A 57,420-nucleotide genomic window follows, 5' to 3' on the forward strand; every position below is an offset into this window, starting at 1 on the left:
AAAAAAGGGCAATTTCTTGTTCTAAATCGAACGAGAAATTGCCCTTTTTTTATCTCACCATGTTTACATTTTTAAAAACGCAAGTTTTTCAGTGCCCTCGAATAATCTGGCGGGATTTTTATTTATAAATTTTTTTCTTGATGACTAACCGATTAGCCCAGCGTCTAGTTCCGCTTTTCTTAAAGAATGGCTTTGTGTTCCTTGATTACTCTCAAGTATTTGAAGTCACAGTCTTCAGGTCCTTGAACAGGTAAGCCAGCCTCCATATTCATTTGAATATAATTTAAATTATCCTGGGTGATAATTTCTCCAGGAATGAAAATTGGGATACCTGGAGGATAGACCATAATGAATTCAGCTATGATTCGTCCAGCTGATTCATGGAAAGGTACTAGTTCCGTGTCTGCATAAAATGCATCACGTGGTGATAATGCCAAGTGCGGAATGGTCGGAAGAAGAACCTTCAAGTCTAAATCATGATCCGCTTTGTACGAATGGAACTCATCAGATAAATCTTTTAATGCAGCGATTAATTTATCGGCTTCAGTTTTAGAATCCCCTGGTGTAATCAAACAAAGGATATTGTATAAGTCACTCATTTCCACTTCGATATTATGTTTTTCACGAAGCCATTTTTCAGCGTCGAATCCAGTAATCCCTAAGTCTTTAATAGAAATAATAAGTTTCGTTGGGTCGTAATCAAAAGTAGCTTTACTGCCTAGGATCTCTTTACCAACACAATACAAATCCTCGATTTCATTAACTTCTTTACGGATGTAGTTTGCCAGTTGGATGGCTTGTTCTGCTAAATCCTTCCCCTCGATAGCCAAACGTTTTCTCGCCACATCTAATGAAGCTAATAAAATATAAGAGGTCGACGTCGTTGTCAACATGCTCAGGATGGACTGGACACGTTTGTAGGATACAAGGCCGTCACGGACATTCAAGATGGAACTTTGTGTTAAAGATCCCCCTAATTTATGAACGCTAGTTGCAGCCATATCAGCACCAGCCTGCATAGCGGACATCGGTAGCTCATCGTGGAAATGAATATGAACTCCATGTGCCTCATCGACTAATACAGGAACATCGTATGAGTGGGCAATTTCAACAATCTTTTTTAAATCTGCACTGATTCCAAAATAGGTAGGATTGATGACTAATAATCCCTTAGCATCAGGATGTTGATTTAATGCCTTTTCTACTGCATCTGTCGTGATGCCGTGAGAGATTCCAAGATTCTTATCTACTTCAGGGTGAATGAAAACTGGAACTGCACCTGAAAAAACTATGGCAGACATGACGGATTTGTGAACATTTCTTGGTACGATAATTTTATCGCCAGGTCCACAAGCAGCCATGACCATTGTCATGATCGCTCCACTTGTACCTTGAACAGTAAAGAAAGTATGATCAGCACCGAATGCCTCTGCGGCTAAATCCTGTGCTTTTTTAATCATACCTTTAGGTTGATGAAGGTCATCAAGTGGTGCAATGTTAATTAAGTCGATAGATAAAGCATTTTCACCTATAAATTCACGAAATTCCGGATCCATTCCACTTCCTTTTTTATGACCAGGAATATGGAATTGTACGGGATTTCTTTTTGCGTGTTCTAGTAAGCCTGTAAACAGGGGTGTTTCATGTTGTGACAATTTTTCTAACACCTCTTTATAGTTAAGTTCGAATTTTAGTTTTTTGAAGCAATAAATCTCATTTTTTGTCATAAAACAAAAGAATTATAACACTTATATATAACTTTGCATAGAGATTCTACTAAACTTTTTCTGCCCAATTTTGCTAAGAAATTAGCAGGTATATGCTGCTAAATACTGGTTGTTTCTCTGAAAATTCTATACACTATATTTATGAACAAATATCTAAGATGGGAGTGGAAATCATGAATTGGGAAACAAAGGTAACAAAAATGTTAGGAATCCAATATCCGATTATCCAAGGAGGGCTTGCTCATCTAGCATATTCTGATTTAGCTGCTGCTGTATCAAATGCAGGTGCACTTGGCCAAATTACGGCTATGTCCTTACAATCACCTGATCAATTGAGGGAAGAAATTCGAAAGGTTAGGAAGCTTACCGACCGACCGTTCGGTGTGAATTTCGCCATTGGTCAGCATGGAAGACCATTTGAACATTTTGTTGAGATTGCATTGGAAGAAAATGTTGAAATTGTATCGGTTACAGGTGGAAATCCTGCTCCTTTCTTTAAGATGTTTGAAGGAACTCCAGTTAAGAAGTTAGTGCTTGTTGCCGCAAAACGACAAGCCCAAAAAGCGGAAGAGCTTGGTGCGGATGCAGTTATGGTCGTTGGTCAAGAAGGTGGGGGACATTTAGGCAGGGATGATATCGGAACGATGGTCCTGGTTCCTCAAGTTGTTGAAGCTGTTTCCATTCCTGTTATTGCGTCTGGTGGAATTGGGGATGGAAGAGGACTGATGGCCGCTCTTTCCCTAGGTGCAGAGGGAATTGAAATGGGTACTAGGTTTATTGCTACGAAAGAATGCGTACATGCCCACCAATCATATAAAGATGCGTTAATCAATGGGTCTGAAAGTGATACGGTTGTGATCAAGCGCTCGATTGGAGCTCCTGCACGTGTGATTTCAAACGGATGGTCGTCTAGAATATTAGAATTAGAACAAAAGAATGTTGGATATGAAGGTCTTAAGGATTACATAAGTGGGAAAGCCAATATGAAATATATCCATGAAGGAAATCAAGATGAAGGGTTTGGTTGGGCAGGGCAGGTAATGGGGTTAATACATGATGCTCCCCCTGCACAGGAATTAATCGATAGGATTATTAAACAGGCGGAAGAAATCCGCAAAAAATGGTCAAATTAATACAAGCTATAATTTTAATGTATTCAGACAGCAGGAGAGTGTACAATGGATTATCAATACCCGATAGATTTAGATTGGTCGACCGATGAAATAGTTGATGTCATTTCTTTTTTTGAAGCGGTTGAGAGTGCATATGAAAAAGGAATCGATAGAGATCAACTTATGAATGTATACAGAAGATTTAAAGAAATCGTCCCGAGTAAGGCTCAAGAGAAAAAGGTTTGTGGGGAATTTGAAGAAGTCAGTGGCTATTCCGCGTATCACGTAGTTCAAAAGGCAAAAGATTCAGAGCCTGGTCAGAAAATTAAATTGTAAGATAAAAGCCTGTCCAAATAACATTAGAGGACAGGCTTTTATCTTATTTTTGGGATAATTCCTTCTATGAGAATGGTTTAGTTCATCTTATACAGGGGTATTAACTGTACAAATACATCATGAATCACACTTAATAATTGATCACCAGTCATTTCGATTGCTTGTTCCCTAGGGATTTGTATACCACAAAGAATTTCTGATTTTTTCACCGTTTGCAAACGTTCGAACATGGAAGTGAAATCTTCTTCATTTAATTCAGAATGTAGCGTTGCATCTGGTTTCATATGATCAATTGACCATACAAAATGAGAAGGAATGTTATTTTGAATAATCTCGATATTCGATTTCATGACTTGTCCAATTTCAGGCTTCATTGGGGCTTCGTATATGACAGCGTACCACACAAAAAGATGGGTTTCCCAAAGGCCAATTTGAAAGTGAGGAACCATTTTATAGCCCCTGCGGTTATTCGAAAAGGCTACCCAGGTGTCGTTAGGGGGATTAACTGTCCTTCTTGCATGCTTAGCGATGTGGGGATAAACCTCTTGGCCTAACAAGGCGGATAATTCACCTGAAAAATGAGTGCCAAGCCATTCCAATTTTGGTCGGATTCGATTGATTAGTGCATCCATTCGAGGTTCTAAACCATTAATTTTAAATACATTGAAATCCGTAGCTGAAAACCCTGGAAAATTCATTTTGTACCTCCTGCGTTGTCTGTGTAAACATATTACCACATAGGAAAATTTCTATAAAAGAATACGCATGAAGATGATTGAAAATCATTGTAAAATACTTCCTCATAGATTTTTACACAAATTAGTTGCAGAACGTTATAGAAAACCATAATATATATTAAATAAAGTCAGAATATTAAGTTAATTAAAAACATTTATATTTTGGAAGGAGTGCCTATTTATGAAACAAGTGATTAACCAAGCGTTGAAAGCAAAGGAAGTTGAAAGACACCGCACAGCTGTATTGAGGATGGAAATGGATTATGAGTTGTCAACCTTATTTGAAGCAATGACGGAAAACGATGAGAAAAAGAAAACTCGTTGCAAGCAAAAGCTTGAAAGAATCCGTCAGGAACTTTTAAGGCTACAAGCCCTATAATAGTGAACGTTCAAGGAGATAATAATCTAAAATGAACCAAGAAAAAATACTATATTATATAGGATTTATATGACGGGGATTTCGTTTGACTTACGAAAAACCCGTCTTTTTATTGTACTTAAATTAAGGCTGTTTTCGTAAAGTCTGTTGCTTTTTGGTATAATTTAACATTTTTAGTTTTCTAATTCGAAAATCGTTATAGTTGCCGTTATAAGGTTTCTTCGATAATCTTTAAATAATAAAAGTCCTTTTAAGGGATAATAATCGAAGATATTGGATATTTATGGGGGGACAAAAGTGACCGGAACAAATTGGGAAGAGATAGATAGATATGCAAAGGAATGGATCAGCTTCGCTGGAAAAAAACTAAAGGATTCATTCGAGGACAAATTAAAGATAGAAATAAAAACCAATCCAAATGACTTAGTAACCAATATGGATAAATGGACGGAACAGTTTTTTTACAGTAAAATTCGTGAAACATTCCCTGATCACCGTATATTAGGGGAAGAGGGAAGTGGCCATGATATTGCTGACATGAATGGGGTTGTATGGATCATTGATCCAATAGACGGAACGTTGAATTTCATTCATCAGCAGCGGAATTTTGCTATTTCCATCGGGATTTTCGAGAATGGGATTGGAAAAATCGGTCTCATTTATGATGTGGTTCATAATGAGCTTTATCATGCTATTAAAGGAAGGGGAGTTTTTCTAAACGATGTTGAGCTATCCCCATTAGAACCCGTACCAATAGAGGAAAGTATAATTGCAATCAATGCATCCTGGGTCGCATCCAACAGACATTTGGAACCTCATAAATTACAGTCCCTTGTTAAGAGGGTTAGAGGGACCCGTTCGTACGGTTCAGCGGCGATTGAATTAGCAAGTGTAGCAGCTGGAAGGGTAGATGCTTACATTACCATGAGACTCGCACCGTGGGACTTCGCAGCTGGGGTCATATTAATTGAGGAATTGGGTGGGATAACTACCGATCTGTTTGGGAATAAGTTAGATTTCTTAAGTAAAAGTTCAGTATTTGTTTCAAAGCCTGGTCTTCATGAAAAAATCCTTCAAGAACATATATTAGATTCTAATAAAAATATAAATACTTGAAAAAAAGGGAAGCTTATATATTATAGCTTCCCTTCTCGACGATATTTACTTTTTGTGGCAAAGCCGAAGCCCATTACAGCAATTAATCCCAGTAAAGATAGTAATAAACCGAGGATACTTCTTTCTCCAATTGCAACGCCAGCAAGCATCATACAAGCTGCAGCCAAAAATGCAAGAAAAAGGAAAATGCCTTTTCCATTCATGAATAATCACCCCATTTAATCATTGTACATAAATTGATTGTTCGTTTCTACAATGATTATGATATAATATGTAAGTTAATCGCAAGGAAAAACATTTTAGGAGTGAAAATGCTTGAATTTTCGTACAGACATTCGCAATATTGCGATCATTGCCCACGTTGACCATGGTAAAACAACATTGGTTGACCAATTGCTTAAACAATCAGGTACTTTCCGTGCAAACGAGCAAGTAGCTGAAAGAGCCATGGACTCAAACGATTTAGAGAGAGAACGTGGTATCACTATTCTCGCTAAAAACACTGCTGTTCAATATAAAGATACACGCGTTAACATTTTGGATACACCTGGTCACGCCGATTTTGGTGGTGAAGTAGAGCGTATTATGAAAATGGTTGATGGTGTTTTACTTGTTGTTGATGCTTATGAAGGTTGTATGCCTCAAACACGTTTCGTGTTAAAAAAAGCATTAGAGCAAAAAATTACACCTATCGTTGTAGTTAATAAAATTGACCGTGATTTTGCAAGACCTGAAGAAGTAGTGGATGAAGTAATCGACTTGTTCATCGAGCTTGATGCTTCTGAAGAACAACTTGAATTCCCAGTCATTTATGCTTCTGGTATCAACGGAACAGCTTCTAATAGCCCGGATCCAGCTGATCAGGAAGAAACAATGGCGCCATTATTTGAGGCGATTGTTGAGCATATTCCAGCTCCAGTGGATAACCGTGAAGAACCACTTCAATTCCAAGTAGCATTACTAGATTACAACGATTACGTTGGTCGTATCGGAATTGGTCGTGTATTCAGAGGAACAATGCAGGTTGGTCAACAGGTTGCATTGATGAAACTTGATGGAAGTGTTAAGTCTTTCCGTGTAACAAAGATTTTCGGATTCATCGGCTTAAAGCGTGTTGAAATCGAAGAAGCAGTAGCTGGGGATCTTATTGCTGTTTCGGGTATGGAAGACATCAACGTTGGAGAAACAGTAACACCTATTGAGCATCAAGAAGCTCTACCTGTACTTCGTATTGATGAGCCGACTCTTCAAATGACGTTCCTAGTAAATAACAGTCCATTTGCTGGCCGTGAAGGAAAATGGGTTACAGCTCGTAAAATTGACGAGCGTTTACGTTTGCAATTACAAACGGACGTAAGTTTACGTGTAGAAGAAACCGATTCTCCGGATGTATGGATTGTATCAGGTCGTGGAGAACTTCATTTATCCATCCTGATTGAAAACATGCGTCGTGAAGGATTTGAACTTCAAGTTTCGAAACCTGAAGTTATCGTTCGTGAATTTGATGGTGTACGTTGTGAACCGGTTGAACGAGTTCAAATTGACGTTCCTGAAGAGCATACTGGTGCAATCATGGAATCCATTGGTGCCCGCAAAGGTGAAATGGTCGATATGATCAATAACGGAAGTGGACAAGTTCGTTTGATTTTCCTTGTTCCTGCTCGTGGATTAATCGGTTATTCAACAGAATTCCTTACACTTACAAGAGGTTATGGTATCTTAAACCATACATTTGATAGCTATCAGCCAATGGCAGCTGGTCAAGTGGGCGGTCGTAGACAAGGTGTCCTAGTTTCTATGGAAAACGGTAAAGCTTCTCAATACGGACTAATGGGTATTGAAGATCGCGGTGTCATTTTCATCGAGCCAGGAACTGAAGTTTATGAAGGTATGATTGTTGGGGAGCATAATCGTGAGAACGACTTAACGGTTAACGTAACGAAAGTCAAACAAATGACGAATATGCGTTCAGCGAATAAAGACCAAACGACTACAATGAAAAAACCTCGTTTAATGTCTTTAGAAGAAGCGCTTGAATACTTGAATGATGATGAGTATTGCGAAGTAACACCGGAATCTATCCGCCTTCGTAAGAAAATTCTTGATAAAAACGAACGTGAGCGTCTTGCTAAAAAGAAAAAATACGCTGAATTGTAAACCATTTAAAGGGTGGGGAGAACGATGGATGGTGTAATGGAAAGCATGTCCTTTTTTGCTTCCTTGTTCAAGGTTCACGAGAATCCCGAAAGAGGCATGTGGTACTTATATTTCACTGTAGTATTACTTTCTGCATTGGTTTACAATCTTGGTTTTGCTAAAAAGCTATCAATCGGAAAAAATATAGTGATTTATTTTACCTTATTTTTCGGCTGTACTTTACTGACCTTTCTTGCCGTATTCCTTCCCATTGCAGAAGGATTACTAGCCGCTGCTATCTTCCTGGGCATTTACAAACTCCGATTACGTTCCCATAAAAAGGAACAAAGTATAGGGGAAGGCAAATGAAATCCCTACAAGATGCTTTATATAATTGGTTAACGATAAAAGTTGTTGTTGATGCACGTCCAGATGACACTGCGGCAATTGAGACAGAAATCATGTTCCACAACATCCTTACAAAGGATCATGGTGTTGAAGTTAAAGGGATAAGAAAAGATGAAGTTATGTACTTTATCGACTTTTCCCAAGAAAGTGAAGATAAAACTGTCAGGTTTCCTATCGAATTGATTGATGTAATGCTTAATCAAATTCAATTGGACCCAGAAAAATATAAGAACTATAACTAAAAAAATCAGCCCTTAATTTTTTGAGGGCTGATTTTTTTTATGAATATTTAACATTTCCCGGTTTGGCTTTGTTTTCAGTAGAATACAATGTATCTTTTCTAATAAAGAGCATTAACGTCAAACAGTAACCTAAATGTGAAAATACCCATAATCCGATTGCAGACAAATCATAGGGCTCTGGAACAACACGATTAACTGCTAAAATGCATAAGGGAAAATACAATAATATACCAGGTAAAGTCAAAAAAAATGCAAAATGAAAAGCCGATTTAAAAGAAGTAATCTTTTTAGTAGTGACAATATAAAAGTACACCATGCCCATTAAGATTGACACAAGCATATGTAATAGGAATTCTCTTGCTTCTGATAATGGTTGTGTTCGAAAATAAGGGATAAAATCCACATTTAATAAAAGGGTGTAAACAGGAATACCTGTAGCCTTTTCCATACCTTTCAACATGATGCCTAAAACTAAACCGGCAACTATACCGGCGATTACACCCCTAATCACTCGGTTTACCAATCTTCTTCCTTACTGATTGGACGATTAAATCTAAAATTCCCAGTTTGAAGACGTTTATTTGTGTTTTCTTCTATCCTTTCATGGCACGGATTACACATATATGTATGGATCGGCCTATTTCGTAGCCTTTTTGCTTGTAGACCATTGGAATCTATATTTTCAATCTTGTCGCAAATAACACATTTAACTCTCATATGGCACCTCGAAACTTGATATTGACTATATTATAACAGAAATCGAACAATAGGTATTGTTGCACAAAGATTAACTGTATTAATAATGAATGAGATTCGAGGAATGTAAAGAAGTAGGTGTGCATTCTTGAATACAGCATTATTTTTCGCTTATACTTAAACAAAGCAATTATTTCCTAAGGAGGAATACGATGGCTAATATCGTTGAACCTAAATTAATACAGCCCTTATTTGATGCATTACAAAAAGAGCATTATGTTACTCTGGCCACCATTGATTATGAAACAGGTGGACCTAATGTGAATGCTATTTCATGGACACTTGCAAAAAATGAACAAACCATTTATTTTTCTATTGATAATCGTTCAAGAATTGTTGAAAATATCAAAGCAAACGCTGTGGCAGTCATTACGTTGATTGCTAATGAATCTACATACTCTATCAGCGGAAAAGCAACTATCAAACAGGAAAAACTTGATGGGGTTCCATTGAAGCTGGCATTAATTGAATTAAATGTAAAAGAAGTTCGAGATGTAATGTTCTATGGCTCTAAAATTGTCACTGAGCCTCAGTATGACAAAACATATGACAAAAATGCTGCAGCTAAATTAGATAACCAAGTAATGGAAGCAATGAGAAAAGCCTAAATGAAAAAGAGGATGAACCCCACTTTACTTAAATGGGGATTATCCTCTTTTTGTACGGGTCAACAAGTCACGGGAATTATCTCTCACGATAACAGAGAATAAACAGATTAATCCTTATAATTATTAGATTGATCTTGCTGTTCTTTATCCAAAATACGTTTTTCGTTCTTATTCAGCGCTTTTTTAGGTTCTTCGGTCGCTTTATAAGGAACTGGTTCAACTAGGTCCCCTGGGATTTCAGGCATTAATCGTCCTGCTATATCGGCTAGCTCATTCATGATACCTTGAATGGGCCTTCCATTTTCAATATCTTTTTGAACTTCATCTACTCTTGCTTTTGTGTCGGGGTCAGCAATGATGATTGCATTAGCTCCATATGGATCATGCTTAATTGCTTCGGCAACAGAGTATTTTATCGATCCGACTTGTGAACGCTCGATATCACTATCTATATCTATACCTACAATGGCATATGGCCCAATAACTACCGCAGTTGCATCTCTTACATATGGTGTTCTTGAGGCTAAGGAAACCAATCGTTTTGAGATTTCCTTACCTGTTTTTGTATCGACGTTTTCAATGACTGAATTTTTTACATTCATTACCTTCTCTTCAGCTTTATTCTTTTCTTCCTGGGCATTTTCTTTATTCATCTGACATCCACCCAAAATCATAAGGGTGAGTAGGATCAATAATCGGTGTTTCATGGACGTTGGCCTCCTAATCCTTTAAAGCTTTTTCTAGTTAGTCTGCAATAGTTCTTCTATCTTTATGCAATGGAACATATATTTTAGCAACTGTCCTGTCCTACACATATTGTATGATTAGGATTCTCTATTACGCTTTAGCGTTTGGATTCGGACAAAAGAAGAACTTTTCGGCAGGGGGCGTCATATTGGACAAAATTTATGTTTTGGATACGAATGTCTTATTGCAGGACCCATATTCCATTTTTTCCTTTGGTGATGATGAAGTGGTCATTCCGGCGGTTGTATTAGAAGAAGTCGATTCTAAGAAGAGGTACATGGATGAGGTGGGTAGGAATGCAAGACAGGTATCAAAGCTGATTGACAGTCTTCGTGAAACAGGAAGGCTACATGAAAAAATACCCCTTCATAACGGTGGAGTACTCCGAATTGAATTGAATCATCGTTCCTTTCATGAACTACAAGAAATATTTGTGGAAAAAACGAATGACAATCGAATATTAGCAGTTGCGAGAAATTTAGCTTTGGAAGAAGGAGCTAAGGCTGATGGAAGAAAAGTTGTGCTCGTAAGTAAGGATACACTGGTTCGGGTAAAAGCTGATGCAATAGGATTATTTGCAGAAGATTTCCTGAATGACCGAGTCGTGGATATCGATCATATTTACAGTGGTTTCTTGGAATTATATTTACAAAAGGATATATTGGATAAGTTTTATGAAAAGCAAGAATTGCAAGTGTCGGAGATAACCAATCATCCGTTTTATCCTAATCAATTCCTGATTATGAAGGATGCATTAGGAGGTTCCGCTTCAGCACTTGGAAAAGTGGACTCAACAGGGAAAAAAGTGAAAAAGTTAGTCTTGAATTCTGAGCATATTTGGGGAATTAAATCCAGGAATGTCCAACAAACCATGGCTATGGAATTATTGCTCCGGAATGATTTGCCGTTAGTTACACTTACAGGGAAGGCTGGAACAGGCAAAACTTTATTGGCATTGGCTGCGGGACTCATGCAGACAGAGGATTTAAGAATATATAAGAAATTGTTGGTAGCAAGACCCATAGTACCAGTTGGTAAGGATATTGGGTACTTGCCTGGGGAAAAAGAAGAAAAGCTTAGACCATGGATGCAACCAATTTTTGATAATCTAGAGTACCTATTTAATACCAAAAAACCTGGGGAGCTAGATGCAATCTTGGCTGGGATGGGTTCGATTGAAGTGGAAGCACTTACGTATATAAGAGGTAGAAGTATCCCAGATCAATTTATTATCATTGACGAAGCGCAAAACCTGACCAAACATGAGGTTAAGACCATTTTAACCCGTGTCGGTGAAAGAAGTAAAATCGTCTTAATGGGTGACCCTGAACAAATTGACCATCCTTACTTAGACGAATATAACAATGGTTTGACATATGTTGTGGAGAAGTTCAAGGACCAAGCCATAGCAGGGCATGTCAAATTAGTAAAAGGAGAAAGATCTGGTTTGGCGCAGTTGGCTGCCAATATTCTTTAAAAAACAGGGTGACTCAAGGAATAAGTCAGTTTCCACGTAATCGAAGGTGGGGATGCCTTATGAGTCACCCTTTTGGCTTGTATTATTCTACAATGAAAGCCCTTATATTTTTAATTGGCTGATCTATTTGGTTATCACGCTTGAAATAAAGATGTACTGGACCGTCTTCAGAAATTGGCTTACCATTAATGGAGAATAATAAGATAATCGATTCAGCTTCATCCATAGAGAGAGGAATCCTTGTGTCTTCGGTTTCAATGATTAATGATTTTGCCTTGATCGAAGGCTCTGAGTTTTTTAAAAATGGCAATAACTCAATTGCAAAGGTGCCAGTTAAAAGTCGCTCTTTCTCGAATTTTTTTTCTGTTTTTAAGGTTGGAGGGAAAACTGCCCCTTCCATAATCTCTCGATCCCAATGTTTAGAAATGGCTTTAGTATACACTTCATCATCAGAAAGATTGCTTGAATCCTCTTTAAAGAATTCGTTCAAGTCTTTTTTCCTGTCATCAAAAATCCACACACCAGGATCTAGGGTAATAGGGAATTTCACATTTCCCTTTATAAAAATAATATTTTCCATTATGTAATCTCCTTCAAAAACTATATCCATCCACTACCATTCAGTATAGCTATATATAGCGCAATTCTTCAAATGTTTTTATCCCAAAATCAAAGTATAACAAACAAATTTGATTCATCGTGATTGCAAAAGTCATATTCCTACATTGATAAATAGCTTTAATATCTTGCAATTTTATAGTATTAAGGTTAAAATTTAAAAGATAGAATAGGCTAATCGCTCTGAAATGGGGGATTTAATAGAAATGACGTCGGAAATAATCGTAAATCATCGTGAACGAGCTTTTGCTTTATTAAAAGCAGATGCTGATAAAATACTTAAGCTTATTAAAGTTCAAATGGACAATCTTACTATGCCTCAATGCCCTCTTTATGAAGAGGTTCTAGATACCCAAATGTTCGGATTATCCAGGGAAATTGATTTTGCTGTACGATTAGGATTAGTATTTGAAGAGGAAGGGAAATCCCTTTTAGAACAGCTTGAGAGAGAATTATCCGCTCTGCACGAAGCGTCTATGAAAAAATAAAAGCTTTGCGAGAACTCAAACAATCTTAGGATTCGTTTGAGTTTTTTTACAATCCAAACCATAATTATATAAACTGTTATTTGGTATAGTAAATTAATTGCTTTCAACCCTAAAAGTGATATACTAATTATAAATAAGTTATACTAATTGAATGTGATGTGAAATTATGCTAAAAAGAATTTTAAAATCCTATGATTATACATTGATCGTATTTATAGTCCTTTTAAGTTTATTTGGTCTAGTAATGATATACAGTGCGAGTATGGTAAATGGACCTATGAGGCATGATGTGCCTAGTGATTTTTTCTATCAAAAACAAAAAATTAATTTACTGTTAGCATTCATCGCCTTTTTAGTAGCTGCAATTTTACCTTACAAAATCTATCAATTTAAAAAAGTATTAATGTTGATTTTTGTTGGTTCAATCTTAATTTTGCTAACTTTATTTGTTTTTGGCCATGTAGCAGGAAATGCAAAAAGTTGGCTTAATCTAGGGGCAAGAAATTTCCAACCTGCCGAATTTATCAAAATAGGTGTCATTATCTATATGTCTGCAATATATGCAAAAAAGCAGGAATACATAAATCAATTTGATAGAGGTGTAGTACCTCCTATTATTTTCCTAGTAATCATCTGTTTACTTATTGCTGCACAGCCTGATTTCGGAACTGCTTTTATCATATTTTTAATTGCAGCTACAATTATTATGTGTTCAGGAATCAATCTAAAAACAATGTCAAAGCTTTTAGCAATTGGTTTATTCTTTGCAGTGTTGCTATCACCTTTTATCTTTTTCCTAAAGGATGATATTTTTTCAGAAAATCGAATGGGACGTATATATTCTTTCTTAGATCCATTCAAGTATGAACAAAAGCAGGGCTATCAACTTGTTAATTCATATATTGCTATAGGATCTGGTGGTTTGAAAGGTGTCGGTTTAGGGGAAAGTGTACAAAAATATGGGTATTTACCTGAACCACATACGGATTTCATAATGGCAGTCATATCTGAAGAACTTGGTGCAGTTGGTGTCATTTTTGTCATTGGGAGTTTGGCTTTAATTGTCATCAAAGGATATTTTGTCGCTAAGAAATGTAGGGACCCGTTTGGAAGCCTATTAGCTATTGGTATATCTAGTATGATTGGGATACAATCCTGTATTAATCTTGGAGGTATGTCGGGCTCCATTCCTCTTACAGGTGTTACTTTGCCTTTTATTAGTTATGGTGGTTCATCTATTTTACTCTTAGGAATAGCTGCTGGAATTCTTGTGAATGTATCCATGTTCACAAATTATGAAAATAAATATAAATTTAAAGATCATGAGAAACAGGTAGAAGTAAAGAAGAAATTCCCGTTCAAGGTCTTCTCTTCTTCTTAAATACAAATGCGATTCTGATTGTGGATTTACAGTCAGAATTTACCCTTTAGTGTCTGAATTTTCGTATTATTTTCGCTAGTTTCTCCATCGTAAAATTCAATGGAGTTACATAAATTACACACAATAAACTTACAAAGAGGTGTAGAAGTTGGAGAGACGAATTAGAAAAGTTCTTGCAGCAAATCGTGGGGAAATTGCAATCCGCGTATTTCGAGCTTGTACTGAACTAGAAATCCGAACTGTTGCGATTTATTCGAAAGAGGACTCAGGGTCCTATCATCGATTTAAGGCTGACGAGGCCTATTTAGTTGGTGAAGGCAAGAAGCCAATTGATGCATATTTAGATATTGAAGGGATTATTGAAATCGCGAAAACCAGTGGAGTTGATGCAATCCATCCTGGATATGGGTTCCTATCAGAAAACATTCATTTTGCAAGAAGATGTGAAGAAGAGGGGATTATTTTTATTGGACCTCAATCTAAACATCTAGATATGTTTGGAGACAAGGTCAAAGCTAGGATTCAAGCTGAACTAGCAGATATTCCTGTTATTCCAGGAAGTGATGGTCCTATCAGTGGTTTAGAAGACGTTGTGAAATTTGGGAAAAATCATGGTTTCCCAATCATCATCAAAGCCTCACTTGGTGGTGGCGGACGAGGCATGAGAATTGTAGGGAATCTAGAAGAAGTGAAGGAAGCCTACGAGCGTGCTAAATCGGAAGCTAAAGCGGCATTTGGTAACGATGAAGTTTATGTAGAAAAATTCATCCAGAAGCCTAAACATATTGAAGTGCAAATTTTAGGGGACAATCATGGTAACATTGTTCATTTGTTCGAACGTGATTGTTCAGTCCAAAGAAGGCATCAAAAAGTGGTGGAGATCGCACCATCTGTCTCTCTTTCTGAAGATTTGAGAAGTCGGATCTGTGATGCTGCAGTTAAATTAATGAAGAATGTTGATTACTTAAATGCCGGAACCGTTGAATTCCTTGTCTCAGGTGAAGAATTCTACTTTATTGAAGTAAACCCTCGAGTACAAGTAGAGCATACGATTACAGAAATGATTACTGGGATTGATATTGTACAATCACAAATTTTAATTGCAGAAGGGTTTGGATTACATAGTAATGAAGTAGGGATTCCAAAACAAGAGGAAATTAAAACTCATGGTTTTGCCATTCAATCTCGTGTAACGACTGAAGATCCACTGAATAATTTCATGCCTGATACCGGAAAAATAATGGCTTATCGTTCTGGAGGTGGATTTGGAGTTCGTCTTGATGCAGGGAATGGTTATCAAGGAGCTATCATTACACCGTATTATGATTCATTGTTAGTGAAACTCTCTACATGGGCTCTAACTTTTGATCAAGCAGCAAGAAAGATGGTCCGGAATTTAAAGGAATTCAGGATAAGAGGCATCAAGACAAATATCGCTTTCTTAGAAAATGTCATTCTTCATGAGAAGTTTAGAAATGGAGAGTACGATACTTCCTTTATTGATACTACCCCTGAATTATTTATATTTCCTATTAGAAAAGACCGTGGAACAAAAATGCTTTCCTATATTGGAAATGTTACTGTAAATGGATTCCCGGGAGTGGAAAAACGTAAGAAGCCTGTGTTTGAAAAACCAAGGATTCCAACAGTTCATGATGGGGAATTTCAGGAGGGCACTAAGCAGATTTTAGATCGTGATGGTGTGGATGGATTAGTCCGATGGATAAAGGAACAGAAAGAAGTATTGTTGACAGATACGACATTCAGGGACGCGCACCAATCACTCCTAGCCACTAGGGTAAGAACAAATGATTTATTACATATTGCTGAACCTACTGCTAAACTGTTACCAAATCTATTTTCATCAGAAATGTGGGGTGGAGCGACGTTTGATGTTGCTTACCGTTTCTTAAAGGAAGATCCTTGGGATCGTTTATTATCCTTAAGAGAAAAAATGCCTAACGTCTTGTTCCAAATGCTGTTTAGAGGATCTAATGCAGTCGGTTATAAAAATTATCCAGATAATGTGATTCGTGAGTTTGTAAAACTATCCGCACATGCGGGGATTGATGTATTCAGGATTTTTGATAGCTTGAACTGGATAAAAGGGATGGAAACTGCGATTGAAGCGGTTAGGGATAATGGGAAAGTAGCTGAAGCCGCCATTTGTTATACCGGAGATATCAATGATCCAACGAGAACTAAATATAACCTTGCCTATTATAAGAATCTTGCAAAAGAATTAGAGGCACAAGGAGCGCATATCCTTGCAATCAAGGATATGGCTGGACTATTAAAGCCTGCAGCTGCCTATAGACTGATTTCTGAGTTGAAGGATACAGTATCATTACCAATCCACTTGCACACTCACGATACGAGTGGAAACGGAATTTTGACTTATTCAAAAGCGATAGATGCTGGAGTCGATATAGTAGATACTTCTTTAAGCACGATGGCGGGATTGACTTCTCAACCAAGTGCAAACACGCTATATTACGCGTTAGAAGGTTCAGAACGAAAACCAAATATAGATATTAAATCTCTCGAACAACTGTCGTACTACTGGGAAGACGTAAGAAAATATTATTCCGACTTCGAAAGTGGTATGGTCGCACCTCATACAGAGGTTTACGAGCATGAAATGCCAGGAGGCCAGTACTCTAATCTCCAACAACAAGCAAAAGGTGTTGGGTTAGGGGAGCGTTGGGAAGAAGTCAAAGATATGTACCGAAGAGTGAATCTTATGTTCGGAGATATTGTCAAAGTAACTCCATCTTCAAAAGTTGTGGGAGATATGGCTCTATTCATGGTACAGAATAACCTTGATGAACAAAGTGTGCTGGAAAAGGGGGAATACATCGATTTCCCTGATTCAGTGGTTGAGCTTTTCGAAGGTTATTTAGGCCAACCGACAGGCGGCTTCCCGAAAGAACTACAAAAAGTGATTCTTAAGGAAAAAGAACCAATCACTGTTCGGCCAGGTGAACTACTTGAGGATGTGGATTTTGAAAGTCTTAAAGAAGAACTTTTCAGAGAAATCGGCAGAGAAATTACTGATTTTGATGCAATGGCTTATGCTCTTTATCCAAAGGTATTTTTAGATTATATAAAGACTTTAGATCAATTTGAGGACATGTCTACTCTTGATACCCCTACGTTTGTGTTTGGGATGAGATTAGGAGAGGAAATTGAAGTTGAGATTGAAACTGGTAAGACTTTAATTGTTAAGTTAGTTTCGATTGGGCAGTCTCAGCCTGATGGGACTAGGGTTCTCTATTTTGAATTAAATGGACAACAACGTGAAGTAATAATAAAAGATGAGAGCATTAAATCAAGCATTGCTTCAAAAGTAAAGGCAGATCATAAAGACGAGAGTCACATCGGAGCGACAATGCCTGGTACCGTAATTAAAGTATTGGTTGAAAAAGGGGAAAAAGTGAAAAAAGGTGACCATCTCTTAATTACTGAGGCAATGAAAATGGAAACAACCGTTCAAGCACCGTTTACAGGAATCATAAAATCGGTTCATGTATCCAACGGAGAGGGGATTAATACCGGAGATTTACTATTAGAAATAGTCAAAGGATAAAAAAAGGATAGAGTGGAATTCAACCCACTCTATCCTTTTTTATATGGTTATGTTTTTGTCATTTGACTCTTTTTCTTGTATGGCCGCATTTTTACTGCTTCGAGTAGTTAGTAACAGTAAATAACTTAAAACACCGAAGAAAAGGGAAATGAATAGTGCATGGGAAAGAGCGATATACAAGTTTAAGCGACTGACGATGATTAAACCTCCAGCGATAACTTGTAGGCTTACTAGAATAAAAGAAATGATCCAACCCCAATACACGACCTTTTGATGTTTATAATGCTTCAGCAAACCGAAAACAATATATGCTACCCAAACGAAAACCAAACCAGCAACAAAACGATGACCCATTTGAACCCATTCATACAGATTAGCTGGTAGTGCGAATTCTCCATTCACACACATTGGCCAGTCTTTACATACCAAACTAGAATTTGTATGTCTTACTAATGCACCCGTATACACAACTGCATAAGTGTAAAGTAATAGTCCGACGATATGGAAGCTCATTTTTTTATCGATGACAACTTTTTCTGCTTTGAACTTTTTATCGACCTCAAATATTAGTAGTGTAAGCAAGAAAACTGAAGCGAATGAAATTAAAGATATACCGAAGTGCAAGGCAAGTACAAAATCAGATTGGCCCCATTTTACAGCTGCCGCTCCAATTAATGCCTGCAAAAGCAAGAAAAAGAATGATAAAAACGAAAGGAATTTTGTTTCTCTAATATGGCCAATTCGTTTCCAAGACCAAATAGATAAAATTAAAACCATAAAACCGACTGTGCCTGATACCAACCTGTGGGCAAGTTCGATTACTAATTCAATCGTAATATCACTGGGTACTAGCTGACCATGACATAAAGGCCAAGAGTCTCCACACCCTGCTCCAGACTCTGTTTTTGTAACAAGTGCTCCTCCTAGGAGTATGAGAAGCATGCCTATTGTAGTTAATACGGCAAACCATTTTAAAGGTTTGGACATGCGTTTTTCACCTTCTTAATGAATAAAGTAGAACGAACATGAAAACAATCTTAAAATAATAGAAGTACTAAATTACTATAATTTTGTTCAAGAAGTATCATAATAAAAAACAGATCGGTCAATCAATCGATTGAGAGTTACACAAATAGGGTTAGTATGTGTGTCAGATACCGCGCACACCTTATCGATGTTACACAAACCGATACATTTTTACAAGGATTTTAGTGAGGAAAAATTTATTGTATTATAATAGGGAAAACTGTTGAAACTTAGCCGATAATTTGTTAGAAATAGTATGGAGTCATCATATAATTTCCCAGGAATAGCAAGAGATTAATGAATTCAACAAGCTTTGCCCATTAATCGTTCATTTACATACACTATATTTTTTATTGTGAAATCACAACTTATAAGTGAGAAATTGGATATATTAAGCTCGTTATGAGTCACAAATTGGACATAAAATTTCCAAAAATATTTCACAAAAAACCTAATAAATATGATTTAATAGACAACATGAAGAAATGTAAATGAAATTATATTAGGCTAATATCTTTAAATGAATAAGTTAATCTTACTATTAACTGATTATTGTCATTTATTAGTTTTTGCTTCCTTGAATTCAAATATAGAAAAGTATTCAATAATGTTTTATAGTTAAGAAATGGGTACTTTTTTATAAGTAGTGGAATCTGTTAGAGGGGGAAAGTATATGTCGAATCCAAAGGCTTTGGCACACTCTTCTCTGAAGAGTAATGAACCAAGCCTTCAAGCTGATATACCAAATACAACTGCGTGGAAAGATTTCATGGCCCTAATTAAAATAGGGATTGTGAACTCTAATATGATCACGACTTTTACAGGGTTGTGGTTAGCATTATTTTTCATGAATGAACCATTCTTGACGAATCTTGATACAGTGTTTTTCACTTTAGCAGGCTCAGCATTAATTATTGCTGGTTCTTGCAGTTTAAATAATTACATTGATAGAGATATTGATCATTTGATGGAAAGAACTAAAACGAGACCAACTGTCACTGGTAAGGTTGACCCGGCAAAAGTACTTGCGCTGGGATTTTTACTTGTCATTGCAGGACTCATATTTCTAGCATTCACTACATGGACTGCTGCTTTAATAGGATTGTTTGGAGTCGTATCCTATGTCGTTTTCTATACGTTGATGACAAAAAGGAAATACGTTGCAAATACGATCGTAGGTAGTTTTTCTGGAGCAGTGCCACCATTAATTGGATGGGCTGCAGTGGACGCGAACCTTAGCACTTTAGCCTGGATTCTTTTTTTGATCATGTTCCTTTGGCAACCACCGCACTTTTATTCTCTTGCCATGAAACGTTGTGAAGAATATCGTGCAGCTGGTGTTCCGATGTTACCTGTCGTGAAAGGCTTTGCACGAACAAAGAAATCCATCATGCTTTGGATCTTGTTTTTGATGCCAACTCCAATCTTCCTAACATCATTGGGAATGCCATTGGTAATCCTTGCAATTATTTTGAATGTCGGATGGCTAGTATTAGGGATATATGGGTATAGATTGAAGGATGATATAAAATGGGCAATATTAATGTTCGTTTATTCTTTGAATTATCTGACAATCCTATTTGTCGCTATGGTAATCGTAACATTAGTTTAACTTAGGAATTCTTTCTTATTTTTCTGTAAGAAATTATTAATAGAGAGAATTCTCACAACTGGTAAACAAAATTCAGTTTTGTGAGAAATTTTTACGAAAGAGGGGTTTCAATCGTTATGAAAAAACGGCTGCAAAATTGGCGTCTAGTATCATTATTTGCTATGTTGACGCTAGTACTAGCCGGCTGCGGGGAGCCATTTATTTCTACCTTAACGCCAGCTGGTGAAGTAGCACAAAATCAGTATGATTTAATGATTCTAAGCACGATTATCATGGTGTTTGTTATCATTGCTGTTGCTGTCATCTTTATTTATGTATTGTTCCGCTTCCGTCGCAAAGGAAATGACAAGACAATTCCTAAGCAAGTTGAAGGAAGCCATAAGCTTGAAATCATTTGGACAGTCATTCCTATTCTTTTGTTAATTGTCCTTGCTGTTCCAGTGGTTGCATACACATTTAAGTTAGCTGATGTATCACCAATGGAGAAGAAAGATAAAGATGGCAAAACAAAGGATGCATTAGTGATTAATGTAAGAGCTAATCTTTATTGGTGGGAATTTGAATATCCAGACTTAGGCGTAATCACTAGCCAAGAATTGGTAGTTCCTACTGATAAAAAAGTGTATTTCAACTTAACAGCATCAGATGTTAAACACTCCTTCTGGATTCCTGCAGTAGGTGGAAAAATGGATACTAATACAGATGGCGTTAATAAATTCTGGTTAGAATTCGATAGTCAAAAGTCTGAAGAAGTAGGCAACCTTTTCTACGGAAAATGTGCTGAGCTTTGTGGACCTTCACATGCTCTAATGGACTTTAAGGTAAAAGCAATGTCCCAGGATGATTTCAAACAGTGGACAAAAGATATGAAAGCGGTTAAAGAACCAGTGGTGGACGATGCACTTGCTAGAGAAGGTCAAGAAATCTTCAATAAGAGCTGTATCGGTTGCCATGCTGTAACTCCTAGTGATGCTCGACCTGAATTAGCACGTCAGGCACCAAACTTAGCAACATTTGGAGAGCGTGAGCGTATTGCCGGAGTATTAGACCATTCTGAAAAGGACTTAAAGAATTGGTTAAGAGATCCGGAGAAATATAAGCCAGGTAATACTATGTCAGGTACTTATGGCGAGTTAGACGAGAAACAACTTGATGCTTTAACTGCTTACTTAATGGGTTTAAAAGTAGAAGATAAATAGGGGAAACTCTTGAAACAAAGGGAGGTTACAGCGTGAGTACGTACGCTCAGAAAAAAGGTTTTGGCGCAACGATTTGGGACTACTTAACAACAGTAGACCATAAGAAAATCGCCATACTATACCTAATCGCTGGTGGCTTTTTCTTCATTGTTGGTGGATTAGAAGCAATGTTCATCCGAATTCAGCTTGCTGTTCCGAACAATGATTTTGTAAGTGCCGGTCTATATAATGAAATTTTAACGATGCATGGTACAACCATGATATTCCTTGCGGCGATGCCGTTAGTGTTCGCGATGATGAATGCAGTAATGCCTCTTCAAATCGGAGCTCGTGACGTTGCATTCCCATATTTGAACTCACTTGGTTTTTGGTTATTCTTCTTTGGTGGTGTGTTCCTGAATCTTTCTTGGTTCCTAGGTGGCGCACCAGATGCAGGTTGGACTTCCTATGCATCACTATCCATGGAGTCTAAAGGACACGGGATTGATTTCTATGCACTAGGACTACAGATATCCGGTGCAGGTACGTTAATTGGGGGTATCAACTTCCTGGTTACGATAGTAACGATGCGTGCTCCTGGTATGACATATATGCGTATGCCACTATTCACATGGTCTACGTTTGTTGTATCTGCTTTGATTTTATTTGCTTTCCCACCATTAACTGTTGGGTTATTCTTAATGATTTTTGACCGTATGTTTGGAGCTAACTTCTTTGACGTAGCGACAGGTGGTAATACAATTATCTGGGAGCATTTATTCTGGATTTTCGGTCACCCTGAAGTATACATTCTTATATTGCCAGCATTCGGTATTTTCTCAGAGATTTTTGCTACATTCTCAAGAAAACGTCTTTTCGGATATTCTTCAATGGTATTCGCTACAGTTCTAATCGGTTTCTTAGGATTCATGGTATGGGCTCACCATATGTTCACAACTGGATTAGGCCCAATCGCAAATGCGATATTCGCTGTTGCCACTATGGCTATTGCGGTACCAACAGGTATCAAAATCTTTAACTGGATGTTTACAATGTGGGGCGGTAGCATCCGATTCACTACACCAATGCTTTATGCAGTTGCTTTCCTCCCGTCATTCACTGCCGGTGGAGTAACTGGGATCATGCTAGCTTCTGCTGCAGCTGACTATCAATTCCATGATACTTACTTCGTAGTAGCTCACTTCCACTACGTAATCGTTGGTGGGGTAGTATTTGGTCTATTGGCTGGTACAACATTCTATTGGCCAAAAATGTTCGGTACGATGTTAAATGAAACACTTGGAAAAATTACGTTCTGGTTGTTCTTAATTGGTTTCCACTTAACATTCTTCATCCAACACTTCTTAGGATTAATGGGTATGCCACGTCGTGTATTCACTTTCCTACCAGGTCAAGGTTTTGAGACAGGAAACTTAGTAAGTACAGTTGGTGCCTTCTTCATGGCGGTTTCAACTATTATATTGTTAATTAATATCATTATCACTTCTGTACAAAACAAGAAAGTTGGCAATGATCCTTGGGGCGATGGACGTACTCTTGAGTGGGCGATTCCTTCACCACCTCCATTCTATAACTTCAAGCAACTACCTCTTGTACGTGGTTTAGATGCTTACTGGTTAGAAAAAATGGAAGGGAAAACTGAAATGACTCCTGCTGAGCCATTAGGTGATATCCATATGCCAAATAATTCTTTCATTCCTTTCACAACTTCTCTTGGTTTATTCGTTGCAGCATTTGGCGCAATGTACCATGCAGAAAAATCTTGGGGAGTAACAGTAATAATTATTGGATTGTGTATTACACTAGGATCTATGTTTGTTCGTTCTATTAAGGACGATCATGGTTTCCATATTCATAAAGAAGATCTTATCAATGAAGACAAGGGAGGGAAATAATCATGCACGTTGAAGAAAAATACACTGAAGCAACGTGGCCTTCTTCTCCTGAAAAAGCTACTTTGGAAGGGAAAAATAAGTTCTTAGGCTTTTGGTTTTTCCTTGGTGGGGAAACAGTATTGTTTGCTTCCTTATTTGCTACTTACCTTGCTTTAAAGGATCGAGTTCCAAGTACTGAACACGCACTTGCAAAAGATTTATTCGAGCTTCCATTGGTTTTTGTCGCAACAATGCTTCTTTTAACTAGTTCATTAACAAGCGTATATGCAATGTATCATATGAAGAACTATGACTTCAAAAGAATGCAAGCATGGTTACTTGTTACTGTAATATTAGGTTTAGGATTTTTAGGTCTTGAAATTTACGAATTCAATCACTATGTGCACGAATTCCATCATACTTTTACAAGTAGTGCATTTGGTTCAGCCTTTTACACACTTGTAGGATTCCATGGAGGACACGTAGCGTTCGGTTTATTATGGATCACTACTTTGATGGTTCGTAATGCAAAACGCGGCTTGAACTTATACAATGCACCGAAGTTCTACATTGCAAGTCTTTACTGGCACTTTATCGACGTAGTTTGGGTATTCATTTTCACAGTCGTATACTTAATGGGAATGGTGGGATAACCTGATGGCAAATAATCATGTAAATTCAACTAATCCAAAAATTGACCTTGAATACCGTCGTAAGAAAAATGCTGAGGACATGAGATACCAAGTTATCACATTCGCCTTAATGATTTTCTTAACGCTTGTTGCGTTCGTTGCAGTAGGATATGAAGGATTTTCTCACTGGTTTATCGTACCATTTATTGTCCTTCTAGCAGTTATTCAAGTAATTTTCCAACTATACTACTTCATGCATATGAGTCACAAAGGACATGAGGCACCAGCTTTATTCCTATACACTGGCCTTGGAGTAGGTTTAATTACAGTACTAACATTTGTTACAATCGTTTGGTGGTAATAGATATTTTAGAAAATCGGCACAATATGTGCCGATTCAGATTGTCGACAAAAGGTATCGAGAGTATGCTCTCTCGATACCTTTTGTCATTTTTTATATGTATTGTAGGAGAAAAGGTTGATTTCCGCTCCAGGCGCTTGCTTTCCGGGGGGCGTTCGCCGAGCCTCCTCGTCGCTACTGCTCCTGCGGGGTCTCGCCTGTAACGCTAATTCCCCAGGAGTCAAGCGCCTTCCGCTCCAATCAACTAATGTCATGCAACTTTTCATGTGTCCAAGTGGCTAGCTTTTTTAAATTCATGGATGCAATAGTAAGCATTGCCTGCATAGACAATTTTTTTAGTCCCCTTAGGGTTGTTCAACGCATACCATGCTTTTCTTTCGCATCCGCAAAGACCCGTTCAATCGTTTCCTTACGCTTCGCATATATTTGTTTAACTTCATTAAAGTGTCTTAATTGGTTCGCTTCTTCCTTTTCAAATTTTTCCGGAGGAAAAGGCTTTTTGCCACGTTCCTCTCGATCTATATTCAACTCTAATTGAAGCTTCTCTTCATAGGCACGTGATTCTTTTCGAACCACTTTCTTATTGTATTTTCGTTTATTCGCACTTGCTTTGACATGAGTGGAGTCAATGAAGATATGATCTGCATGCAGAATCCCAAGCTCCATGATTTCTTTTAATATACGGTAGAAAATGTGTTCAAAAACTTCGGAGTCTTGATAACGACGCTCATAATTTTTACCGAAGGTAGAGAAATGAGGGACTTCTGTATGAAAGCCGAATCCTTAAATTCACAAAAAAGATGGTAAATAGTTAAATCCATCATTAAAATGAGTCTAAATTGTGTCTATTGAATTGATCATATTATTTCCTTATGTTATTAGGTTGGAATGTCATTTAATATTCTTGTATAATGAGAAGGGTAAAAAGATATGAACACAAAGAGGTGTGATCAGAATTGTCACTTGAAATATTTGGCTTTCGAGCTTTATGGAGTCCCTTTTTCTTTATTTCTCTAGTAATAGTGTCAATCCTATTTTTTCTAGCTGCCACTAAATATCGAGAAAAACTTTCTAAGGATAGTGAGCGACTTACAAATAAGCAAGCAATCTTGTTTATTGTTTCAATAGTCACTTTATATATCATAAAGGGGTCACCATTGGATTTATTAGGGCACATTATGTTCAGTGCACACATGACACAAATGGCCATCTTGTATTTAGTCATTCCACCATTGTTAATTTTGGCAATCCCACATTGGATGTGGAGGGGTTTTTTATCCTTTAATGGTGTCAGTAAAGTGTTTGATTTTGTGACTAAGCCTTTGATTGCGTTAATTGTTTTCAATTCAGTATTTTCCATATACCACATTCCCCTAGTATTTGATTTCGTTAAAACGGATATGTGGATTCATGCGACTTATACAGTCCTATTATTTCTTACTGCCATGTTCATGTGGTGGCCACTCGTGAATAATTTAGAGGAATATCAAGAGCTTTACGGTATAAAAAGAATTGGATATGTTTTTGCAAATGGAATACTACTTACACCTGCGTGTGGGTTAATTATCTTTGCAGAAACACCGATGTATAATACTTTTTCAAACCCGGCAGCATGGGCACAAGCATTGGAACTTTGTGTTCCATCATCTACTCTGCAAGGAATTACATTAAGTGGGCCAGAAATGTTCAATTGGTTGTCTCTTCATGAGGATCAAAGAACCGGTGGAATCATTATGAAGGTCATCCAAGAAGTCGTATTTGGTTTTGTATTGGCTTACATCTTTTTTGGATGGTATAAATCTGAAGGAGAAAAAATAGATCCACTTCCTGAAGTTCAACCAGCCGAATAAAAGCATTCTAAATAGGATGCTTTTTTCTTTTTCTTGTCATCAGTCCTATAGTTCGAGAAGTAAAAGGCAAGTTTCTATGTCAAATCATTGAACATTTAGGGCTTTTATTGAATTCTTTCAATTACTTTAATAAAATGTATTAGAATACATAATGAGAGGGCGATCATGAAATAATGTCTTTACCTATATTACCTACGATAAGCACGTCTTTTATTGTGCTAAGTGCCTTAACAGTGGCAATTGGCTGGTGGCAAATCAAGCAAAAAAGGATTGAGAAACATCAGAAGACAATGATGCTTGCTGCTGTTTTCGCTATCATTTTCTTTGTTATTTATGCATCACGTACGATCTTCATCGGTAATACCGCATTTGGTGGGCCTGAAAATATAAAAATTTATTACACGATATTTTTGATTTTTCACATCACTTTAGCGACTGTAGGTGCAGCGCTTGGTATAACAATGCTCGTTTCTGGATTTAAAAATAACTTGAAACTACATCGTAAAATAGGCCCGACCACTAGTATTATTTGGTTTTTCACTGCGATAACTGGTGTTGCGGTTTATTGTTTACTTTATGTATTTTATAAGGGTGGAGAAACAACTTCAGTAATAAAAGCCATTCTAGGCTTTTAAGGTTACCTTAGCTTTTATCTTATAATATGGAATGAAACAAAGATTCTGCCGAATACAATGTATATAGGCAGAATTTTTTTTTCTTCAATCATTAATGGTCATCACATGAATGATACGCTAAATTGTTTAACTACCGCCTTTCTCTTTAATTGATTCTTTATTACTTAGTCTACGGAAAAGAACCATGATGTTATAGAGAAGATAAGGAGGAGGAGACAGATTGAAAGACTACAAAACTGAAAATATTATCATCTTGTCTTGCTCCATTGATATGGCAAAATCTCTTTTGATGCACCGGAAAGAATTAATTGCCAGGTCTCCAATAGATATACCGACCGGTTGGCCCTCATATAGGTTTAGAAGTCTTTTACCTGTTTATCTTGAAAATAAATCGTTGCAAATTGATACTCTTCACTTATGGTTAGCAGCCGATTTACCAAAGAAGCGAATGATAGGGGATATCATATTATTTATCGATGAAGTTGATACAAAGCAAGGTGTCCTAGAGATTAGACTGGTAGATGAACAAGATGAGCAAATTTATTTTAGAGAATGCTTTTTGCTTTTTATACAATTCGTTGTCAAACATTTCCTAGATTCATTGGAAACAATTAAAATGGAGACCAATACTTCAAATCAAGACCGGATTCAATTATTAAGACAAGTGGGATTCAAGCTGAAAAAGAGAGAAGACCCCTATTTAGTCTGGATTTTGGACTTGGAGGAGCTAGAGTGAAAGGAAAAAGGGTGACTCAATAAGGTCTGACCCCACATGTAATATACAGTATAACGGAAAGGTATACATCCATTATAAAATATATTGATATCGTGGAGCTGACACATAGATTTGGGTCACCCTCTAAAAAGTTTACATTAATCGTTGCATAAGATATTATATTTTAAACTTGAATTTGATGATTCCTGCTTCTCGTGCGGAATTGAATCCAATCAGTAAAAGAGGGCCAATGATAAAGCCAAGTATTCCAAGAATTTTCAGACCTAAATACATGGCAATTAGTGTTGACAGTGCGGAAAGTCCGATATGGCTTCCCATTACTTTTGGTTCGACAGTCCTTCTTATGATTAGTAGGATTACTGCTAGAATCGATAATTGAGTCCCTAGACTAGTATCACCTGTTATTAGATGGAACAATGCCCACGGTCCTAAAATGATAATGGTTCCTATTAAGGGGATAAAATCAACAATCCATATTAAAAGAGACATTACAAGGGCTAGTTCTGGAATGATGAACCACAGTCCAATAAGTGAAACAATAAAAATGATGACACTGACTAAGAATTGAGCTTTTAGGAAGCCAAATACTACGTAGGAAAACCTGGATGACATGAAATGCACCTTATCGGCGGTACGTTCTGAAAGGTGTTCGTATGCTTTTACACGCAATCTTGGGAAATCTAGCATAAATAAAAATAATGCTATCAAAAATACTAGGAAACTGACCATATAATTAGGAATTTCTTTAACTATATTCGTAACATTTTGAATATTGATTGAACTTGTTAAATCATTTTTAACACGATTTAAGGTTTTTTGGATTTGACCACTTAATTCAGTAACGATATATTCAGGCATATCTTCTGACGCGTTCACCAAATTTTTCTCGTATTTCAGCCAAGCCTTATTCACTTCATTTACATAAGCAGGAGTCTCCTGAGCAATTTCTACCACTTCAGTCACAACCTTTGTGACGATAAAATAGCTAGTAATTCCGATAAATGCAATAAAGCCTATAAAAACAATTATCACAGACAATTTATGTTTAATAGGAAATCTTTTTTGAATTCCTTTTGTAATCGGTTCTAGGAGAATAGCTGTAAAAAAAGCCGCCAATAGCGGTACTGAAACGGGCAAAATATAATAGCAAGCGACAATAAGAAGCAGTATGGCGCAAACAATCATTACTTTTTTTCTAGTGAAAAAATTCGCCAAATTACTTCTCCTTTCTAACATATGAATTCTAATTAAATTATAAGTTTTTATGAATATTTCCACAATAAGATTCTCTTATAAATAATCAAAAAGCGCATGTTAATAACATGCGCTTTTTCTTATGATGGATTATAGTTCTGAAAATTTAGCGATATCTGCTTTTACATCAGCAAGAATTTTTTCACATTGTTTCACAAGAGTAGGTGGGAAGCTTTCTCCTTCTCCATACTCAACTCCGTGTGGATAATAATGCTTTCCTAACAGCGGAGTAATTAATTGAATGATCCCTCTATGAGCCCCTACATCGCCTTCTACTGTGTAACCTTGAACACGAAGGTAGAATACTCCTTCTTTTAGGTCAAATTTTCTGTCATAGTTTACACGCTCGTAATCCCATTGCTCAGCACGAACCAAGCCATGGTCATCCATAATTTCGTCAAGTCGATTTAAATCGGCTTTAATTGTTTCAAGACCTGTGTTTTCAAATCTCATAATATGCATCCTCCTATATGATCATACTCGTACGGAAAATGTACATCTAAGGAAGTTAACTATGTATGTAACCAATTTCCTGTGATGCGTGAACCTTTTACAAATTTTCCTCTTGTATAATAATAGTATGAATCGATTCAACATGCAATGTGTATACACTTAGTTTTGTACTATTCACAAAAAGTACATCTTCTATATATGTAGCCGTTTATGGACTCTATCAAAATAAACCTTTCAAGTGTTATAATATTTAATGAAATACAATAATAATATATATTAATATCGGTATTTATTGATATAGAACTTATTAGGAAAGGGGGCTTTCACGCTGCGATCTTTAAGTAAAATATTATTTCTCGCTTCTATTATTTTCTTGATAGGGATTTACTTGAATGTAGGAACTAAAGAAAATGATAATGAACTTCTAATTCAAAATAATGAAGTTAATAAAAAAAATTCAGTAGTCAAGGTTGATCCACAAAATGATGATGCTGAAGGTATACTGGAAAAACCAGATACTGGTGTGGCAACTTTAATAGGTAAGCCCACTAGTGAGTTGGTTTTGGAATTTGGTAAACCTTCGAGGGTCGATTATTCTGCTTATGGATACAATTGGTGGATTTATAATCAAAACGATTTGACGTATTTGCAAGCTGCAGTTAAAGACGGGAAGGTTGTTTCAGTTTATGGTTTAGGCGAACAGTTAAATGTACAACCTTTTAGGATTGGACAATCTGTAGAAGAGATTTACAAAACGGTTTTTGTGGAATCCTCTGTTGAATTAAGTACAGATAAAAGCTCTTATAGATTTGAATTATCCGAAGATGATATGCATATGAGGCCACTAGTTAAAATAGGAGATATATATGCAGTCATTTATTTAGACAAGTTTACAAGTCAAATTTCAAGCATACGGTTTATTGATGATGAAACGTTGATAAAGCATCGACCTTATGAGTTAATTTATCGGGGCGAATTGACGGAGGATGTTGTCTTGTCTGACAATGAATGGGCGGCAGTCGAAGCAGGTGATAGAAAACAAATATTTGATATCACTAATATCATTCGTAAACGGCATGGTTTAAATCCATTATTATGGGATGACCAAACTGCCCAAGTGGCATATGGACATAGTCAAGAAATGTTTACTGAAGATTATTTCTCTCATACATCACCAAACAATGGTGAACTCGGAGATCGGCTTGCTAAGGGAGATGTCCAATTTTTAATGGCGGGGGAAAATATTGCAGCCCATTACGTTGATGGCGTTGCTGCAGTTTCAGGTTGGCTGAATAGTAAGGGTCACCGTGAAACATTATTAAATGAAGAATTTACCCATTTAGGTGTCGGGGTTTATCAAAAATATTTCACACAGAATTTCATTAAGAAAATGGAGTAGAGGCTGACTCTAAAAGTTCCGATTGTTGGACTTTGGAGCAGCCTCTTTTTTATCAATCCATGTCCAAGCAGTTTTAATTTTATGAAACGTAGCGATTCGCATGAAATATATCATTCTTCCACGATCCATAAAATATAACCTGTTGTTGGGAGGATAGGATAGGAGGTTCCAAATCCTTCTCAATGGGTGTGTTAAATTGTACAATATACTTTTTCCCATTAGTACGAACAAGTAATTTTGTCACCATGATAAAGTGTTGACGATAGTATCGTTCTTTGTACTGGGATATGTCCTCTACGACACCTTCGATTATTGACTCTTCCTTAACCTGTCCACAAGATAACCACTGAGCTTTGTTTTGTTTCATTTCCTTTTTGGTCAAAAAATAAAAATAGAAACATATGATTGGAATGACGATTGCTGTAACCATCTTTTCCCTCCACAATTAAAAAATCTTATTTTCTTGGAACAATAAAGAAATTCCCCGTTGCTACCGCACAAAGTGTGCCGTCATCTCTCATTACTTTTCCTTCAAGGACGATGGTTTGCCTTCCCTTATGAAGGAGGGTGCTTTCACAAATCAGCTCCTTGCCACTAGCAACTTTTAAATATCTTACTTGCAAGTCAGTTGTTACAGCTGCTAAATGTTCATCAAGAATTAAGTTAGCATGTGTACCGATTGCAGTGTCAATAAGAGTAGCAGTTACACCACCATGTACGATTCCTAAGTTATTGAACGTAAGTGGGTTGATTGGCATTTTCATGATGAATTTTTCACCTTCCCAGCCGTGGCTAAATTGGAACATCGAGTTAATATATGTAGTTTGTTTTCCCTTTCTCGTGGCAACACCCTGTAAAAAGGCGTTAATAGCTACTAATTCTTCTTCATTTCCATTTTCAATGATATGTAATAGAGTGCTTTTTAATTGATCATTCATGTTGATGTACTTGCCTTCTTTCACTTATTAATATTCCTTACTGAAGAGTAGTTCACTATCTATTATAGAGATACATGTAAAAAAACGTCAAAAAAGTTTTTTTGCTCAGATTAAAGTATGCCCATGCACACATCTATGGAGTCTGCATAATGTGTTATAGGCATTAGTCATAAGATTGGGGTGAAGGAAATGACTAAGAAAAAAAGTGCATCTGTTGAAGAATTTAAGAAATTTGTCAAAAAGCATCCTTCATTGATTAGTGAAGTTCGAAAGGGAAAAACAACGTGGCAGGAAGTATTTGAAGAGTGGTATTTACTTGGCGAAGAAAGTTCCAAGTGGAAATCCTATGAAGATGAAGTAGCTGTTTCCACAGAGCAAAAAAAGAGTAATGGTCAAGATGAATCGGCAGACAATAAAACAGATTTTCTTTCTTCTATATTGGGATCATTAAAAAATATGGATATCAACCAAATACAACAACATGTATCAAGTTTAAATCAGGCACTCGGTGCAATTTCTGGTGTGATTTCACAATTTCAATCAAATGAAACTACTGATACGAAACAAGTTGAGCAGAGTAAAACTCCCCATCCATTTTCATTTAGGAAGGATTAAAGGAGGATTGTGATGAGACAGGACATTTACGACATCATTAAAGCGAATGAAGATTTAAAAAACTATATCCGAACACAACCTTTATGGTATCGAAAGTTAATGAGAAATCCTCATGAATTGGAAAAAATGGAAACGGAGTCGAAGTATTTTTTCAAAAAATCGATTCCACACCGTGTTTCCCAACTCTCAAATGGGGTCCAAATGGCTAATATTATGTTGAATATGTTACAGACCATGAATGTAGGAAAGTAAACACGATAGATAAAATTCACTCTTTTTGCAAACGATAAGGCAAAAGGAGGTTTTCGTGTGAAAAAATGTATCTTATTCATCATTGCTATTGTTGCCTTGACTGGATGTAAGGAAAAAGTCCCTGAACCGGAAACGAAGATTATTGGTATGGATGAACTACAACTCGAGACAAAATCAGTAGAGGCAACCAGCCCCATATTAACAAATCAAACTGGATGGGAGGTTAAATATTTTGTCAGGGGTAATGATGTTTTTGTAGATTGTTATGTAAAAGGTGCTTCTTTTCAAAATTCAGGACGAGCAGGAGCCAAAATTGAAGTGTTGATTGACGGGAAAAAATATGGTGACATGACTACTGCAGCCTTTATTATTAAAGGACTAAGCAAAGGGAATCATACTATTGCATTGCATTTCAAAGATGGTGATAGGAAATATATACGAAAAAAACTAGCCATACAAATTCAATGAGGATTGGAAATCAAGTATTCGCATCTTATCGTTTATCATGGTAAAATGGCATTGGAGGTGAGCTTAATCATGCTTGCTACTATGGAAAGAGTCGAAATTCTACAATTTTCTGAAGACCTTGCCGCCATGATCATAGAATCTGAAATCGGCGAGGACTACTTCATATCATTATATAAGCTCCAAAGTGACAAAGAAGCCCAAAGAAAAATCCAAGCCTTTACAAAAATAAAGGATGCATACGAAGAAGTACAACGCTTTGGGAAGTACCATCCCGATTATAAGAGAGTAAGTGATGAAACAAGGAAACTAAAGAGGGAAATGGATTTGCATCCATCTATAGCTGCTTTCAAGAAGGCAGAAACAACCCTTCAATCGGTACTAGACGAAATCAGCATGATTATTGGCCGATCTGTTTCAGAGTATATTAAAGTACCAACAGGAAGCCCTTTCTTTCAATCAAGCTGCAGCGGTGGTTGTGGCACTGGTGGAAGTTGCGGCTGTTCTTAATAAAGTAAAGGAGAATGCTATGAGTATTCTCTTTTTTTTTACTTTATAATATTTATCAGCTAAGTTTTAATGATTAAGATTCATCCTTAAATCGGATGCAATCGGGACATAAATTCCCACAGCAGAACATTTTTCTCTGTGGAACATAAAATCGGTGCCTGAATACAAATAAAAGATCTTGCTGCCTAAAATAGATTGTTTCACAATGCAATTGTTTCCCTTTCATGACTAGTGCCGAACATTTTTTCATATGTTTAAGGATGGTCTCCATTGAAATGGCTGGATTAGTAACAGCAATGTATAGGAATGGGATGCCTGCCACTTTCTTATAGTGCACGCTTTGAATATCTGTATGTCTTTGTAATAACTTTAAATATTTCTCCCAAACTGAATCAAGATCCATAGTCTCACTCCTCTATTTCTATTGTAGTAACGTTTGTGGATGAAGGTGTATCAATCCAAAGGAATATATATTGATAGATAGAGAAAAATTATGCTACACTGTAGACAAACATTGAAATGAAAAGGGCTTCATCAACCAATGGTAGTAAGGTCCACCAGCAATCAATGCGGGTTAAAATCTTTAATATGGGAGTTTTATTCATGATTGGAGCCAGACAGGGAATCATTGCCTATCTACATACATTAAAACAAGTGAAGATGCTAAGACGATTTGGTAATATTCATTATGTATCTAAAAAATTGAAATATGTAGTGATTTATACAAATATGGAAGATGTGGATTCAACCGTCGAGAAATTAAAGTCATTCTCATTCGTTAAACGTGTGGATGTATCGTATAAACCCTTTTTAAAGACAGAATACGAGAATTCTCGTCCGGATAAAGCAAAAGAGTATGATTACAAGTTAGGAATATAACAAAACGAGAAGATGAAAAAGTCTTCTCGTTTTTTTGTACAAAAAATATGTATAGCTTTATTATTCAGAGCAGTGTCTAGCTCCGACGCACAGGACTTGCTAGTGCCGACAAGACATGCGGCCGTGGCGTTTTTGTCGGACAGCGCCCAGCGACTAGTATGCTTCCTCCCACTCCGTACGATAAGTCAACATCGAATCACTATCGTTCTTCGTGTTGTCTAGCTTCGAGCGCCATCGACGACGCACAGGATGTGCTAGTGCCGACGTCGCCACAGGACGTGGCGATTTTAGTCGGCCTCGAGGTCATAAGCCAAGCCGTCCGGAAGGTAAAAACCAACCTTCCAGCTGGCTCGTCTTATGCTGGACTTCCACAGGACGTGGCGGATTTTAGCTGACGTTCCTTAATAGTGGGGCGCTTGCGCTTTTCTAATTATTTCATTGGAGCTATCAGATGGTTTAATCGTAAGATCCCAATCAAATATTGATGATATAATTCTTTATCCACAAAGTAATGGGATGATTTTACTTCTAATTGAATGATTGGCACCTCCAACCCTGAAGATAGTTCGTTAAATAAATCGTAGCGTTTGTTAGGAGTTATGGTAGGATTAGGTATTCCTTCCCTGCACATATAGATTGGTTGGAAATCTCCGGGATTAGTCGGCGTTAGCACAATTGCTAGTGAAGTAACTGGTTTATCTTCAAAAGTACTATGCATGGCAAGCAGTCTCAGTACTCTATGTTGATTATTTCTGCCAACCTCCAATAATTCATATAAATCTGAATATCCTTGACCAAGTTCAATAAAACGTTGAATCATCTTTTTTCCCCTTTCAGGCTCTTCAAGCGTTAACTTTATCATGTTTTATGTTGATTGAAAAGGAAAGTCTAAAGACATCCCCTTAAATGCCTATATGATAAAATTTATATTATTTTTGAACCGTTAAATTAGTGAAAATAAGTAAAAGTGCTGATTTTGTAAAAAAATAGATAACGAAATTGAAGAATATTTGGTAAGTTAGTAGTAGGAAAATAAGCAAGGGGTAATGAATAAATGATCCGCACATTCCTGACTACATTATTACTAATTTCAATCACTATTTGTGGAATGCTGTTTTGGCAATGGAATCTCTTTTCTGCGTCACCTGGGATAGATACTCAAGCTGAAAAAAGGTCAGACGTTTATCAAAAAATTAAAATGAAACAATCAGAGAAAGTACTGTCTATCCATCACGAGATTAGTGGCTTACAAGAGGAATCCTATATAGTCGAAAATCTAAGAAAGATAAAGTTTACTTGTACATATGACGAAAAAACGGAATGCAAATGGGATAAGGAGAATCATCTTTTAATACCGAATAATCAAAAACAGGTCGTTTTCACATATGAATTTACTGCACCTACAATTAACAAATCAACTCTTTACAATCGTGTTTTTCTGAGTTTGAAAAACATTCAATTCGAAAAATCGCGCGTAGAAATCACATCAACAGTTAGTCGGCCAGCATATTGGTTTTCCAGTGCTCCTTTAATAGGTAAAACAAAAAAGGATTATATTGAATATAGTGTATTTGAACAATCTGGTAATATGTTCGCGCTATATTATTCACCTGTTGAGATGGAGCTTCAAAAATCAGATCGATTAAAGCTCTATTATGAAAAGGGTCAATATGTGGATCTAAATAAAATAGAATCTACATTGGCTATTTTACCTAATAATAAAGTGCTAACCTTAATTGTTACTAACACACATCCAGAATATATATCTGACAGCTTCGTAATTAGTTCGGACGTTTCTAAACCAGATAGGCTTTTACAACAACTCTTCACCTTAGATCTTCAATCACTATTCAACTTTGAAAACAAAGATGAAAAATGGATCATGTACGTCTTAGGTAATTTAAAATATAATCGAAAGTTCGGCGGAGAAAAGTCTCAATTGATGGCAGATGCTATTCGATCAGAATTAGCGGAAAATGAATTAAAGCAATTATTAACGGATACTGATAATAGTCAGTTTCTATCTGCAAAACTATTAGATGAATTCCTAACCAAGGCAAAAGGAAGAGAGAGCCATTTTTTTGCAAATAATAAACTTGAGAAGGCAGGTTTAAGTCCATTATTTTTTGTTGAGAATCGATTGATGCAGGTGAATGATAGTGAAGTTAAAGAAAAAATGATCATGGTACAAAACCAAAGCTTGTACCCGTTCTATCCCGTTATTCATAAGTTAGGATATGAATATCATGTCATTGATCAAAATCAAGTATTGGTAAATAAGAATAATTCTTTAATACGGTTCTACCTGAATAAAAACGTATTCATGATTAATGGAGACGATTATGGAGTGAAAACCAATCCATTAAAGGCTGTGAATGGTAGTATTTATATTACCGAAGATTGGTTACTTGATATTTTTAGGGTGAATATCTTAAAGGGAGACAAGGTCATCCAGATTAGCAATGAGTAAAGAAAATAATTCAAAAAATATAAAAAAGCCCTGCAAGTATATACTTGCAGGGTCCTTCTATTTCCTAAAGGATAGAAGGGAAAGGGAGAGGAGAAACCGGAGGAAGAACTTATGGGGAAACGTAAGCCTTCTCCGCGGTTGGCAACAACATCCTCGATTGGAGATGTTGTTAGTTAACAGTATGACCATTTTATTTTATGTTATACGTGAATATCGTTTAATAAACTGAAGAAAAATGCTTATATAGGAAGTTTTGGTGTTTGATATTGGCTCCTCAATTGGAATATGGTAGGATAGTATAGATTTAAAAAATGTCGAAAAATGTGGTGAGTTACATGAGAGTCGTATCTGGAGAGTTTAAAGGGAGACCTTTAAAGTCTGTTCCTGGGAACACGACAAGACCGACGACGGATAAAGTAAAAGAATCCATTTACAATATGATTGGACCATACTTTTCAGGTGGTACAGTTTTAGATTTGTTTGCAGGAAGCGGTGGTCTTGGAATAGAAGCCATTAGTCGTGGAATGGATAAAGGGATATTTGTGGATCGTGAATTTAAAGCCATCCAAACAATCCGACAAAACCTGGACGCATGCAAAGTTAGTGAGGACCAATACGAAGTTTACAAAAATGACTCGGAAAGAGCTTTAAAAGCCTTGGTAAAAAGAGAGTTGGTTTTTGATTTAATCGTGCTGGATCCCCCATATAAAAAGCAAAAATTGATTGATATTCTTTCATTCATTGAAGAGCATAAACTTCTTACAGTAAGCGGTTACATAGTTTGTGAACATGGCTCGGATATTGTATTGCCGGAAGAAGTAGGAGCATTAAAGCAAACAAGGAATGAAACGTATGGAATGATAGGTATATCCATTTACCAAATTAGTAATGGTATCGAACATAACGAGGTGCAATAATGAATAAAATAGCGGTTTGTCCAGGTAGTTTTGATCCGATTACTTTTGGCCACCTAGATATTATTCAACGTGGAGCAAAAGTATTTGACGAGGTCTATGTGGTCGTGTTGAATAATTCATCAAAAAAGCCTCTATTTACGGTTGATGAAAGGATGGACTTGATTCGTGAAGTCACGAAGAATATTCCAAATGTCAAAGTCGATTCTTTTCAAGGTTTATTAGTCGACTATGCATCAAGCATTAAAGCAGATGCGATTATTAGGGGATTAAGAGCTGTTTCGGATTTCGAATACGAAATGCAAATTACATCAATGAATAGAAGATTAAACGATCATATCGAAACGTTTTTCATAATGACGAACAATCAGTATTCATTCTTGAGTTCAAGTATTGTGAAAGAAGTGGCTAAATATGGTGGAGATATATCAGAGCTTGTTCCAAAGCCAGTTCAAGAAGCATTAAATCAAAAGTATAAAGGATAAAAGATAAGGGAGCTAATAAGCAGATATTACTGTTTATTTTGGCTTCCTTTTTGCATTATACTTCTTTTTTTAAGCTACTAAAGACACACGAATCATGTAATCGTCAAAGCAAAACTGGAATATTAAAATGAAATAACAGATATGGTTTTGTACAGAAAAAATCTATATTTACATCTTTAAACAAATCAAGGAATTGCCCAAACCTAATTTTCTATTTCGTCATATTTTAGTTATAGAATGGGAGGGTTTGAATTGTCTGATAAAAATAAAAAGAAGTATAAAAAGAAGTATAAAAAGAAGTACAAGAAGAAGTGCGAAAGGAGGGACGAAAAGAAGTACGAAAAGAAGTACGATGAAAATTATGAAGAGAAATATGAAAAATACAGAGAATTGCTTGATGAATATACAGAAACACTTAGTGGTGTAATAGGAACATTAAGAATAGAAGTAACAGTGGGGATCCAAGAAGCAGCGGGAACCCCGATAGTAGAGGGAACCACAGAAGCTGTGGTAGTCCCGACAGTAGAGAGAACCACAGCAGCAGCGGAAACGCCAGAAGCAGAGGAAGTTTCAGAAGCAGAGGAAACACCAGGAACAGATGAAACGCTAGAAGCAGAGAAAACGCCAGAAGTAGAAGGCACGCCAGAAGCAGAAGGCACGCCAGAAGCAGAAGGCACGCCAGAAGTAGAAGGCACGACAAAAGTAGAGGGAACGTCAGAAGCAGAGGGAACGCCAGAAGCAGAAGGCACGCCAGAAGCAGAAGAAACACCAGAAGTAGATGGAACACCAGAAATAGAGGAAACGCCAGAAGCAGAAGGAACACAAGAAGTAGAGGGAACGCCAGAAGCAGAGGAAACTCCAGAAGCAGAAGGAAAGCTAGAAGTAGAGGAAACTCCAGAAGCGGAAGGAGAAGTAGAGGGAACGCCAGAAGCAGAGGAAACTCCAGAAGCAGAAGGAACACCAGAAGTAGAGGAAACTCCAGAAGTAAAAGGAACACCAGAAGTAGAGGGAACGCCAGAAGCAGAGGAAACTCCAGAAGCAGAAGAAACTCCAGAAGTAGAGGAAACTCCAGACGCGGAAGGAACACCAGAAGTAGAGGGAACGTCAGAAGCAGAGGAAACTCCAGAAGCAGAAGGAACGTCAGAAGCAGAAAGCACGCCAGAAGCAGAAGGAACACCAGAAGTAGAGGGAACGCTAGAAGCAGAGGAAACTCCAGAAGCAGAAAGCACGCCAGAAGCAGAAGGAACTCCAGAAGCAGAAGTCACGCCAGAAGCAGAAGGAACACCAGAAGCAGAGGAAACTCCAGAAGCAGAAGAAACACCAGAAGTAGAGGGAACACCAGAAGCAGAGGAAACTCCAGAAGCAGAAAGCACGCCAGAAGCAGAAGGAACACCAGAAGTAGAGGGAACGCCAGAAGCAGAGGAAACTCCAAAAGCGGAAGGAACACCAGAAGCAGAAGGCACGCCAGAAGCAGATGAAACATCTGAAGTAGAGGGAACGCCAGAAGCAGAAGGCACGTCAGAAGCAAATGGAACGCCAGAAGCAAAAGGTACGTCAGAAGCAGAAGGTACACCAGTAACAGAGAAAGCTCCAGAAGCAGAAGGAACACCAGAAGTAGAGGAAGCACAAGAAATAGAAGGAACGCCAGAAGCAGAAGGGACCAAGAAGAAGAAGAAACGCCAAAAGCAGAAGGAACAACAGAAGCAGAAGGAACAACAGAAGCAGAAGGAACAACAGAAGCAGAAGGAACAACAGAAGCATAAGAAGAACAAGAACAAGAACAAGAACAAGAACAAGAACAAGGAATAGAAGGAACGCCAGAAGCAGAAGGAACGACAGAAAAAGAGGTACCATCTTCGGTACCTGAAGGAACGTCTTTACGTGAAGAAACACTAACACTAAAAATATCAACGATCTCAGAAGAATCAGAATCACCGGGTTCAGAAGAATCATCTTGATACTGAATAGAAATTTCCTATATTTAAATTTCAAAGATAACAAATACCCATTCCTTTTATTGTGAACATTGAGTAATTAATTTAATGGGAATCATTTAAAAAACAACAAGGAGACATGCATACAATGATGATGGATGAAAAAAGAGCCATTTAATAATGGCTCTTTTTCTATTGAAGCAAACTAATGTAAACGTCTTATAAGTATGAATTAAACTTTAGTCGAAATCTGAAAAATAAAAACTATCTTTTAAATAAATCCGTTTTTCTAGCATAAATGAAACAATACAATAAGAGGAACGAGATAGTAATGAGAGGTCCGTATTTACTGAAAAATAGAAGGATTTCCCCCATCCAACCTAAAGTCACATCTCCAAATACGGGAACAGCATGAGATGGTTTTTCTTTAAAATGCAGTCCCTCATATACAGGTTTCCATATGATTAGAGTAATAAGTCCTGCAATGGTACCATGCATGATTCTTGCAATGAAAAAAGGGAAAAATCGAATATCAGTTTCAGCAAGTATACTAGCGACTTGTGCTTGTACACTAAAACCACTAAAAGCCAAGATGAAACTTACAACGATTGCTTGGAACATAAGTGTGACGTCTTGAACCTGACTGGTCATTTGAGACCCTAATGTGATTTCAAATAAACCAGAGATATAAGGAATGCTAAATACCTCGGGAATATTTAGAATAAAAAAGAGTTTTTCCATCCCATTTGCAATTATTCCTGTAATCTTCATATGATATAAGAGCTTATTAATGACGGAAAAAAGTATAATGAACCCACCAATCATCAATAAGGTTTGAATGGAGGATGTAACTGCATCACCAAGTAGTTTGCCGATGGGTCTTTTGTCCTTTAATCTGGTACGATGTAATGCACGGATGGCAGTCTTCAATGAAACCTTATTTGTATGCTGGATACCCTTCGAATGGTCCTTACCATGCCATCTCATGATTAGTCCTACGCAAAAGTTCCCAGCATAGTGAGCAATGGCGAGAATAATCCCTAAATTAGGATTATGAAAAAATCCAATGGAAACTGCACCGAATATAAATAAAGGATTTGAAGAATTTGTAAAGGAAACTAATCTTTCCGCTTCGACTTTAGTCAATTGTCGTTCTTGCCGGAGTCTAGCGGTCAATTTAGCGCCGGAAGGATAACCTGATGCCATTCCCATTGCCCAAACAAAACCACCCACTCCTGGCACCTTAAACAAAGGTCGCATTAAAGGTTCCAGGAGTACTCCAATAAAAGTCACGACTCCGAATCCAATCAACATTTCTGATACGATGAAAAAAGGAAGTAAGGATGGGAAAACAATTTCCCACCACATCGTAAGTCCGCGTATAGAGGCATCGAAGGCTTCCTGCGGATAGGCAATTAATGATCCCGCAAACAATGTAGCACACATTGCCAACAGGAGAGTTTTGATGACGGACTTATCCAAGAATTGTGCCTCCTTATAATAAATCTACATGAGTTTAATAGTCCAAACCATGCATGAAATTTGATGACATTTTCTTATGAGAATAGAAATGTTAAAATATTCAGTAACATGAGGGATTGAATCCGTTATCTATCTCTGACACGTCTGTCAGGGGGTACATTTTATAAGGGTAAGCTACTTTTTTAAGACCTATCTAAATACTACAAGCTTCAAAGCAGTCTTGTCCTTGTATAAGAAAATATACTTTCCATCAAGCGTTTTTAGAACATCATAGGACTAGTTGTTAACCGATTATTAGTAGCAATGTCAAAATGGAACCATGTAAAGAGGTGACAACCTGTGAGAGAGCCAAAAATAGGATTGGCTTTAGGATCTGGAGGAGCAAGGGGCTTTGCTCATTTAGGGGTCTTAAAAGTGCTAAAAGAGAACAATATAAGAGTGGATTATATAGCCGGTAGCAGCATGGGAGCTTTAGTTGGAGCTTTTTATGCGGCAGGGACGGATATGGAACAACTATATAAAATATCCAATAATTTTAGGAGAAAATATTTTCTGGATTTTACTGTACCGAAAATGGGCTTCATCTCGGGGAAGAAGGTTAAGGAATTTATCCGTATTTTCACGAAGAACAAACGGCTCGAAGATCTTGATATTCCATTGTGGATCGTCACAACTGATATTAAAACAGGCGAAAAAGTGATTTTTAGTGAAGGACCTATTGCCGAAGCCGTCCGAGCTAGTATAAGCATACCAGGAATATTCGTACCTGAAAAAATCAACAATCGACTGTTGGTGGATGGTGGGGTAGTGGATCGTGTACCAGTATCTGTAGTAAAGGAAATGGGGGCTGACATCATTATCGGGGTCGATGTCGCTCATGTGAAGCAGGATATGGAGATAACCTCTATTTATGATGTAATCATGCAGAGCTTGGATATTCTTCAAATGGAATTAGTTGAGCAAAAGAAGATTGCATCAGATATCATGATTCGCCCACGTGTTGAAAAATACAATTCAAAAGCATTTACAAATATTGATGAAATAATTAGTATTGGAGAGGATGAAGCAAGGAAAAACCTTGATGCAATCATTGAATGTATTGGAAACTGGAAGGGGTCAAGTGTGGAATGAAACAATTATGGAAGGCAAGCTCCTTTCTTGCAATCATGTTACTGGTCATATTATCTATTTTTTATACTTTGCCATTTTATGTTTCTAAGCCCGGCATGGCGCAGGAATTGGAGCCGATTGTCCATGTAGAGGGAGCTGACGATGCAAAGGGAAGCTTCATGCTTACAACAATCAGGATGGGTAAGGCAAACATATATTCATATTTAATGGCAAAATGGAGTAAGTACCAAGAGATTTATCCAGAAGAAATGATACGTTCTGAGGATGAAACCGAGGAAGAGTATACTGTTAGACAATTGCAAATGATGGAAGGTTCGAAAGACGCAGCCATTATAAATGCTTATGTTTTTGCCAGTAGGTCCATTGATATCAAATACAAAGGGATTTATGTTGTCAACGTTTTAGAAGGAATGCCAGCTGAAGGCAAGTTACAGCCTGGAGACAGAATCACTCAAATCGATAATCTCTCTTTCACCTCATCCAAGCAGTTCATTGACTATGTAGGTGGTAAAAAGGCAAACTCTAAAATAAAAGTCACTTTCAACCGGGATAAGGTAAAAAAAGTAGAAACCATACAACTGAGCAAGATTGAGAAAATTGGAAATCGGGTAGGAATGGGAATCACTCTAGTCGATGATCGTAAAGTAATTACCGATCCTCCTGTCACAATCGAGTCTGAATCGATCGGAGGACCATCAGCAGGATTCATGTTTTCTTTAGAAGTATTTAATCAACTGACAAAAGGTGATATTACAAAGGGTTATAAAATTGCAGGCACTGGAACCATTGATGAACATGGAAATATAGGTCCAATTGGTGGAATAGATCAAAAAGTAATTGCTGCTGATAAATCAGGAGCACAAATATTTTTTGCGCCAAATGAAAAGGGCATCAAAAATTCTAACTATAAGATTGCTGTAAAAACCGCTAAAGAGATTGGAACTGATATGAAAATTGTCGCAGTAGATCAATTTGATGAAGCGATTCGTTATTTAGAGAGTCTAGAGGAGTTATAGTACATACATATTGAGGGAAGATTCATTCTCTATTAAAAAACCAGAGACATTAAGAGACTGTCTCTGGTTTTTTGTCATTGTTTAAGTCTGATTGGAGCCTGTAGTTCTCTTTTCCAAAGAGTTTGTTGTGATGTAGTATCCAGACTTAAAGCATGGATGGTTGCAGATTGATAATCCAAAGCTAATGAGGTTGTTTTATCCTTGATTAGTTTTGAATACAAAGGCATTTCAATTGTTTTTTTATGTATACTTAAATATTGTTGTCCAGTAGCACTCATGCCTAATATCCTTATATGCCCAATTTCATTCATAGCAGCAGTCATTTGATTCTTTGTGACATGGTTAAGGATATGGACACAAATTCTTTGAATCCTTGTCCAAGTATACCGTTTTGTTTTGACAATCGAGACAAATTCATGGAATGAAGTAGCTTCTAGTGCAGCTTCTTTTAAACGATATTCTATTCCTTCCTCCACTTCATATAGTTCAGCCAACTGCTGGACAGAGGAACTAATCAACTTGTATTTCAACATTTGCCAATAGTCCTCCCATTGGTGCAGCTTGCCGAATTCTTGAACATACTGATCCAAACCAGCAACGCTTTCTTTAGGCAAATAAGGCATGACACTGCTTAACGCTTGACTTTCTGATCCATCTTCAAAAAGACAGCTCCTAATGCTGGTAGCACTTGCAATGGTATCATCCGTTGGGCGATCATCATGGTACTCTGCTTTTATTCGCTTTATAGTGGCAGGTAGGATGGAGAATCCATTTTTTAAGGCAGTTCTCACGTATTGATATCCAAGAATATTATTTGGTTTCGATAGGTCTGGTAATTCAATATTACCGCCAGCAATATCCAAAAAAGCAAGGGAAGCGGATTTTGGATAACTCTTACCTGTAGAGGAATGAAATTTTAGTCGTTCGTTATATTCGTCCTCTTTTTGGGACATGATTTGGTATAGAGATTTAAAAGGTGCGATTTCCCCTAATTCGCTCCCAAAACAGAAGAATTCACAATGTAATGCTTCTAGTATTTTGATGGATCCAAGGGCAAAAGGCTCCGCATGCTGCGTACTGAAAGCATAAGGTAGCTCAACCACAAGGTCTGCCCCACCTTTTAACGCCATATTTGTCCTAGTCCATTTACTAGTTAAGGCGGGTTCTCCCCTTTGGAGAAACGAGCCACTCATGACAGCTATAACTACATTTGCCCCAGTTGATTTTTTACTTTCTTGTAAATGATATTTATGTCCGTTGTGAAAAGGATTGTATTCGACTACCAACCCAACCGCTTTCATTGATTTCCTCCATAGTTTGTAATTTACAAAATGAGTGGTAAAATATATGATTATACAGTTGATAACCTTTCTAGAGGCTGGCATAATGCCCATAAATGCTCGGTTTCTACTACATTGTACTGTAAAGAAATTATATTGACAAACGGTAGATAGACAGCTATAATTACCTTTGTTGCCTTGAGGTGATTCATTTGAAATGGACAATTACTCAACTTCAGAAATATCGTGATAAAGGCCTCGTTCTTGATGAACAGGTGGATGTCTCCCCGGTTATGGACATCGATAAGCAAATTCGTGCCGTGTCACCTATACACGTGACTGGTCGAGTGGATATTGGTACAAATGAAATTACCTTCCATATTCATATAGAAGGCAAACTCACTTTACCGTGTTCACGTACACTTGTTGATGTATTATATCCAGTTGACGTTAAAACGACAGAAACTTTTTTACTACGAACTGACTATGATCCTGAACAGGAACATGTGACAGTGGTAAAAGGTGATGTTATTGATCTTTATCCGATAATACAAGAGAATGTATTGGTCGAAGTTCCTATGCAAGTTTTTTGCGATGACGCAAATCCAGAAGGAGCAACCCCCCAGTCTGGAAATGACTGGTCTGTTATTTCGGAAGAAGAACAGGAAAAGAAAGTTGATCCACGACTTGCGGGCTTGGCAAAATTCTTTGACAACGACAAGCAATGATGAAACAAGAAACGAGAAGATTCGGGATTTTCCGGTCCTTATAACTTCTTAGCTCATTTTTAAGGAGGTGGGAATAATGGCTGTACCTTTTAGAAGAACGTCCAAGACGGTTAAAAGAAAACGTCGTACACACTTTAAGCTTCAAGTTCCTGGTATGGTAGAATGCCCAAACTGCGGTGAAAGCAAATTAGCTCACCGTGTATGTAAAGCTTGTGGTACTTACAAAGGAAAAGAAGTTGTGAACAAATAATTTTTCCTGATGAAAGAGACTAAAATGACTGTTTACCAGTCATTTTAGTCTCTTTTTCATTATTTATATTCTCTTTTCTAAAAGATTGTTGTATTTAAATTGGATTTATTAAAGTGAATGGTTAATAAAAAATAGGTTGATTGAAGCAGAAGGTGCGAGACTCCTCGAAAGTGCATTAGAATTTCCTTCGTGTGGTGTAATTCACAGATGCAATTCAATGTCCTGAGGGAGCGGTGGACAGGTGAGATCCCACAGGCGTAAAGCTCCGAAGATGTTCCAGGACCGCCCCGCGAAAAGCGAGCATCCTGGAACTGAAATCAACCACTCCATTGTGAAATAGCAACAAAGTTTAGAAACCACCCTTTTTATTAATTTTGAAAAGAAGGGAACAGGTCAGCTCATCTAGAATCACTATTGTATGCAAACTTGATGATTAGGAGTGATGCACCATGTTAGAGCAATCTTTATTAAAACATCTATCAAAAGATGGGATTTTGAAATTAACGATTCATCGCCCTGAAAAGAGAAATGCAATAAATTATCAAATCATGGATGAATTGGCTTCAGTACTTTTAGAGGCAAGGGAAAATAAGAATATTAAAACTGTTGTCATTATCGGTGAAGGGAACCGTGCATTTTGTTCAGGTGGAGACCTTAGTGAATTTCATAGATTACATACAGCAACAGACGCATATGAAATGCTTTCAAAAATGGGAGAAGTACTATATTCCCTTTTAACTTTGCCTATTCCAACCATTGCAATATTAAATGGGACAGCAGTTGGAGGGGGCTGTGAAATTGCATCCGCTTGTGATTTCAGATGGGCCTATCCACAGGTGAAAGTAGGTTTTATTCAGGGAAATCAAGGAATTACGACTGGATGGGGCGGAGGTACGATTCTATTAGAGAAACTCCTCCCGTCTAATGCATTGAAGATGCTCCTTTCTGCAAAGGTCTTGTTACCCGAAGAAGCTAAACAATTAGGTTTTATTGATCAAGTCTTAAATGAGAAGGATCATTGGGAATCTCTAGTGGCTAACATGATCGAAAAGGAACAGGAAGTCCTAGTAGCGTATAAACAAATCTTGATTCGGAAATGGAAAGAAACAAATATAAAAGAAAGAATAGACCAGGAAATTCGAGAGTGTGCCAATCTTTGGGAAAGTGATGCGCATTTACAGGCAGTGGCAAAGTTTACAGGAAAGAAGATATAAAGATTTAAGGTTAAATATCACTATATCTCCTTTATGCAATTATTTAAAAAAAGTCTTCTAGCATTCCTATTAAGTGCATATTTTGTATAAATACTTATTAGGAGGGATCCATGCATGTCGATGACAAGACAAGACGCTTGGAGTCAAGATGAAGATTTATTACTAGCAGAAGTAGTGTTAAGGCATATTAGAGAAGGAAGTACCCAACTTACAGCTTTTGAAGAGGTCGGCAAGCAGCTCTCCAGGACATCGGCTGCATGTGGATTCAGATGGAATTCCTTTGTTAGAAAACAATATAAATCAGGAATCGAACTGGCTAAAAAACAAAGAAAAGAATATAAGAAGAAAGCGTATCAGAAGAATCAGGTTCAAAGTAAGTCAGAAGTGAATACAAAGGACGCAGCGGTGGAGGTAGAAAGCACATTAAAACAAGCTGAATCGACCATACAAGGCGATAGTCTTAATTTGCAAAATATCGTAACATACTTAAATTCTTTTGAATCACTTGTTTCACAAAAGGATCAGGAAAAGGATAAATTGCAAAAGGAGTTAAAAATTCTTAAAGAAGAAAATTTTAAGCTATCAAGAATGAATGAAGAACTAGAAAATAAAATCCATACAATTGAAAGTGAATACCGTTCCATCCTTGAAATATTGGAGAAGGCCAGAAAACTTGTAAATAAAGAAGATGGCAAAAAAGTTCAAAAAGTATAACCATAAATACCATTATTATTCTAGTATCATATAAAAATAAAGGGAATGAAGATATAGACGCATAAAGCGTACATATCTTCATTCCCTTTTTACCTTTATTTTTAGAAAGGAAGTATAAATTTGGCAACAGAGAAACAAGTCGTTGTAGTTTCTAGTTTTTGTAAAAAAGTATAAGTGCGCTACTCCCTTGTCGTCGCTTGAGGGTTTGGCACTCGGCTAGTTTTCTAATGGTTTCCAAATTAAAGGATTTTGTCCTAAATCTCTTTCCATATCATAGGTAACCGCTTCAAAGCCCATCTTCATCCAAAAATCATGAGACTGGACTCTAGGGTTGGTCTTGATAGGTAAAGTGAAACTCTTTGCAAATGCAACTAGTGTTTCTCCATATCCTTTTCCTTGATAAGCAGGTAGAACTTCAAGTTTCCATAACTCTAAATACTCTTGTGCAGGTTCAAAGTATAAGTCGAATTTAGCACTTCTCCGATATAATGACATACGAGCAACTAACTTATCGCCAAAGTAAATCCCGTAAAATGGGGATTCACTATCATTTTCAATGATATTTGCCTCGAGGTCTTCATGCATAGAAAGTTCTTGAATGCCGTATTCTTTAAACTTCTTAAACTCTTCTAATGTCTTGTAATTGACTAGCAATGGCTCTACTTTATATTCCATTTGCTTCTTCCCCCTCTATCTAGATGCAATTCGATGGTCATTATTAAAGATTTCTATAAATTCATTATATAATAAATTCTTGTGAAATTCCTATAAAAATCACTTATAACAGTTTTAACAGGATTTGTTAAGATTATGTAGAATATATACATGACACTAATTGGAGAGTATCGTTATATAACCAGTCATTTAGTCATGTGTCAATTTTTACATAAGGACATTTTAGTTAAAATAATCATACATACATAGGAGAGAATCATGCCATGAATATTGGGATAATTGGTGGGGGTGCGATAGGTCTTTTATTCGGCTTCTATTTATCATCTGAACATGCCATCACTATCTTTACTAAAACAGAGCATCAAGCTAAGGAAATTAACGAGGATGGAATCCATTGCTTAATAGAGGATGTTCGTAAAATTGCCAAAGTTAATGCATGCAACCTTGAAGATAAAGGACTTATATCGGAACAAGATTTACTAATTATTACAGTCAAACAATATCAATTGGAAGTAGTCCTACCATATCTAAAAAATATTAAAAGCCAACTGATTTTCATACAGAATGGAATGGCCCATCTCGACCAAATAAAACATTTAAAAGCGGATATTTTTCTTGGCACAGTGGAGCATGGAGCATTGAAAGTAGACAATCATACTGTACATCATACTGGCCACGGGTCTGTAAAAATGGCAGCGTTCCAAGGGGATATTAGCTCTATTTCCTTTTTAAGTAGGATTGAGAAATTCCCTATTTACTTCCAGGATCACTATTTACCAATGCTTCTCGATAAATTATTAGTCAATGCATGCGTAAACCCTTTAACTGCGATTCTAGAAGTGAAGAACGGAGAATTAATGACCAATTCCCATTTCCATCACATACTAACAAGTTTATGTAAGGAATTATGTACTGTATTTGAAATATCAGATTGGAAACAAGTATTAGGACACATTGAATATGTTTGTAGAAATACAAGCAGTAATAGTTCGTCGATGTTAAAAGATATTGAAAATCAAAGACAAACAGAAATAGATGCAATTCTAGGGTATGTTTTAGCTGAGGCCAAAAAGAGAAATCATCTCGCATTGCTTAGTGAATCTCTTTACAACATGGTAAAGGGGAAGGAGCTGCAGTCAGGGAAGGGGAAGTAGATGTCAAATATTCTATCGTTCATTATTGCAACGTTTGTAACTGTACCGATAATTGGGTATCTCCTATCATTTATTATTGCTAAACAAATCACGAAAAACCATCGTATGTCTGTAAGGATATCAGTGGATATCAGTACTATCCTTTTTATTGTTTCGGTCCATTTTTTAATACATACAATTTGGGGGATTTCGATGATTTGGGCCATTTTTTTAGTACTGATAATGGTAGCACTAACTGTAGTCATTGTGCATTATAAAGTGAAAGAAGAAATTGTCATGAATAAAGTGGTTCGAGGTTTTTGGAAACTAAATTTTATCATTTTTTCATTTGCTTATATCGTTTTAGTGATCTATGGGTTGGTTAAGAGTGTAACCATGACGATTTGATTGATAACAGTATGCTTAATGATTTGTTAATTCATTGGGCATTTTTTTTTCTTTTCCAACTTAACGGTGTTATACTCTAAAGGCGTATGTAGTTGTATTTGAAAGGAAGTATTATGATGGAATTAAAAGAACTGGCTTTACCTTCCATAAATAAGTTTGCATCAGATTACATAAAGAATAAATTAGCAATCCAGGAATTCTTCCATTATGATCTTCAAGAGCAAAATGTTTACCGGACACGGCTTAAAGATCTGCAGGAAAGAACATTTAAGAGACAAGAACTTGCAGAATATATATCTACCTATATGTCTCCACTAGGACTTACCGATAAAATTAAACAAAACCTCAATGCTCTTGTAGAGAAGGATACAACTGTTGTCATTGGTGGACAGCAAGCAGGTCTATTATCAGGTCCCCTTTATACGATCCATAAGATCATATCCATTATCAAACTTGCAGAGCAACAATCTCTCAACTTAGGAAAAAAAGTGGTGCCTGTCTTTTGGGTAGCAGGGGAAGATCATGATTTGCAGGAAGTGAACCATGTTTTTGTTCAGAAAGGCAATCGTTATGAGAAAGTTTCCTATCCTTATTATCAAGAAACTAAGTCTATGATTTCTGACGTTCCACTTGACTTCGGCACCGTTGAACGATGGGCTTCTGATGTTTTTCAATCCTTTGGCGAAACTAGATATACAAAGACGTTGCTTGAGGAAGTAAAATATATTGCTAGTGAATCAAACAACTTTAGTGATTTTTTCGTAAAATTAGTTCATTCATGGTTCAAGGATTATGGGTTACTGATCATCGATGCTGCCGATGAAAAATTACGAAGGCATGAAAGTGATTATTTTGAACAGTTAATCCTTAACCAAGAACAAATAACAAATCAAGTCATGAAGCAACAATCCTTCATGATAGAAAAAGGGTATAAACGAACCATTGAACTAGAAGATTACGCAGCAAACCTTTTCTTTTACGACATAGAGAAGCATGAGCGTGCCCTACTATTTTATGATCCAGATACTCATCAGTTTAAAGATAAAGCTGGAGCTTATATTTTTACTAAAGAACAATTATTGGAATTGGCAAAGCAGAAACCTGAATGTTTAAGTAACAATGTGGTATCAAGGCCGATTATGCAGGAAATGTTGTTCCCAGTACTTGCTTTTATCTCAGGTCCAGGTGAAGTAGCATATTGGAGTGAATTAAAGCTTGCTTTTGAATGGCTGGAAATGAAAATGCCTCCTATCGTACCGAGATTGAATATTACTTTTATTGAAAAGGATATTCAAAAAGCTTTACATGAAATTGATGTTGACATATATGAGGTATTGGCCTATGGAATAGATGGTGCTAAGTCTAGGTTCTTAAATTCCATTAAAGATTCAAGTATTGAAAGCTTATATGGCCAAATGAAGAATCAGCTTATAATCAATCATCAAATGTTGTCCCAAGCGGCTTTACATTATGATAAAGGGTTAGAGCCATTGTTAAAGAAAAATGCAGATTTAATAAATGAGCAATTGGATTTCATATACGATCGTATAAACGGAAGTGTCGAGAAGAAGCACAATCATATATTGAATAAATATATTGATGTTCAGAACCAATTGCGCCCACTTTCTTCCCCACAAGAAAGAATCATCAATCTGTACTATTATTTAAACAAATATGGTCCAGAATTTATTCCAGACCTAATGAAAGTTGACCTCGAATTCAATAGCATGCACAAGGTTGTCCTTGTATAAGAAGAGTCAATGTCCCTAATTGTGGGGATGTTGACTCTTTTTTATGGCTGCTTTTGTAAAGATTGTTGATCTTCTAATGTAATTCAACTATAACGGTCTGAGTTGATTGTAGCGGAGGGCACTTGACTCCTCGAAAATGCATTCGCATTTCCTTCGTGGTGTTTATTCGAGGAAGCTTATTCAATGTCCTGCGGGAAAAAGAGGGAAGTGGGAGACCCCACAGGTGGTAATGCCGAGGAGGCTCCCATCCCTCCCCGCGGAAAGCAAGTGCCTGGAGCTGCAACCAACGGGCAGCCTTTATATACTTAAAACAACAATCTATACGAAAAGAGCCTTTTTAATATGGATTGATGATGACTGTCATATAAATTATCACATGTTTTTATCAGCAAATTGTGGGGTAATAATTCGTCATTCGCTAAATCGCGCCTTCATGAGCTTCCAACCTTAAAAAAACACTGTCCAAACCTGTAGAATACACGCGAAAACCAAAAAAAATGCTAAAAGGAATATATTAGTATAAGAAGAATATTAAAAATAGTGGTAGAAAGTGGAGGGATGTGGTAAATTTGAGATAGAAAGTGGGGGTAGAGCATATGTTCATGGGCGAGTACCATCATAACATTGATAATAAGGGTCGCTTAATTGTTCCGTCGAAGTTCAGGGAGCTTTTAGGGGAACAATTTGTGTTAACACGTGGACTCGATCAATGTTTGTTCGGTTATCCCATGGAAGAGTGGCGCTTGCTTGAGGAAAAACTCAAGGCCTTACCATTAACGAAAAAAGACGCTCGAGCCTTTACAAGATTTTTCTTTTCTGGCGCAACGGAGTGCGAAGTGGACAAGCAAGGCAGAATCAACATACCAACTCCCTTAACGGGCTATGCCCAGCTCGAAAAAGAGTGCGTTGTTTTAGGTGTTTCAAACAGAATTGAGATTTGGAGCAAGCCTCTTTGGGAAGACTATTTTACAGCATCTGAAGATTCTTTCGCTGATATAGCAGAAAATATGATTGGTTTTGACATTTGATAAGCGAATAGAACGGACAACGAGCAATTGGAGAGTGATAGGTTTGTTTAAGCATAAAACTGTATTATTGAAGGAAACAGTTAATGGATTGGATATTAAGCCTGATGGCATTTATGTGGATTGTACGTTAGGTGGAGCTGGACATAGTAGTTATCTACTATCCCAACTTTCAGACCAAGGAAGGCTATATGCGTTCGATCAAGATGAAACAGCAATCAAAAGCGCAAAAGAAATGCTAAAAGATTATGGTGAAAAAGTCACTCTAATCCAAAGTAATTTTACATACATCAAGGAAGAATTAGCAAAACGAGGCGTAATAAAAGTCGATGGTGTTTTATATGATTTAGGAGTTTCCTCCCCACAATTGGATACCCCTGAACGAGGATTCAGTTACCAGCATGATGCCCCTCTAGACATGAGGATGGACCAAGACGCTGAATTATCAGCTTATGATGTTGTCAACCATTGGTCTTTCAACGATTTAACGCGTATCTTTTTTCAATATGGTGAAGAGAAATTTTCAAAACAAATTGCAAGAAAGATTGAAGCAGCTAGAGAAAAGAAACCAATCGAAACAACGTTTGAATTGGTTGAACTGATCAAGGATGGGATTCCTGCTCCGGCACGAAGAACGGGTGGACATCCTGCAAAACGGGTATTCCAAGCGATACGAATCGCAGTAAATGATGAGTTGAAAGTGTTTGAACAATCATTGGAACAAAGTATCTCCATTTTGAATACTGGCGGAAGAATTTCAGTCATAACATTCCATTCATTAGAGGATAGAATTTGTAAGACTGTCTTTAAAAAAGCGAGTGAGGTCCCTCAATTACCTCCAGGACTACCTGTTATTCCGGATGAATTCAAACCTGAGTTAAAACTTGTTAATAGAAAGCCGATAATACCTAGTGAAGAAGAGCTTGAAGAAAATAACCGTGCACGGTCAGCCAAGTTACGGATTGCTGAAAAATTATAATAATACAGGGGGGAAACAAGATGAGCAATTTAGCTAGAAAAATTCAAGAACAAAGAAATCATGAGCAACAGAATGAAACGTCCGTACAGACGGTTGTCAGACATAAGGCTAGAATCACGGTTGGTGAAAAAATTCTTATGGTCGCATTCGCATTAGTCATGACGGTATTGGCTGCGACTATTGTTTCCAACCAATATGCAATTTATGAAGCGAATAAAGATATCCAAATAGTCGAGTCATCCATCTCAGATCAAAACAAAGTCAATAATGATTTGAAAGTAGAAGTTAGCGAACTCAGTACATATGAGCGAATCTGGCAAAAAGCTTCTGAATTAGGGCTAAAGCTTAATGAAAATAATGTCAAGGTTGTGCAAAAATAATGTACGTGAAACAGAGAAATATGAACACGGGAGCAGCCATTCTGATACTAATATTCGGACTGCTCTTTTTTCTATTGAGTTGTAGATTTGTGTTCATACAAGCATCAGGTGAAGCTGGTGGCGAGGTGCTTGCAGCAAAGGCGCAAGCCAAATACACAAAATATCGGACCATTGATGCCAGCAGGGGATCGATATTGGATAGCCGCGGAGCAGTTATCGCCGAAGATACACCTTCTTATTCTTTAGTGGCTATTCTGGATGATAGCATGACGGTCGACAAGAATAATCCACAACATGTAGTGGACAAAGAAGAAACTGCAGAAAAACTCTCTAAATATATAGATTTAGAAAGAAGTCAAATTCTTGAAAGATTAGATAAAGAGGATGCTTTCCAAGTCGAATTTGGTGCTGCAGGACGCGATCTTTCCCACAAAACAAAACAAGAGATTGAAGCGTTGAAGTTACCAGGGATTACTTTCAGAAAAGATACGAAGAGGTTTTATCCGAATGGTGTTTTTGCTTCCCATGTAGTGGGTTATGTGGAAAAAAAGACGAAGAACACAGAAAAATCGTCTGAAACAGAAACAGTCGGGATGTTAGGCTTGGAAAAAACATTACAACCCTTATTAAAAGAAACTGATGGGAAGGTTAAATATGAAAGTGATCGATGGGGTTTTCTTCTACCGAATAAGAAGGAAGAAAAAGTAATCCCTCCAAAGGATGGAAATACGGTTCAACTGACGTTGGATAAAAAAATCCAAACCTTCCTTGAGGATTCTCTGAATCAAGTATACAAAGAATACAAGCCGAAGGAACTTATTGCAATCGTAGCAAACCCAAAAACTGGGGAAATATATGCAATGGCTCAGAGACCTACCTTCCATCCTACAACTCGTGAGGGCTTAAGCCAGAACTGGAAAAACCTTGCGATTGAAGAGAATTTCGAGCCAGGTTCCACTATGAAAGTGTTTACTTTGGCCGCTGCTGTCGAAGAAAATAAATTCAATCCGAATGGCACATTCAAAACAGGTTCATACAAAGGCGTATCTAGTGACCATAGTGGTATACCAAGAGGGAAAACCATCACGTTTTTAGAAGGTTTACAGAGATCTTCCAATGTTGCTTTTGCGACCATCGCAATGGAACATTTGGGAGCGGATAAATTCAGAGAATATTTGACCAAATTTGGGTTTGAACAACCAACTGGCATAGATTTGCCAAATGAGGTGGGTGGGAAAATCTTATATAAATGGCAAAGTGAGAAAATCACGACAGCCTTCGGTCAAGGTACAGTCATAACTCCAATCCAACAAATTCAAGCATTTTCTGCAATTGCAAATGATGGGAAAATGAGAAAACCGTATGTGATCGATAAAGTCATTGATCCGAGTGGAAATATTGTAAAACAAACTAAACCAGAAGTGGTTGGCCAGCCTATTTCAGCTTCTACAGCTGAAAAGGTAAGAAATTATCTTGAAACGGTTGTCTCTGCAGAAAAAGGAACAGGTAGAAAGTATAGTATTGATGGGTATAAAGTTGCCGGTAAAACAGGGACAGCTCAAATCATAGGGAAAGATGGAAAATATCAAGTAGGTAAAAACAACTATCTTTTCTCCTTTATTGGGATGGCTCCAAAGGAAGACCCTCAATTAATCATGTATGTTGCAGCACTACAACCTGAACTGGGAGAGACAAAAACTGGAGCGGATGTCCTATCGGCTATATTTAATCCAGTAATGAAAAGTAGTTTGCAATATTTAAATATCAAACCTTCAAATATTCAAGAGGTAAAATCAAAAGGAATTGAAGACTACTCTTCAGTATCAACCACTAAAGCGCAAGAACAATTGCAAAAGGATGGATATGAGGTGGTAGTCTTAGGTAAAGGAGAACAAGTCATTAATCAATCCCCTAAGCCGGGTAGTATATTGCTTGAAGGCGAAAAAATCATCCTTTTAACAAATGGGGATATTAAAATGCCTGATTTAAAAGGCTGGTCTTTACGAGACGTCATGAAGGTTGCCAAGATTGCAAATCTGGATTTGAATACAGCAGGAAGTGGCTATGTTACGAAACAAAATATCAAGCCTGGCACGAAAATCACAAAAGGTATGTATTGCATCATAGATCTAAAGCCACCAGAGACAATGATCAAAAAAGAAAAAAAGTCCACTAAAAAAGACGAAGAAGAAGTACATGATTAATAGAAAAGCGAAAGCGCCCTGCTTAGCGACGTATGGGCTGGAGGAATCCGCATGAGATAAAGGAAACACGAAGAACGATAGTGATTCGATGTTGACTTATCGTAAGGAGGAGGCCGAAGCACACTAGTCGCTGGGCGCTGGCCGACAAAAACGCCACGTCCTGTGGCATTGTCGGCACTAGTACGTCCTGTACGTCGTAGCTAGACACTGCTCAAACTTCAGAAACCTATCTTTATATTAATAAAAAAGCGAAAGCGCCTTCGGAACAATCAAAAAGAAGATTGTTCCTGCGAGGATTATTCTAAGAAGCTTTCTCTTAGTGCTTTATAGAACAAGCCTTCCTGTTTTGTAGGAAGGCTTGTTCTATTTCCCCTTGTACAAGCATAGATTGAAAGCAAGTGTGAGTTGGGGGTGCTTTCTTTGCGAGTTTCCAATGTAACCGTTAGGAAAAGGTTATTCATTGCATTATTGGTCGGGTTGTTTATTTTTTTAATCATTGACGTCCGCTTAGGGTATGTACAGTTTTTTCTAGGGAATACGCTGACTGACAAGGCAAAGGATTCTTGGAGCAGGAACATAACATTTGAAGCGAAAAGAGGAGAAATTCTTGATAGAAATGGTGTGGCATTAGCTACAAATATCAGTGCGCCAACCGTCTATGTGGTACCAAGACAGGTGGAAGATCCAGTTGCAACGTCAG

General features: G+C 37.2%; 62 protein-coding genes and 1 pseudogene (1 of these 63 only partly in view). 45 read left to right on the forward strand and 18 right to left on the reverse strand.

Annotated elements, in window-relative coordinates; translation table 11 throughout:
- Positions 1-179: 179 nt before the first annotated feature.
- Positions 180-1,655 carry an aminotransferase class I/II-fold pyridoxal phosphate-dependent enzyme gene (locus G3O09_RS10015; RefSeq protein WP_163101352.1) on the reverse strand — a complete coding sequence of 492 codons (1,476 nt, stop codon included), beginning with the start codon at positions 1,653-1,655 and terminating at the stop codon, positions 180-182.
- Between the two features lie 230 nt (positions 1,656-1,885).
- Here G3O09_RS10015 and G3O09_RS10020 point away from each other — a divergent pair, with 230 nt between their 5' ends.
- Entirely contained in the window at positions 1,886-2,860 is a 975-nt protein-coding gene (locus tag G3O09_RS10020; protein ID WP_163101553.1) for an NAD(P)H-dependent flavin oxidoreductase, read from the forward strand.
- A 45-nt stretch (positions 2,861-2,905) separates the two neighbouring features.
- Positions 2,906-3,175, forward strand: a complete 270-nt coding sequence (locus G3O09_RS10025; RefSeq protein ID WP_163101353.1) for a UPF0223 family protein — start codon at positions 2,906-2,908, stop codon at positions 3,173-3,175.
- 77 nt (positions 3,176-3,252) lie between these two features.
- Here the strand turns inward: G3O09_RS10025 and G3O09_RS10030 are convergent, their stop codons facing one another.
- Positions 3,253-3,873, reverse strand: coding sequence for a YktB family protein (locus G3O09_RS10030; RefSeq protein WP_163101354.1), 621 nt, complete (start codon positions 3,871-3,873; stop codon positions 3,253-3,255).
- 220 nt (positions 3,874-4,093) lie between these two features.
- On the opposite strand from G3O09_RS10030, the gene G3O09_RS10035 reads away from it, so the two are divergent.
- Both G3O09_RS10035 and G3O09_RS10040 read left to right on the forward strand, forming a co-directional pair.
- A complete protein-coding gene (locus G3O09_RS10035; protein WP_163101355.1) occupies positions 4,094-4,291 on the forward strand; it encodes a hypothetical protein in 198 nt (65 codons plus the stop codon).
- A 297-nt stretch (positions 4,292-4,588) separates the two neighbouring features.
- Positions 4,589-5,407, forward strand: coding sequence for an inositol monophosphatase family protein (locus tag G3O09_RS10040; protein WP_163101356.1), 819 nt, complete (start codon positions 4,589-4,591; stop codon positions 5,405-5,407).
- Positions 5,408-5,427: 20 nt separating this feature from the next.
- Here the strand turns inward: G3O09_RS10040 and G3O09_RS10045 are convergent, their stop codons facing one another.
- Positions 5,428-5,610 (reverse strand): DUF5325 family protein, encoded by a 183-nt coding sequence (locus G3O09_RS10045; RefSeq protein ID WP_163101357.1) that lies wholly within the window; start codon positions 5,608-5,610, stop codon positions 5,428-5,430.
- Between the two features lie 112 nt (positions 5,611-5,722).
- Here G3O09_RS10045 and typA point away from each other — a divergent pair, with 112 nt between their 5' ends.
- Genes typA through G3O09_RS10060 form a run of 3 tightly spaced genes read left to right on the forward strand, consistent with a single transcriptional unit; the run spans position 5,723 to position 8,193 of the window.
- On the forward strand, positions 5,723-7,564 hold the full coding sequence (gene typA, locus G3O09_RS10050) for a translational GTPase TypA (protein WP_163101358.1): 1,842 nt from the start codon (positions 5,723-5,725) through the stop codon (positions 7,562-7,564).
- Between the two features lie 24 nt (positions 7,565-7,588).
- Positions 7,589-7,912 (forward strand): YlaH-like family protein, encoded by a 324-nt coding sequence (locus G3O09_RS10055; protein ID WP_240338400.1) that lies wholly within the window; start codon positions 7,589-7,591, stop codon positions 7,910-7,912.
- Complete coding sequence (locus tag G3O09_RS10060) at positions 7,909-8,193, forward strand: hypothetical protein (protein ID WP_163101359.1); 285 nt, start codon at positions 7,909-7,911, stop codon at positions 8,191-8,193. The genes G3O09_RS10055 and G3O09_RS10060 overlap by 4 nt, the downstream gene beginning before the upstream one ends.
- Before the next feature lie 37 nt (positions 8,194-8,230).
- On the opposite strand, the gene G3O09_RS10065 is transcribed toward G3O09_RS10060, so the two are convergent.
- Together G3O09_RS10065 and G3O09_RS10070 are read right to left on the reverse strand one after the other, a co-directional pair.
- Positions 8,231-8,716 carry a hypothetical protein gene (locus G3O09_RS10065; RefSeq protein ID WP_163101360.1) on the reverse strand — a complete coding sequence of 162 codons (486 nt, stop codon included), beginning with the start codon at positions 8,714-8,716 and terminating at the stop codon, positions 8,231-8,233.
- On the reverse strand, positions 8,710-8,910 hold the full coding sequence (locus tag G3O09_RS10070) for a YlaI family protein (RefSeq protein ID WP_163101361.1): 201 nt from the start codon (positions 8,908-8,910) through the stop codon (positions 8,710-8,712). The genes G3O09_RS10065 and G3O09_RS10070 overlap by 7 nt, the downstream gene beginning before the upstream one ends.
- Before the next feature lie 191 nt (positions 8,911-9,101).
- Between G3O09_RS10070 and G3O09_RS10075 the strand changes: the two genes are divergently transcribed.
- Complete coding sequence (locus tag G3O09_RS10075; RefSeq protein ID WP_163101362.1) at positions 9,102-9,557, forward strand: pyridoxamine 5'-phosphate oxidase family protein; 456 nt, start codon at positions 9,102-9,104, stop codon at positions 9,555-9,557.
- Between the two features lie 107 nt (positions 9,558-9,664).
- Here the strand turns inward: G3O09_RS10075 and G3O09_RS10080 are convergent, their stop codons facing one another.
- Positions 9,665-10,264, reverse strand: coding sequence for a YhcN/YlaJ family sporulation lipoprotein (locus G3O09_RS10080; protein WP_163101363.1), 600 nt, complete (start codon positions 10,262-10,264; stop codon positions 9,665-9,667).
- Positions 10,265-10,452: 188 nt separating this feature from the next.
- Between G3O09_RS10080 and G3O09_RS10085 the strand changes: the two genes are divergently transcribed.
- Complete coding sequence (locus tag G3O09_RS10085) at positions 10,453-11,781, forward strand: PhoH family protein (protein WP_163101364.1); 1,329 nt, start codon at positions 10,453-10,455, stop codon at positions 11,779-11,781.
- An 82-nt stretch (positions 11,782-11,863) separates the two neighbouring features.
- On the opposite strand, the gene G3O09_RS10090 is transcribed toward G3O09_RS10085, so the two are convergent.
- The gene (locus G3O09_RS10090) at positions 11,864-12,361 is read right to left on the reverse strand and encodes a peptidyl-prolyl cis-trans isomerase (RefSeq protein WP_163101365.1); all 498 of its coding nucleotides are present in this window, start codon (positions 12,359-12,361) and stop codon (positions 11,864-11,866) included.
- Positions 12,362-12,605: 244 nt separating this feature from the next.
- Here G3O09_RS10090 and G3O09_RS10095 point away from each other — a divergent pair, with 244 nt between their 5' ends.
- The 3 genes from G3O09_RS10095 (at position 12,606) to pyc (ending at position 17,857) form a co-directional block, all read left to right on the forward strand.
- Positions 12,606-12,887 (forward strand): Fpa/YlaN family protein, encoded by a 282-nt coding sequence (locus G3O09_RS10095; protein WP_163101366.1) that lies wholly within the window; start codon positions 12,606-12,608, stop codon positions 12,885-12,887.
- Between the two features lie 166 nt (positions 12,888-13,053).
- Positions 13,054-14,268 (forward strand): FtsW/RodA/SpoVE family cell cycle protein, encoded by a 1,215-nt coding sequence (locus tag G3O09_RS10100; protein WP_163101367.1) that lies wholly within the window; start codon positions 13,054-13,056, stop codon positions 14,266-14,268.
- A gap of 148 nt (positions 14,269-14,416) precedes the next feature.
- The gene (gene pyc, locus G3O09_RS10105; RefSeq protein WP_163101368.1) at positions 14,417-17,857 is read left to right on the forward strand and encodes a pyruvate carboxylase; all 3,441 of its coding nucleotides are present in this window, start codon (positions 14,417-14,419) and stop codon (positions 17,855-17,857) included.
- A 39-nt stretch (positions 17,858-17,896) separates the two neighbouring features.
- On the opposite strand, the gene G3O09_RS10110 is transcribed toward pyc, so the two are convergent.
- Positions 17,897-18,844 carry a COX15/CtaA family protein gene (locus G3O09_RS10110; RefSeq protein WP_163101369.1) on the reverse strand — a complete coding sequence of 316 codons (948 nt, stop codon included), beginning with the start codon at positions 18,842-18,844 and terminating at the stop codon, positions 17,897-17,899.
- Between the two features lie 712 nt (positions 18,845-19,556).
- On the opposite strand from G3O09_RS10110, the gene cyoE reads away from it, so the two are divergent.
- The 5 genes from cyoE (at position 19,557) to ctaF (ending at position 24,561) form a co-directional block, all read left to right on the forward strand.
- Entirely contained in the window at positions 19,557-20,495 is a 939-nt protein-coding gene (gene cyoE / locus G3O09_RS10115) for a heme o synthase (protein WP_275898309.1), read from the forward strand.
- Between the two features lie 116 nt (positions 20,496-20,611).
- A complete protein-coding gene (gene coxB / locus G3O09_RS10120) occupies positions 20,612-21,694 on the forward strand; it encodes a cytochrome c oxidase subunit II (RefSeq protein ID WP_163101370.1) in 1,083 nt (360 codons plus the stop codon).
- 32 nt (positions 21,695-21,726) lie between these two features.
- Positions 21,727-23,589, forward strand: coding sequence for a cytochrome c oxidase subunit I (gene ctaD, locus G3O09_RS10125; protein ID WP_163101371.1), 1,863 nt, complete (start codon positions 21,727-21,729; stop codon positions 23,587-23,589).
- A gap of 2 nt (positions 23,590-23,591) precedes the next feature.
- The gene (locus G3O09_RS10130; protein WP_163101372.1) at positions 23,592-24,221 is read left to right on the forward strand and encodes a cytochrome (ubi)quinol oxidase subunit III; all 630 of its coding nucleotides are present in this window, start codon (positions 23,592-23,594) and stop codon (positions 24,219-24,221) included.
- Between the two features lie 4 nt (positions 24,222-24,225).
- Positions 24,226-24,561 carry a cytochrome c oxidase subunit IVB gene (gene ctaF, locus G3O09_RS10135; protein WP_163101373.1) on the forward strand — a complete coding sequence of 112 codons (336 nt, stop codon included), beginning with the start codon at positions 24,226-24,228 and terminating at the stop codon, positions 24,559-24,561.
- Positions 24,562-24,801: 240 nt separating this feature from the next.
- Here ctaF and G3O09_RS10140 read toward each other — a convergent pair.
- Positions 24,802-25,344: pseudogene (locus G3O09_RS10140) on the reverse strand (transposase); the annotation flags it as partial.
- Positions 25,345-25,517: 173 nt separating this feature from the next.
- Here G3O09_RS10140 and ctaG point away from each other — a divergent pair.
- The 3 genes from ctaG (at position 25,518) to G3O09_RS10155 (ending at position 27,782) form a co-directional block, all read left to right on the forward strand.
- On the forward strand, positions 25,518-26,411 hold the full coding sequence (ctaG, locus tag G3O09_RS10145) for a cytochrome c oxidase assembly factor CtaG (RefSeq protein WP_163101374.1): 894 nt from the start codon (positions 25,518-25,520) through the stop codon (positions 26,409-26,411).
- Positions 26,412-26,584: 173 nt separating this feature from the next.
- Positions 26,585-27,046: a DUF420 domain-containing protein gene (locus tag G3O09_RS10150; RefSeq protein ID WP_163101375.1), complete on the forward strand. Its 462-nt coding sequence runs from the start codon at positions 26,585-26,587 to the stop codon at positions 27,044-27,046.
- A 220-nt stretch (positions 27,047-27,266) separates the two neighbouring features.
- Positions 27,267-27,782 carry a hypothetical protein gene (locus G3O09_RS10155; RefSeq protein ID WP_163101376.1) on the forward strand — a complete coding sequence of 172 codons (516 nt, stop codon included), beginning with the start codon at positions 27,267-27,269 and terminating at the stop codon, positions 27,780-27,782.
- Between the two features lie 156 nt (positions 27,783-27,938).
- On the opposite strand, the gene ytvI is transcribed toward G3O09_RS10155, so the two are convergent.
- Entirely contained in the window at positions 27,939-28,997 is a 1,059-nt protein-coding gene (ytvI, locus tag G3O09_RS10160) for a sporulation integral membrane protein YtvI (RefSeq protein ID WP_163101377.1), read from the reverse strand.
- 129 nt (positions 28,998-29,126) lie between these two features.
- Positions 29,127-29,489 carry a YugN family protein gene (locus G3O09_RS10165; RefSeq protein ID WP_163101378.1) on the reverse strand — a complete coding sequence of 121 codons (363 nt, stop codon included), beginning with the start codon at positions 29,487-29,489 and terminating at the stop codon, positions 29,127-29,129.
- Between the two features lie 388 nt (positions 29,490-29,877).
- On the opposite strand from G3O09_RS10165, the gene G3O09_RS10170 reads away from it, so the two are divergent.
- Positions 29,878-30,888 carry a CAP domain-containing protein gene (locus G3O09_RS10170; RefSeq protein ID WP_240338401.1) on the forward strand — a complete coding sequence of 337 codons (1,011 nt, stop codon included), beginning with the start codon at positions 29,878-29,880 and terminating at the stop codon, positions 30,886-30,888.
- Between the two features lie 79 nt (positions 30,889-30,967).
- On the opposite strand, the gene G3O09_RS10175 is transcribed toward G3O09_RS10170, so the two are convergent.
- A complete protein-coding gene (locus tag G3O09_RS10175; protein WP_163101380.1) occupies positions 30,968-31,318 on the reverse strand; it encodes a hypothetical protein in 351 nt (116 codons plus the stop codon).
- Positions 31,319-31,343: 25 nt separating this feature from the next.
- On the reverse strand, positions 31,344-31,850 hold the full coding sequence (locus G3O09_RS10180) for a PaaI family thioesterase (protein ID WP_163101381.1): 507 nt from the start codon (positions 31,848-31,850) through the stop codon (positions 31,344-31,346).
- Between the two features lie 165 nt (positions 31,851-32,015).
- Between G3O09_RS10180 and G3O09_RS10185 the strand changes: the two genes are divergently transcribed.
- From G3O09_RS10185 to G3O09_RS10200, 4 genes are all read left to right on the forward strand, one after another.
- Positions 32,016-32,441 carry a YlbD family protein gene (locus tag G3O09_RS10185; protein ID WP_163101382.1) on the forward strand — a complete coding sequence of 142 codons (426 nt, stop codon included), beginning with the start codon at positions 32,016-32,018 and terminating at the stop codon, positions 32,439-32,441.
- Between the two features lie 12 nt (positions 32,442-32,453).
- Entirely contained in the window at positions 32,454-32,693 is a 240-nt protein-coding gene (locus tag G3O09_RS10190; RefSeq protein WP_163101383.1) for a YlbE-like family protein, read from the forward strand.
- A 57-nt stretch (positions 32,694-32,750) separates the two neighbouring features.
- Complete coding sequence (locus G3O09_RS10195; RefSeq protein WP_163101384.1) at positions 32,751-33,161, forward strand: hypothetical protein; 411 nt, start codon at positions 32,751-32,753, stop codon at positions 33,159-33,161.
- A gap of 69 nt (positions 33,162-33,230) precedes the next feature.
- A complete protein-coding gene (locus G3O09_RS10200) occupies positions 33,231-33,668 on the forward strand; it encodes a YlbF/YmcA family competence regulator (RefSeq protein WP_163101385.1) in 438 nt (145 codons plus the stop codon).
- Positions 33,669-33,741: 73 nt separating this feature from the next.
- Here G3O09_RS10200 and G3O09_RS10205 read toward each other — a convergent pair whose 3' ends face one another.
- A complete protein-coding gene (locus tag G3O09_RS10205) occupies positions 33,742-34,071 on the reverse strand; it encodes a hypothetical protein (RefSeq protein ID WP_163101386.1) in 330 nt (109 codons plus the stop codon).
- A gap of 200 nt (positions 34,072-34,271) precedes the next feature.
- Here G3O09_RS10205 and G3O09_RS10210 point away from each other — a divergent pair, with 200 nt between their 5' ends.
- Complete coding sequence (locus G3O09_RS10210; protein ID WP_163101387.1) at positions 34,272-34,547, forward strand: YlbG family protein; 276 nt, start codon at positions 34,272-34,274, stop codon at positions 34,545-34,547.
- A gap of 430 nt (positions 34,548-34,977) precedes the next feature.
- On the opposite strand, the gene G3O09_RS10215 is transcribed toward G3O09_RS10210, so the two are convergent.
- Positions 34,978-35,367 (reverse strand): DUF7147 family protein, encoded by a 390-nt coding sequence (locus tag G3O09_RS10215; RefSeq protein WP_163101388.1) that lies wholly within the window; start codon positions 35,365-35,367, stop codon positions 34,978-34,980.
- Positions 35,368-35,601: 234 nt separating this feature from the next.
- Between G3O09_RS10215 and G3O09_RS10220 the strand changes: the two genes are divergently transcribed.
- The 4 genes from G3O09_RS10220 (at position 35,602) to G3O09_RS10235 (ending at position 40,225) form a co-directional block, all read left to right on the forward strand.
- Complete coding sequence (locus tag G3O09_RS10220) at positions 35,602-37,017, forward strand: stalk domain-containing protein (RefSeq protein WP_163101389.1); 1,416 nt, start codon at positions 35,602-35,604, stop codon at positions 37,015-37,017.
- A gap of 335 nt (positions 37,018-37,352) precedes the next feature.
- A complete protein-coding gene (gene rsmD, locus G3O09_RS10225; RefSeq protein ID WP_163101390.1) occupies positions 37,353-37,934 on the forward strand; it encodes a 16S rRNA (guanine(966)-N(2))-methyltransferase RsmD in 582 nt (193 codons plus the stop codon).
- Positions 37,934-38,416 (forward strand): pantetheine-phosphate adenylyltransferase, encoded by a 483-nt coding sequence (gene coaD, locus G3O09_RS10230; protein ID WP_163101391.1) that lies wholly within the window; start codon positions 37,934-37,936, stop codon positions 38,414-38,416. Before rsmD ends, coaD begins: the two co-directional genes overlap by 1 nt.
- 252 nt (positions 38,417-38,668) lie before the next feature.
- Positions 38,669-40,225 carry a putative sodium/potassium/calcium exchanger gene (locus G3O09_RS10235; RefSeq protein WP_163101392.1) on the forward strand — a complete coding sequence of 519 codons (1,557 nt, stop codon included), beginning with the start codon at positions 38,669-38,671 and terminating at the stop codon, positions 40,223-40,225.
- A gap of 389 nt (positions 40,226-40,614) precedes the next feature.
- Here the strand turns inward: G3O09_RS10235 and ylbJ are convergent, their stop codons facing one another.
- Positions 40,615-41,832, reverse strand: coding sequence for a sporulation integral membrane protein YlbJ (ylbJ, locus tag G3O09_RS10240; RefSeq protein ID WP_163101393.1), 1,218 nt, complete (start codon positions 41,830-41,832; stop codon positions 40,615-40,617).
- Between the two features lie 339 nt (positions 41,833-42,171).
- Between ylbJ and G3O09_RS10245 the strand changes: the two genes are divergently transcribed.
- Together G3O09_RS10245 and G3O09_RS10250 are read left to right on the forward strand one after the other, a co-directional pair.
- Complete coding sequence (locus G3O09_RS10245) at positions 42,172-42,963, forward strand: patatin-like phospholipase family protein (protein ID WP_163101394.1); 792 nt, start codon at positions 42,172-42,174, stop codon at positions 42,961-42,963.
- Positions 42,960-43,979, forward strand: coding sequence for a SepM family pheromone-processing serine protease (locus G3O09_RS10250; protein ID WP_163101395.1), 1,020 nt, complete (start codon positions 42,960-42,962; stop codon positions 43,977-43,979). The genes G3O09_RS10245 and G3O09_RS10250 overlap by 4 nt, the downstream gene beginning before the upstream one ends.
- 74 nt (positions 43,980-44,053) lie before the next feature.
- On the opposite strand, the gene G3O09_RS10255 is transcribed toward G3O09_RS10250, so the two are convergent.
- A complete protein-coding gene (locus G3O09_RS10255; protein WP_163101396.1) occupies positions 44,054-45,280 on the reverse strand; it encodes a nucleotidyltransferase in 1,227 nt (408 codons plus the stop codon).
- A 191-nt stretch (positions 45,281-45,471) separates the two neighbouring features.
- Here G3O09_RS10255 and G3O09_RS10260 point away from each other — a divergent pair, with 191 nt between their 5' ends.
- The 4 genes from G3O09_RS10260 to G3O09_RS10275 all read left to right on the forward strand — a co-directional run bounded on the left by G3O09_RS10260 (position 45,472) and on the right by G3O09_RS10275 (position 48,165).
- A complete protein-coding gene (locus tag G3O09_RS10260) occupies positions 45,472-45,987 on the forward strand; it encodes a YceD family protein (protein ID WP_163101397.1) in 516 nt (171 codons plus the stop codon).
- 76 nt (positions 45,988-46,063) lie between these two features.
- Positions 46,064-46,237, forward strand: a complete 174-nt coding sequence (gene rpmF, locus G3O09_RS10265; protein ID WP_163101398.1) for a 50S ribosomal protein L32 — start codon at positions 46,064-46,066, stop codon at positions 46,235-46,237.
- A 449-nt stretch (positions 46,238-46,686) separates the two neighbouring features.
- Positions 46,687-47,451, forward strand: coding sequence for an enoyl-CoA hydratase/isomerase family protein (locus G3O09_RS10270; protein WP_163101399.1), 765 nt, complete (start codon positions 46,687-46,689; stop codon positions 47,449-47,451).
- A gap of 114 nt (positions 47,452-47,565) precedes the next feature.
- Positions 47,566-48,165: an RsfA family transcriptional regulator gene (locus G3O09_RS10275; RefSeq protein WP_163101400.1), complete on the forward strand. Its 600-nt coding sequence runs from the start codon at positions 47,566-47,568 to the stop codon at positions 48,163-48,165.
- 216 nt (positions 48,166-48,381) lie between these two features.
- Here the strand turns inward: G3O09_RS10275 and G3O09_RS10280 are convergent, their stop codons facing one another.
- Positions 48,382-48,840, reverse strand: a complete 459-nt coding sequence (locus G3O09_RS10280; protein WP_163101401.1) for an N-acetyltransferase — start codon at positions 48,838-48,840, stop codon at positions 48,382-48,384.
- Between the two features lie 263 nt (positions 48,841-49,103).
- Between G3O09_RS10280 and G3O09_RS10285 the strand changes: the two genes are divergently transcribed.
- The 9 genes from G3O09_RS10285 to G3O09_RS10320 all read left to right on the forward strand — a co-directional run.
- Complete coding sequence (locus tag G3O09_RS10285; RefSeq protein ID WP_163101402.1) at positions 49,104-49,994, forward strand: 2-dehydropantoate 2-reductase; 891 nt, start codon at positions 49,104-49,106, stop codon at positions 49,992-49,994.
- Positions 49,995-50,381, forward strand: coding sequence for a DUF3397 domain-containing protein (locus tag G3O09_RS10290; RefSeq protein ID WP_163101403.1), 387 nt, complete (start codon positions 49,995-49,997; stop codon positions 50,379-50,381).
- Between the two features lie 113 nt (positions 50,382-50,494).
- Positions 50,495-52,132: a bacillithiol biosynthesis cysteine-adding enzyme BshC gene (bshC, locus tag G3O09_RS10295; protein ID WP_163101404.1), complete on the forward strand. Its 1,638-nt coding sequence runs from the start codon at positions 50,495-50,497 to the stop codon at positions 52,130-52,132.
- 183 nt (positions 52,133-52,315) lie between these two features.
- Positions 52,316-52,441, forward strand: coding sequence for a hypothetical protein (locus tag G3O09_RS22760; protein ID WP_275898310.1), 126 nt, complete (start codon positions 52,316-52,318; stop codon positions 52,439-52,441).
- Positions 52,442-52,728: 287 nt separating this feature from the next.
- Positions 52,729-53,160, forward strand: a complete 432-nt coding sequence (mraZ, locus tag G3O09_RS10300; protein ID WP_108669793.1) for a division/cell wall cluster transcriptional repressor MraZ — start codon at positions 52,729-52,731, stop codon at positions 53,158-53,160.
- A gap of 43 nt (positions 53,161-53,203) precedes the next feature.
- Positions 53,204-54,136, forward strand: a complete 933-nt coding sequence (gene rsmH / locus G3O09_RS10305) for a 16S rRNA (cytosine(1402)-N(4))-methyltransferase RsmH (protein ID WP_163101405.1) — start codon at positions 53,204-53,206, stop codon at positions 54,134-54,136.
- 20 nt (positions 54,137-54,156) lie between these two features.
- Positions 54,157-54,516, forward strand: coding sequence for a cell division protein FtsL (gene ftsL, locus G3O09_RS10310; RefSeq protein WP_163101406.1), 360 nt, complete (start codon positions 54,157-54,159; stop codon positions 54,514-54,516).
- Complete coding sequence (locus G3O09_RS10315; RefSeq protein ID WP_163101407.1) at positions 54,516-56,720, forward strand: penicillin-binding protein; 2,205 nt, start codon at positions 54,516-54,518, stop codon at positions 56,718-56,720. The genes ftsL and G3O09_RS10315 overlap by 1 nt, the downstream gene beginning before the upstream one ends.
- A 420-nt stretch (positions 56,721-57,140) precedes the next feature.
- Positions 57,141-57,420: the start of a stage V sporulation protein D gene (locus G3O09_RS10320; protein ID WP_163101408.1), read on the forward strand. It continues 1,637 nt past the right edge of the window; only the first 280 of its 1,917 coding nucleotides appear in the window; it begins with the start codon at positions 57,141-57,143; its stop codon lies beyond the right edge, outside the window.

It is taken from the genome of Peribacillus alkalitolerans (assembly GCF_010882125.1).
Taxonomy (GTDB): Bacteria; Bacillota; Bacilli; order Bacillales; family DSM-1321; genus Bacillus_BN; species Bacillus_BN alkalitolerans.

What these genes read in the sequence shown, in the direction of transcription:
- G3O09_RS10275 (WP_163101400.1), top strand. Translation starts at nt 47,566, where the DNA reads ATGTCGATGACAAGACAAGACGCTTGGAGTCAAGATGAAGATTTATTA.
- G3O09_RS10315 (WP_163101407.1), top strand. Translation starts at nt 54,516, where the DNA reads ATGTACGTGAAACAGAGAAATATGAACACGGGAGCAGCCATTCTGATA.
- G3O09_RS10150 (WP_163101375.1), top strand. Translation starts at nt 26,585, where the DNA reads ATGTCTTTACCTATATTACCTACGATAAGCACGTCTTTTATTGTGCTA.
- G3O09_RS10200 (WP_163101385.1), top strand. Translation starts at nt 33,231, where the DNA reads ATGCTTGCTACTATGGAAAGAGTCGAAATTCTACAATTTTCTGAAGAC.
- G3O09_RS10035 (WP_163101355.1), top strand. Translation starts at nt 4,094, where the DNA reads ATGAAACAAGTGATTAACCAAGCGTTGAAAGCAAAGGAAGTTGAAAGA.
- mraZ (WP_108669793.1), top strand. Translation starts at nt 52,729, where the DNA reads ATGTTCATGGGCGAGTACCATCATAACATTGATAATAAGGGTCGCTTA.
- G3O09_RS10220 (WP_163101389.1), top strand. Translation starts at nt 35,602, where the DNA reads ATGATCCGCACATTCCTGACTACATTATTACTAATTTCAATCACTATT.
- G3O09_RS10185 (WP_163101382.1), top strand. Translation starts at nt 32,016, where the DNA reads ATGACTAAGAAAAAAAGTGCATCTGTTGAAGAATTTAAGAAATTTGTC.
- rsmD (WP_163101390.1), top strand. Translation starts at nt 37,353, where the DNA reads ATGAGAGTCGTATCTGGAGAGTTTAAAGGGAGACCTTTAAAGTCTGTT.
- ftsL (WP_163101406.1), top strand. Translation starts at nt 54,157, where the DNA reads ATGAGCAATTTAGCTAGAAAAATTCAAGAACAAAGAAATCATGAGCAA.
- G3O09_RS10055 (WP_240338400.1), top strand. Translation starts at nt 7,589, where the DNA reads ATGGATGGTGTAATGGAAAGCATGTCCTTTTTTGCTTCCTTGTTCAAG.
- G3O09_RS10090 (WP_163101365.1), bottom strand. Translation starts at nt 12,361, where the DNA reads ATGGAAAATATTATTTTTATAAAGGGAAATGTGAAATTCCCTATTACC.
- cyoE (WP_275898309.1), top strand. Translation starts at nt 19,557, where the DNA reads ATGTCGAATCCAAAGGCTTTGGCACACTCTTCTCTGAAGAGTAATGAA.
- ctaF (WP_163101373.1), top strand. Translation starts at nt 24,226, where the DNA reads ATGGCAAATAATCATGTAAATTCAACTAATCCAAAAATTGACCTTGAA.
- coxB (WP_163101370.1), top strand. Translation starts at nt 20,612, where the DNA reads ATGAAAAAACGGCTGCAAAATTGGCGTCTAGTATCATTATTTGCTATG.
- G3O09_RS10075 (WP_163101362.1), top strand. Translation starts at nt 9,102, where the DNA reads ATGGCTAATATCGTTGAACCTAAATTAATACAGCCCTTATTTGATGCA.
- G3O09_RS10025 (WP_163101353.1), top strand. Translation starts at nt 2,906, where the DNA reads ATGGATTATCAATACCCGATAGATTTAGATTGGTCGACCGATGAAATA.
- G3O09_RS10080 (WP_163101363.1), bottom strand. Translation starts at nt 10,264, where the DNA reads ATGAAACACCGATTATTGATCCTACTCACCCTTATGATTTTGGGTGGA.
- coaD (WP_163101391.1), top strand. Translation starts at nt 37,934, where the DNA reads ATGAATAAAATAGCGGTTTGTCCAGGTAGTTTTGATCCGATTACTTTT.
- G3O09_RS10070 (WP_163101361.1), bottom strand. Translation starts at nt 8,910, where the DNA reads ATGAGAGTTAAATGTGTTATTTGCGACAAGATTGAAAATATAGATTCC.
- G3O09_RS10215 (WP_163101388.1), bottom strand. Translation starts at nt 35,367, where the DNA reads ATGATTCAACGTTTTATTGAACTTGGTCAAGGATATTCAGATTTATAT.
- G3O09_RS10290 (WP_163101403.1), top strand. Translation starts at nt 49,995, where the DNA reads ATGTCAAATATTCTATCGTTCATTATTGCAACGTTTGTAACTGTACCG.
- G3O09_RS10250 (WP_163101395.1), top strand. Translation starts at nt 42,960, where the DNA reads ATGAAACAATTATGGAAGGCAAGCTCCTTTCTTGCAATCATGTTACTG.
- G3O09_RS10095 (WP_163101366.1), top strand. Translation starts at nt 12,606, where the DNA reads ATGACGTCGGAAATAATCGTAAATCATCGTGAACGAGCTTTTGCTTTA.
- rpmF (WP_163101398.1), top strand. Translation starts at nt 46,064, where the DNA reads ATGGCTGTACCTTTTAGAAGAACGTCCAAGACGGTTAAAAGAAAACGT.
- G3O09_RS10030 (WP_163101354.1), bottom strand. Translation starts at nt 3,873, where the DNA reads ATGAATTTTCCAGGGTTTTCAGCTACGGATTTCAATGTATTTAAAATT.
- G3O09_RS10045 (WP_163101357.1), bottom strand. Translation starts at nt 5,610, where the DNA reads ATGAATGGAAAAGGCATTTTCCTTTTTCTTGCATTTTTGGCTGCAGCT.
- G3O09_RS10205 (WP_163101386.1), bottom strand. Translation starts at nt 34,071, where the DNA reads ATGGATCTTGATTCAGTTTGGGAGAAATATTTAAAGTTATTACAAAGA.
- G3O09_RS10280 (WP_163101401.1), bottom strand. Translation starts at nt 48,840, where the DNA reads ATGGAATATAAAGTAGAGCCATTGCTAGTCAATTACAAGACATTAGAA.
- G3O09_RS10285 (WP_163101402.1), top strand. Translation starts at nt 49,104, where the DNA reads ATGAATATTGGGATAATTGGTGGGGGTGCGATAGGTCTTTTATTCGGC.
- G3O09_RS10100 (WP_163101367.1), top strand. Translation starts at nt 13,054, where the DNA reads ATGCTAAAAAGAATTTTAAAATCCTATGATTATACATTGATCGTATTT.
- G3O09_RS10060 (WP_163101359.1), top strand. Translation starts at nt 7,909, where the DNA reads ATGAAATCCCTACAAGATGCTTTATATAATTGGTTAACGATAAAAGTT.
- G3O09_RS10165 (WP_163101378.1), bottom strand. Translation starts at nt 29,489, where the DNA reads ATGAGATTTGAAAACACAGGTCTTGAAACAATTAAAGCCGATTTAAAT.
- G3O09_RS10130 (WP_163101372.1), top strand. Translation starts at nt 23,592, where the DNA reads ATGCACGTTGAAGAAAAATACACTGAAGCAACGTGGCCTTCTTCTCCT.
- G3O09_RS10175 (WP_163101380.1), bottom strand. Translation starts at nt 31,318, where the DNA reads ATGGTTACAGCAATCGTCATTCCAATCATATGTTTCTATTTTTATTTT.
- G3O09_RS10210 (WP_163101387.1), top strand. Translation starts at nt 34,272, where the DNA reads ATGATTGGAGCCAGACAGGGAATCATTGCCTATCTACATACATTAAAA.
- G3O09_RS10270 (WP_163101399.1), top strand. Translation starts at nt 46,687, where the DNA reads ATGTTAGAGCAATCTTTATTAAAACATCTATCAAAAGATGGGATTTTG.
- G3O09_RS10255 (WP_163101396.1), bottom strand. Translation starts at nt 45,280, where the DNA reads ATGAAAGCGGTTGGGTTGGTAGTCGAATACAATCCTTTTCACAACGGA.
- G3O09_RS22760 (WP_275898310.1), top strand. Translation starts at nt 52,316, where the DNA reads ATGTCCTGCGGGAAAAAGAGGGAAGTGGGAGACCCCACAGGTGGTAAT.
- G3O09_RS10190 (WP_163101383.1), top strand. Translation starts at nt 32,454, where the DNA reads ATGAGACAGGACATTTACGACATCATTAAAGCGAATGAAGATTTAAAA.
- bshC (WP_163101404.1), top strand. Translation starts at nt 50,495, where the DNA reads ATGATGGAATTAAAAGAACTGGCTTTACCTTCCATAAATAAGTTTGCA.
- G3O09_RS10110 (WP_163101369.1), bottom strand. Translation starts at nt 18,844, where the DNA reads ATGTCCAAACCTTTAAAATGGTTTGCCGTATTAACTACAATAGGCATG.
- G3O09_RS10020 (WP_163101553.1), top strand. Translation starts at nt 1,886, where the DNA reads ATGGGAGTGGAAATCATGAATTGGGAAACAAAGGTAACAAAAATGTTA.